Source organism: Bacillus massilinigeriensis (assembly GCF_900117315.1).
Taxonomy (GTDB): Bacteria; Bacillota; Bacilli; order Bacillales; family Cytobacillaceae; genus Bacillus_BE; species Bacillus_BE massilionigeriensis.
This window is the reverse complement of sequence record NZ_LT630337.1, coordinates 115,343-173,013: the sequence shown is the minus strand read 5'-3', so window position 1 is coordinate 173,013 and position 57,671 is coordinate 115,343. Positions and strand designations below refer to the sequence as shown.

The following is a 57,671-nucleotide window of genomic DNA, read 5'->3' as shown; positions in this document are numbered from 1 at the left end:
ACCAAAGTTCAAATATTTAGGTGTAATTGAATTTCAGGATAAGTTTCGGAAAGGAGCCATTCATTATCATATTGTTTGCAATTTAACAGAGGTTCCTAACGAAATATTACAAGGTCTTTGGCAACATGGCTTTTTGCACAAGATAAATATTTCTTCCGGAGCAACTGAAAATGAAAAAATTGCTTTCTATCTAAAAAAAGGGATCACTGATCCAAGGCTTAACGGCCATAAAAGATACTTTCATTCACATGGTTTAAAACAACCAATTATCTTAGAATTTGATAACCCAGATGAGTTTTATAAATATCTCGATGAGTGTAAATCCACCCTTTTAGAGGGTGGAACCTACCTAACACCTTTTACTGGTGAGACAAAATATGAAAATTACTATGTTGAAAATGTAAAGGAGTTAATGGAATATGTACAAAACATACGATAATTACCCAGATGTTTTAAATGTTACAGACGTTCAAGAAATACTTGGAATTGGCAGAAAACAGGCTTATGAATTGGTAAATTCAGGGTCTTTCCATGTAACTAAAATCGGAAAGCGCATCAAGATTTCGAAGAAGGTTTTAATTGATTGGATTGAAGGAGGCAAAACTTATGGAAAAGCAAACTAAATTAGTTGAGTGCGGATCTACAGTTTTTATTTATGATTTTAAAAAACGGTCTGACATCAAAAACTTGTATTTTGAAAGGAACAATCCAATAGGAAGGTTAACTCAACTAAAAAGGTTGACCCTTACCAATTTCATTGACGATAGATATCTTGCTACATTTACTCTTAGAATGCAATTGGGTGACTATGAAACTGCTGAATTTAAAATACAATCTTTTATTAAAGACCTTAAAAAATCTAGTGGTCAATCAAGTATGAAATACTTGGCAGTGGCAAAACTTCCAGCAGACATAGAAGACTCAATCGTAAATATTCATCTTATGACCGATATTGAGATTTCTTCATTAACTAGCGCTGTAAAAGGATTCGTAGAAAATGAGGAAGAGTATTTTAGTAACTTGTGGGGAGCTCCTGTTAACATTGACGTTTTTTCACAAGAAATATTATTATCAATAATTGATAATGCTCACCACCGATCATTAATGAGCAGCCATTATACTTCATTTACAAAAATTGTTTTCAAAAGCCGTTTGAAAAAACCAAACATTCTTTGGAATGAAGCGGCTGATGCATTTATAAAAATGAAAAATGTCTTTGATTTTTCCTATCATATTGGAGAAGAAATATTTGATAAAGTTGGAGGATTTGTGAATGTAAATGTCTTTTCGCTCTATGACACTAGCTTCTTCACGAAGGAATTAAAATCGAGGATCTTATAAATCTTGCAATATTTCCCTAGGTTGTAAACAAGGAACCCGCATTGGGTTCCTTGTTTTGATTTAATATTAGACAATTTCCATATCATCTAAAGTGTCTGTTTCCACTTCCCTTGAAATGTCCACCTTCGATTAAGAAGTCCCATGAGCCTTAATAAAAGTAAACTGAACAAAATACTGCTTGTTCTTTAAAACAAGAGAACAGTTTCGCATTCGATCTTTATTTGAGTAAAACTCCACATCTTTTGCTGCTAATTCCTTTTCAACCTTTTCATTAACTCCTCGTGTAAGTAACGGAGTCAAGACTAACCTTTAATGATTAAATTCTTAACTCCGTCCAAACTAAAAAGCTAACTATTCACAGCTCCATAAACTTCATTCATCATATCTTCCATAATATACGTCTTAAACTCATCGTTCTCTAAAATCTTCATAAAGAACTCTTGATTGCTGCTCATGCGGTCAATAACGAAGTCCATAAAGGATTTTTCAAAGGCGAATTTAAAGTTTTCTTTTGTGTTGTTTTTTGCTTTTTGGCGAATATCTTCATCATTTAGCATGTCTTCTTTCACTTGCTCACGAGAAAGGAAATCTGTTTCTGTGAATTGCGTGCCAAAACGCTCATTTAACTTATCCAACACGCTCGATAAACGAACCTTCTCATCCTCAACTGCACCACCAGCACCATGTTTCTGAGGATCTAAGTCGTAGCCGCCCGTTTTCTCAAGCTCAATGCTGCCTTCAAATACTTTTTGATTACGGTAGTATTCAAGTGCTACATCATCCGCCAAATAAAGGTCCTTATCTCCTCGATCACGTGGCAATTTACGTAACAAGTACGTCAGGTAAATATATTGTTTGTGTAGATCTAAATCGATAAATGTTACAACTTGTAGTACAAATCCATACGTACGTGTAAATTTCGTAACCACTTGTTTAAATGCGAATTGTTCTTCTCCCGAAAGCTTTTTAAAACGCTCCACGCCTTTATCGAGAACCGCATTTAACTCGGCTTGAGCCTTCGCAGACTTCTTCACACCACCCGTTACTTCAAGCTCATTTACCTTTTGCACCTCTTCTTCAGTAAATACTTGATATGGCTCTAGCTCGGCCTGCATATCATAAAGGATATTCGGATCAGAAATTTCTGATAGACTTGTGGATTCATAATAAGGCTGGAAAGACGCTTTTATGTCTTCAGGATCATTTACAAAATCCAAAACGAATGTATCGTCTTTACCAGGGCATGTACGATTTAATCGAGATAGTGTTTGCACCGCCTTAATACCGCTTAACGGCTTGTCTACATACATTGTGTGCAACAGTGGCTCATCAAATCCAGTTTGATATTTCTCTGCTACAAGTAACACTTTGTATTCATCAGAGTTAAATTTTTCAGGCAACTCTTTTTCAGAGAACTGATTCATTTCTGGCTCGGTATAATTAATCCCGCCATCTTTCACAGTACCTGAGAAAGCAACTACTGTTTTTAAATCATCATAGCCCATTTCATTAATATACTTATCGAAAGCTATTTTGTAACGTACTGCATGTAAACGGCTCGCTGTTACAACCATTGCCTTTGCACGGCCACCAATTTTGCGCTGTACGAAATTGCGATAGTGCTCGATAATAATTTCTGTTTTTTGTGCGATGCTATGTGGATGAAGTGACACATATTGTGCTAGCTTTTTCGTTGCTTGTTTTTGTGATACCTCTGGATCATCATCTACTGTCTTTGCAATTTTCCAGAACGTTTTATATGTCGTATAGTTTTCAAGTACATCTAAAATAAAACCTTCTTCAATTGCTTGTCGCATTGTATACTGATGGAATGCTACTGGCTTACCATCTACACCAACTGTACCGAATTTCTCTAATGTCTTTGGCTTTGGTGTCGCCGTAAACGCAAAGAAAGATACGTTATCTTGCTTACCACTTTTCATGATTGCTTCAACGATTTTTTCGTCCACATCATCTAAGTTTTCTTCCGCAATACGGTCTTCCTCATAAGCTGCTTCTAATGTTTTATCCGATAATACATTCGTTAATGCAGTTGAAGCTTTACCACCTTGGGATGAGTGCGCTTCATCAATAATGACCGCATACTTTTTACGCTCTAAGCCCGCTACTTTTTCTAAAATGAACGGGAACTTTTGAAGCGTCGTAATAATAATACGAGTCTCATTATTAATGGCACGTGCCAATTGCTCTGAATCTTTATCAATCGGCTCGACCATCCCTGCTTTATGCTCCAGCTGATACACCGCATCTTGCAATTGCTTATCTAACACTCGGCGATCGGTAATAACGATCACACTACTAAAAATTGATTCATTGTTCTCGTTATGTAGCTTCGCCAAACGGTGTGCAAGCCACGAAATCGAGTTCGTCTTGCCAGATCCCGCAGAGTGCTGAATTAAATAATTATGACCGACAAGTTTTTGTGCAACATCTGCTTCTAACTTACGTACAACATCAAGCTGATGGAAACGAGGGAAAATAAGCATTTGACGCTCACCAATCGTTTCACCGTTTGAATCTTTAATGTCATCTTTCTTTATAAAGATGAAGCGGTATAAAATGTCGAGCAAGCTATCTGGGGCTAAAATTTCTTCCCATAAATAATGCGTACGATAATTGTCACCGTAAGTTAACGGATTACCTTTCCCACCATTATTGCCTTTGTTAAATGGTAAGAAGTACGTTTTACCTTTATCAAGCTTTGTCGTCATAAATACTTCATCTGGGTCAACAGCAAAGTAAACGGCAACACGCTCATTAAATTTAAATAGCTGCTCACGTGGATCACGGTCCGTCTTTAATTGCTTCATTGCATGTTCAACTGTTTGATTTGTTAAGGGATTTTTAAGCTCCATCACAACAAGAGGCAAACCGTTTAAAAATAGCACCATATCTAAGCTATTGTTATGCTTATTACTATAATACACTTGGCGAGCAACGTTAAAGCGGTTTTTCCTATACTGCTCATTTAATGTTTTATTCATATCCGTAGGTGGCTTATTATACGCAAGCTGTAATGTCACACCACGGTCTTTAATACCTTTACGTAAACATTCGACCAAACCTTGACGATGTAGCTGGTCTTTAATACGTTTTAACACTTCCTCTTTATAAGACGGCCCATACGATTTCTCTAACGTACGCATACGTTTTTCCTGCGTATCCTCTAAAAAAGCAAACAGCTCTTCCACATCAATGGCATGCTGCTTGAAGGAAGCATTTGCCTCTCCTTCCAACACCCGCTTTTTATAGCCATTCTCCATCAGCGCCAGCTCAATATTCGTCTCAAACCCCTTCTCCGACGTATCCACAGCCATCCTCGCTCACCTCCCTTACCTCCCGCTCCATCTCCCGCACATCTATCTTGCCCGTTACGGCTTCGTAGATTAAGGACTGGCGGTATTCTTTTAGTTTTTCGATTTGTGTTTTTAACATATCAATTAGTTGTTCATTTGCAAAAACTTTCACTTTTAATTGATTAATAATTTCTAACTGTTCTTCAATTGGCGGTAATAAAATAGGTAGTTTCTTCAATTCAGTAAACCCCATAGATTGTCTTACTCCACTCCCTAATCCATAAAATACTTTTGTTAAGTCATACGAATGCAATAGGTAATAAGTATATTCAGAGATTGACTTACGGTGTTTGTCAATATAGTTGTCGCATTTAGCTACTTTAGTATTTTAATAGAATTTTCTCAATGCCCTAGCTTAGTCAAGGCTACCGCGCTGCGCTTGCTGACCTGGTGATTTGAATCGAAAGGAAAAGCGTGCTTTCGATTCAAATCACCAGGAAAATGGGGAATATTATGATTTCCTCAATGCTCCGGTTTGACTCTCATCTCGCATTGGATTGAGTGCTACTTTCTCATTCGGTGCCCAATTTCTTGTGCTTCTTGACCAACGTTCTGGATGTTTAGCCTTCGCTGCTTCGTATACGTTTTTTCGCCTTTCCAATATGGCTAAATGTGCTCCGGTATGGCACTGTACAGGTGTCACAAAATTTAGCCCACTATGCAGGTGAATCTCGTTGTACCAATGGACAAATTGCTGTGCCCATTTTCTTGCTTCTCCGAGTGATGCAAAACCTTTGTGCGGAAAATCCGGTCGATATTTGAGTGTCCGGAACATCGCTTCTGAGTAAGGATTATCATTACTCACACGTGGTCTTGAAAAGGAACTTTGAATGCCCAATTTCTCTAGTAAACTTAGGAATGTCTCGGCTTTCATAGGGCTACCATTATCTGAATGCAATACGAGTGGTGCACCTTGGATTTTTTCATTGATAACCGCCTTTTTCACAAGCGTTTCAGCGTGTTTTGCCTCTTCTGTTTCCCAAACTTCCCAGCCAACTGCTTTTCTACTAAATAAATCAAGAATTAAATAGAGTCGATAAAACAAACCTTTCACCGGTCCACCAAGCCATGTAATATCCCATGTCCACACTTGATTTGGTGCTGTTGCTAGATGACTCTCAGGGATTCTTCTTTCAGGCTTTTGACTACGACCGCGATAGTGTTGCATTTTTTCTTCACGTAACACACGATAAAACGTGGATTCTGAAGCAATGTAAGTTCCTTTGTCCGCAAGCTTTGGGACAATCTGTGTAGGTGGTAAATCGACGTATTCCTCTTGTTTGACAACTGTCAGAATTCCCTCTTTTTCTTCTTCAGACAACTTGTTTTTCGGTACTGGTCTTTTCGCAAATGGGCGCTGATCGACCTTCACTCCACCCTCTACTACCCAGCGCTCGTATGTCCGTACGCTGATATGAAGTTCCTCACAAGCCTTCGCTAATCGCGCACCGTTTTGATTGGCTTCTTGGATTAGTTCAACTGCTAATGCGCGATTTGACGGGCTAATCATTCTTCCTCGTCGTCCCCCCAAATCGCTTGGGCCTTTTTTCGCAAAAGTAATAACGCTGCAGCTTCGGCTAGTGCCTTTTCTTTCTTTTGTAGCTCCTTTTCTAATTGCTTGGCACGCTTCTGTTCTTCCTTCAATGCGCCATTCAACTGTTTGGCTTGTTCGAATACCTGACCGTTTGCCTGAAGGCACACATTTTTCCATGCTTCAATCTGCTCACGATACAAACCTTTCTTACGACAATACTCGGCAAGCTCCGATTCGTTCATCGCGAACGTCTCCATCACGATTAAGAACTTATCTTGGCTATTCCAATTATCGCTTGTTTGTCCATTGCCAGGTGTTGCCACTCCAGCTGCACGTGCTGCTCTACGCCATTTATATAATGTCACATCTGAAATACCAACTTCTTTTGAAATTCTAGACACAGATTCATTATTTGGGGGCATCATGCGTTTGATAATAGCTTCTTTTTGTTCTTGGGAATACCGTGCTCCATTTTTTTCAGTCATATCGAACGACCTCCGTGTTATTTATTTAACTATAACACTAAAGTATCGTACGACAACTATCCTAACAGAGAGGGCTTATCAGATTGTTTCAAACCTAAATAAGCAGATGTAATAATCCCTTCTTCATTTACTAATCCGACACGCAAACTTCTCTTATCATTTTGTAAATCCGTTAGTCTTAAAACAATATCGTCTTTCTGTATTATTTGATAAGTTTCAAATGAATCTGGTAGTAACCCATAATTCGACTCTACATCTCTACGCTTTATTTTCCCATAACTTAACGAAAGAACATTTGTAATTACATTCCTCTTATTTTTCAATTTATTTTCTTTATATAAACTATATAGTGGTTTAACTTCCCAATGCTCAGGAATTTCTCCAATCCACTCAACACCTGAATCTTTCATTTTCACATTCGGATTTAAACCTTTTGTAACAGCTTCTGTTATGATTGATTGGCGTTGTTGATTTAATAAATCAATCATATAATTTTTCGAAGCTATAATTTGATTTAAATCTACATTTTTCTTATCCATATATTTCAAAATAATTTTTTGTTCCTCAATAGGTGGAAGAATTAATTTAAGTTTTTTTATGATACTAGAGTTTAAACCTGACATAATTGAACCTTTACTATTTAGGTCTAATTGCACTTTGATGTAATTAGAGTCTTGTATTAAATATGTTGCAAATTCAGGTAAAATAATATTCTCATTAAATCGAATTCTAATAAGATGTGAATCCATTATTCCTTTTTGAATATTTGCTGGTACAACTTTACACTTACCGACTGTACCCATCATTGAAATTAAAACGTCTTTCTCAGCAATCTCATAAACTTCAAGTTCTTTAAATTTCTCTTCGCTAATAAATCGTTGACCTAAATTAAAATTATCTTTTATTAAATTTTCTTGTCCGTATACTTTATAACCTTCATCAACTAACATTTCTGACTTCAACGCACTACCAAATGGACCAATTTTTATTCCTTCACTTCCTGGAAGCAAACAATATTTTAACTCTTTAATTTGCCAATGTGATGGAATAGTATTAACCCATTGAATATTAGAACCTTTTAGCTTCATACCATCACCTTCTTCAACTGCTCCGCAATCTCAGCTTCTAACGCACGAATCTCATCAATAATTTCTGCTGAGCTGCGTAGTGCTGTATATTTGTAGAATTGGCGAGTGAATGGAATTTCGTAGCCAATTTTTGTTTTTGATTCATCAATCCATGCATCTGGTACATGTGGTAATACTTCACGTGCAAAGTAGTCATGAATGTTTTCTTTTAAGGGTACGTTTTCAGTATCACGTAAATCTGTATCTGGTTCGATATCTGTCTTATTTTTCATACATACATCAGCTGTTTCATCTTTTTCAGACAGACCAGCTAAAATCGCTTTTAATACAGGTGCACCAATCGAAATGCCCGCTTCTTTCAAGGCATCTTTTAGTACTTTCGTGAACTCCTCACGATTTTTATATACTGTATCACTTTCTAACGTGCGTAACACATATAAAATTTGCGTTTGCAGCTTTTTACCTTCTTCAATTTCAAAATGACCTGCATCACCTTTTTTCTTCGATGTTGCTAAATTCACAAAGCCTTTTTCCTCTACGACACGTGCAAGGCGTTCTTCATTTACTTGGAAGTTTAAGCGTAATGGACGTTCAACCGTAATTTTTGCATAGCCGAAGTCTTCATTATCGAAAATCTTCACGTACTCGTTTGGCTGTGCATCACCGTATAAACGAACGATTTCGTTAATTTGCTCTTCTGTAATTTCGTTACGCTTGCTACCCATCGACTTCTTCATTTTTTTCGAGAAATCTACGGCATTGACTAAACGTACTTTCCCTTTATGAAGAGGTGCTTTATTATTCGTTAGAATCCAAATGTACGTTGCAATACCTGTGTTGTAGAAAAGGTCGTTCGGCAGTGCCACGATGCCTTCTACTAAGTCGTTTTCAAGCACATACTTACGAATTTCGCTTTCACCAGAGCCTGCATCACCTGTAAATAACGGCGAACCATTCATAATGATTGCTAAACGAGAGCCTTGTGGATTTTCTACTGTGACTGGCTTCATTTTTGACAGTAAGTGCATTAAGAATAGTAGCTGTCCATCACTTGTTCTTGGTGTTCCTGGACCAAAGCGACCGTCAAAACCTTGTTTCTCATGTTCTTCTTTAATTGGCTTCTCATACGATTTCCAGTCCACTCCGTATGGAGGATTTGAAATTAAGTAATCGAATTTATCACGTGGGAATTGGTCGTTTGATAACGTATTCCCTAAACGAATGTTACGTGCATCTTCACCTTTAATGAGTAAGTCTGCCTTACAAATTGCATATGATTCAGGGTTAATTTCTTGGCCGAAAAACTCTAAATGTGCTGTTGGATTTTGGCTTAGTAAATATTCTTGTGCAACTGAACCCATACCACCTGTACCAGCTGCACAGTCATATAATGTTTGTGTTAAACCTGGCTTCGTTAAAATGCTTGCATCGTCATGTAAGAATAATAAATGCGTCATCAAACGAATTACTTCACGTGGTGTGTAGTGATCACCTGCTTCTGCATTTTCATTGAAACGACGGATTAGTTCCTCAAATACATAACCCATCTCAATGTTTGAAACTGTTTCTGGATGTAAATCGATTTCACTAAAACGTTTAATCGTTAAGTATAATAAGTTGTTTTGATCGAGCTTATCGATTTGGCGGTCAAAGTCGAAGTGATCCATAATATCACGAGTGACTTTTGAGAAACCATTTATATAGTCACGTAAATTATCAGCAATGTTATCTGAATCTGTTAATAGCTTGTTGAAATCATATTTACTTGTGTTGTGGAAGTTTTGCTTTGACACACGATTTAAAATTGGTTCACGAGCATCTTCATTCAATGCAGCAAACTGCTCTGCCTTTGCTAATACTTCCTCTTTTGTACTCTCTAATACGCAGTCAAAACGACGTAATACTGCTAATGGTAAAACGATTTTACCGTAGTCTTCTGGTTTATATGGTCCACGTAAAATCTCTGCGATTGACCAAATGAAGCTTACTTTATCTTGGAAGTTAATCATCTTATATACCTCATTTAATAATTTTTTTGGAATCTACCTCTCATGTAGCTAGATGGAGATAATTTGAGCAATTTTTAAAATGCGTATCTCATTGTAATAGCTAATCTCATTTTATCGCTCATATCACCTACAGAGACTTCATTTACTGATTCGTCAAAATAGCTAACATTACCTACAATTATAAGAGTTTGTACAACAAAAAGTAATACCATATAAACAATTTCACCAAGAGTAAGTGCCATGCTCTTGTCTTGATATTTATTTTAGCTAACCCCAATACTCAATTTCTGACAACTAATCCTAATGTTAGTCCATCATAATTTAAAGAACTCTTTTCTTATGAAAAAGAGGAATAAATTTCCTTACTAATTCCCTCCGCATTTACTACTACATGTTTCTTTTTCTTAATAAGCATCCAATTTTTTGGGATTTTCCTATAAAGAAAAGGGGTGGGGCGCAAAACGCCAGTGACCGAAGGGAGGTCGAATGCTACACCTCCCCAGAATTTTTTTAAAAACTTCACTTATATTAGGGACTTTTATACTAATTATTTAGATTATTAAAGAATAATAGAGAAAAATTGAATATAGATTCGAATAGCGTTACTTCATTTCTTGATAAAATTGCAGAACTCTTGACACATTGTTTCATCACTTCTAAGCAAAATAGTGTCTATTTCTACTCTTAATTATAATTAATATTAGAAATCAGCTGAGATCACTACAAATCATTTACGAGATATTGTAGAAGAAACAAGGGTCTAGACCTCGAATAATATTTGGGGGAATCATCAATGAATATCGAGCGAATTTTCAAAGAAGGTACAAACATTACACTTCAGGATACTTTAAAATCTATGGTCAATGAGATGATTGACAGTTTAATCAGCATTTACTATTCTCAGGATAAGGTGAACACTACTACATCTCATGTAGAAAGGAAAGATGTAGCATGAGATGTGCAGTATATGTAAGAGTTTCAACAGATAAAGAAGAACAGAAAGCCTCACTTGGAAATCAAAAGGATCTTTTCATTAGATATATTTCTGATAGAGGTTGGGATATCCATAACTTTTATGTTGATGTTGAAAGTGGAACGACTGAAAAACGACCACAGTTGCAACAATTAATAGCCGATGCAAGGGCTAAGAAATTTGATGTAATATTGGCTAAGGAACTTTCACGTTTGGCTCGAAATGGCCGCTTATCCTATGAAATTCGTGATATTGCTGAACAAAGCAAAATTCATATCATTACCTTAGATAATGCGATAAACACATTAGAAGGCAATGGTCAGATGTTTGGTATTTATGCCTGGATGTACGAACAGGAGTCACAAAGAACTAGCGAACGAGTCAAAGCAGCCCTAAGAAGTCGTGCACAAAAGGGCTTATTTAAAGGATCCAATCCTCCATATGGTTATATTGTGGAAGGTGGAAGACTAAAATTAAGTCCTGACGAAACACCAGACATTGTGAGACGTATCTTTAGGGACTATCTTTCAGGTAAGGGCTTTGATCGCATAGCGAGAGAATTATACGAAGAAGGATTTGCAACACCCGCACAAATAGCCGGTAAGAAAAATGCCAGTGACAAGTGGCATGGTTCAACAGTTAGGAAAATTCTAGAGAATCCACATTACACTGGGGATTTGGTTCAAGGACGGACCACGACTAGAAGTGTAACAAATAAGAACAGAAATCAGGTAGCTTCTGATAAATTTATTATTGTCCCTAATACTCATGAAGCAATAATATCTAAAAGCGATTTTGAGGCTGTTCAACAATTAATGAAGAGTAGAAAAAGAACACGTCCGCAGGCAGAAATGCATCTGTTTACTAATACTGCTTACTGTGCAGACTGCGGACGTGGAATGCACTATAAAAAGAACTGTAAAGGTTATATGTGCGGGAATTACAACAAACATGGCATAAAAGCATGTAGTGATCATTTAATTAGAGAAGCTGATTTAAAACTAGCTATTCTAAATGACTTAAAAAATCTCGCCTCGATTTTGGACAATCAGGAAATTTTGCAAACCCTTGAAGCCAAACTGAATCAACAGAAAAAGAATTCAGAAAAGCAAATTAGAGACTTTGAGAGGGAATTAGACCGACTGAAACAAAAGAAAAAGAAGTCTCTGAATTTATTTATTGACGAAAAAATCTCCAAAGCGGACTATGATGATTTCATAAATGATATTAATAACCAAATGAATAGTATCAATTCTAAGATTGAGCAATTGAAATCTTCTCTTGAGGCCAATAATGATGAATTAGCATTCAATGAAGTTAAACAACAGTTAGATGCATTTATTGAATTTCAAGAATTAACTCCAGAAATACTCCACCGCTTTATTGAAAGAATTGAAATAAAAGCAGATGGTAGTCCGAGGATCTTTTACCGATTCTCGAACCCATCTGCTCTTTATTTAATCAATTCTATCAACGCACAGCACTCCACGTGTGTTATCATAAATTGTTGATACATTTTCGCTAAAAATACCCATTTTGCGTAAATTTATACTTGTGAAAGATTGTTGTTCTATATTTTTTCCACTATTCAAATTCAGTATCCATTTATTTAAAGCTAACTTTTTAGGGTATCACCAGAGCGATTGCTTTAATAAACCAACACTATAAACAATGCCTAATATTATACCCATCCCTTATCCCTTGTATACCCATAGGAATTAGTCGTTTTTAATATATGAAAGCAGTAATTCTTCTAACCATTTAGGTACATAATCAACCTGTTTTCTCTTCATGATTTTGCCTAAAATTTCTGCTGCATCTTCTTCTTTAAAGAACCTGTTTCTAACGTAGCAATCATTACTACAAAACTTCCGTTTTTTTACTCTTTCCGATAAATATTCTTTCCTACAATAATCACACCGCAGCTTATAAATTTTAGGATTATCCTTTTCCCATTTCCGTTTACATTCGATTGAACAATATTTCCTTTTTTTACCCATTACTTTTTGCTCTAATTTCGAACCACAAGTTAAGCAATATACATGCGTTATTTTTTGTTTGAATTTCTCATCTTCATCTTTGTTTACGACTAACTCAGTTGCACGGCCATCAAGTCCATGCCTTTTACAATAACCCCTAATGATATCACGTGATAACCCCAGTGCATCTCCTATTCTCTTATAACCAATGCCCTCGTACCTCATAATCCTAATCTGACTTCTTTGTTCATCATTCATGTTCACATCAACTCCTTAACAAATGGTAGCCTAGTAATCACTCGGAACGAGCTATTTGTCAAGGAGTTGTCGTTCTATACGCTTTATGAAAATTTCTTTCCAGTAATTCTACTGATTAGTTTGCAAAAACCATCCCAATCATCCGGAAACTTATTATCTCCGTGCTTTTTAATATTTCGTACATCTCTAATAACCTCAACACTCCAATTAGTGCCATCAAGAACACCTGGTTCTATATATTTTGCCTCCCAATCCAGTAAATTAATCAACTTTAAGTCTTCAATAAATTTCTTTACTGTTGTGGGCGTTAATGATTTTTGAATCGACTCTTCTTCTGCACCAATCGAATGGCTCCACAAAAATTGGTTGGTAGTTAGATTAATATCAACATTGTAATAACCTTCAAAATAACCCCCAACTGAAGCCTTAAGTCCCTTTATTTTATCATAAGCAGCTTCAAGAGCGTCCTCCTTATTCCACTCATGCTCGCACTCTTTGCAGTAGTATTCTGGACCACCAACTAAAATGCTGCATCCACCTAACTTAATTTCTCCCGCTTCTGCTTTTTGAAATACTTCATGGGTAGGCATACCATATAAAATTCTTATAGTATTTTTAGACTCACATTTTGGACACTGTTTATAATTAATAGCCATGAATACTCCTCGCTTTCTCATCTAAACTAAAGATTTTGTTCGATTAATTTTTTCTTTTAATTCCTTGATGCTATATGGTCGGTCACCAACCTTTGAATGTAGGGCGAGATGGCAATTTGGACAAACCGGACGTAAATCGTTAATTGGGTCCACTTCATATTCTCCATTTATTTCAGAAAGAGCTTTCAGATGATGGACATGAATTTTCCCTTCAAACTCTTCTCCGTAAAACTTAGCAAAATCAAATCCGCAAACAGAACAGTGACAACCATAATGGTCTATACATTGTTGCCTTGCTTTGTAATTTCTTTCATACGCATTAACCAGAACCTGTTTCTTTGCTCCTTCTTTAAGCTTAGGACATTCTTTTACAGGCAATTCTTCTGCTATTAGCGTCATTTGCTTTCTTTTAATCAAACTACCAATTTCAGGCCAATATAAAACATCAATTTCCTGTTTCGATTGTGAAAATCTAGTTAGACTACCGTCTATTTTATTTAGTTCTGCTATGGTAATAGGTTGAAAGATTTTGACCGTGTTTATATCAAATTTATAGGCTCCATAATATTGTCCCTCGATTGGACTATCATACCTTACAATACTCTGAAGATTCGCCGATGCAATAATGAAATTATCAAATTGAAAGAGTACTAGAGAACCTTCAGATGCATTCATCCCATTTTTCCTAAAATAATACAAGCCCTCCCGATTATTTATCAGCTTTCCTAAGAAAAAGTTCCTTTGAACATCCTCTATGCTCATTTCAGGAAATTCTTCTCTACTACTCATTGGTAATATTCTTATGGAAGGCGGCACATCATTTTTGGAGGTAGGCCTTGGCAAGTCGATATCAATATGTAAATAGTCTGCAAGCTTATACCACTCAGTACATTCTCTGATTTTTTTCAGTTCCTCACTAAATACTTCATTAGGAGTGAGCTTCTTTGCTTCAGGAAAATACTGTGTGTAAAGTTTATAAAACCCTTCTCCTGGCACATTTACTCCTTTTGTTACAACTTTTGCTGAAAGAAACGGCAATCCCAGCTGATAACATAATTTTGAAATAACCTCAATATTTCTAGGAACCTGTCGGTGAAACATTGGTGGAGAAATCCTATCCCCTAATTCTTTATATTCAACTATTGGCTCCTTTTTCATCACTGTTATTAATAGTTCTTCTGCAAGCTGTCTCTGCTCATCTGTAAGCTTAATCATATTACACCCACCTCACATTATGTATTAATATTCCTTTACTTTCTTGGTTAAATCTCTAGCGTCTCTTAGACTTTTGAATTCTTTTCATTTCCTGTTCCAGCTTATCCTGCATCCGTTTGAATCGATATCTCCACTTTTGCTTTTCTTCAAACGGCATAGTATCCCTATTTAAATCTTCTTCAAACCCAGGTCGCATTTCAACTTTTCCTTGTGCATTCTCATAACCTATTGGAGACAAACCAAGAAGTGCATGAGCAAATTCATTTTCAATAAACGTCACTTTCATGTCACCATCGATAAGATCAGGGTTTTTATACATATTAATATAGAACTTCATATCTTGGTTGATATCTATTTCCATTGCTGCTGTGCGTATATCGTCTCCCGATGGTAGGAAGTATTTATACTTGTTTTCATCAGTGGTCATATTGTTTGTTGCAAAGTATTCGAAAGAAGAAGTTAAAAGTCTAAAACTAATTGCAGGCCATTTCATTGAGAATGCTTCATAGTCAAAACTAGTATTGGTCAAGTAAAATTCAGCAACATTTGCTTCACCCATATCAACTACCACAGGTTTTTTTGACCTTTTCTCTTTATAATCCTTAGCCTGAAATGAAATAGGGATCTGAATTCTCATAAATGGGATAGGAAATTCATGATGTATACTTGGATCAATTATTCTTTTTAATGGAAGAACTTTATATTCCGGTTGATTTTTCTTCTCTTTGAGGTGAATAACTGTGGGCTTTAATACTGTTCTTCTATGATAAGAAATTTCCCATTCTGTCATATTTTCTAAATTGAGTAATTCAGGTGAAGTTGATAGAAATGAAAACATATTTACACTGTAATTATTTTTAGAGAAGCTAATTTTAAAATCAGCATCCGCTTCATTCTTATTAAATGGAATGATCCTACCAATATCCTTCCCATCTTTAATAATGGCAACCTTTTCTATTTTCACACCATTTCACCTCTTTATATTTTCAAGTGACTTCAATACAAAAGTACCGGTTAATATCATCAAGGTTTATCCATTTAAATTCATGCCTTCTTGTAAGTGAAATAAAATCTATACCTTTTCGAGCACCGGTTGGTTTATAAACATCTCCGTAAACCGCGAATTCTTCTCTAAAATTTTTATAAATACCGTTATTTACTTTCCCTTCATAAAAGGGCCTGTCCGATACAAGAACAACACAGGCTGTTTTATTGAAACCTCGGTCTTTCAGCTCTTCCATAAATTTAATATCTTTTGTGAATGAATACATCTGTTCAGGGTATTGACCATTTAACGGATGTTTAAGCTCAATAGCATACTTTTCAGATTGATCAGCATTATAGATAACAATATCAATCTCTTTTTTTACCGTTCTTGTATCAGTGGTAAAAAAAGAAACGTTTCTTTCAAACTGAATTTTGTATGTTGGAAATCTACTTCTTAAATATATGCCCAATTCATGCTGAAAACTAAATTCATTATAGATTTCAACATTATTTGCTTTTATGTACTGAAAAAAATCATGAACAATCACCTTCAATTGAAGCACACAAATCACCTTCCGCCATTGCTTGTAAACCTGATCAATTATTTTCTATTTCCCCTAGGTACTTTTTAATTAATTCTTCAGCAGCTTTAATACCGGCTTCCGTTACGTAAACAGACTTGGATCGGATACCCCCTCGAATCAAATCTTCATCAGTTAATTCATTTAAGGTATCGAACGGATATCCCTTCCAGCTTCTTCTCATTTCCCCTGGAAGATCATTTTCCTTCCATGATGTTAAGTATAGTAATAACAAAGTAAGCTCTTTAATCTTTTCCTCCATTTAAAACAAACCCTCTCTAAATCATTATTAATTTTAGCTTATTAGAAAAACCAACTATTTACAATATTGTTTCTCCATCAACAGCTCTGTCTATCATAGGAATAAGAGTTTATTAGATTGGGAGGCGTTTTACTTTATGAATTTATCAAATGTTTGGAAAGGATATCAGGCAGATAAGCTAATTGAGGGTTACTCACCACACACTTTAAAGGCATATAAACTTCAAATGAATTTGCTAATCCGTTACTTCGAAAATATTGAAATTGAGGAGCTTACAACAGAAAATTTAAAACAATACTTAAGTGACGAAGGCAAAGAACTTAAACCCGCAAGCCTAGGTCACCGCGTGAGGTTTGTAAAATCTTTATTCCGATGGGCTCATGATGAAGGCATCATTTCAAAGAATCCAGCCACAAAGTTAAAAGAACCCAAGACTGGCAAACGTATTCCAAAGTTCTTAACAGAAAAAGAAATTGAACTGCTTAGAGAAGCTTGTTACTCTCCTATGGAAAATGCATTATTTGAATTTATGTATTCAACAGGTTGTCGGATTGGTGAAATTGCTCTATTAAATACCAACAGCATCGACTTTATGAACCGATCCGCCATCGTTCAAGGAAAGGGCGATAAAGAGAGAGAAGTTTATTTTAATATCCGCTGTGATATTTGGTTAAAAAGATATCTGCAAAATCGTACTGACGAAGATCCATCATTATTTGTTACGGAACGCTTTCCGCATCGAATGAGCATTGCCCAAATGCGTTATGTGATCAAACGGATTTCAAACCGTGCTGGTGTCAATAAGAGCATTCACCCTCATCAACTGAGACATAGTTATGCCACCCATATGTTAAATAATGGAGCACCTCTGGAGGTTATTCAAAGTTTACTTGGTCATGAAAAGAGCGAAACGACTCGGCTTTATGCTCAACTAAGTGGGAAACTGCGTCGTGAATTGTATAGTAAATATTTTTAAAATGGGAACCAGTTATCTTGTGTTCCCACTTTTTTGTAAAAAAATATGTTATCATAGAGATGCAATTTTCAGTTATTAGAGCATATCATTTTATTGCTAAAAATAAGACTTTGTGAAGAGTTACACTTAAACTAACGGGGCAGTTTAGTTCAAGAAAAAAATTAACTGTTTCATCAAAATTTTATGTGAAATAAGATGAAAATCTATCCAATTATTTCATAATCCTGTAATATCAATAAGGGCACTTCGAAATAGAAAGGACACATAAATTATGTATGGTATCATTCATTATGAAGTATTTTTAATTACAGGAATTTTGCTGAATTTAATTCCAGGTACAGACACGATGTATATCGTAGGAAGAAGTATTTCTCAGGGGAGAACAGCTGGAGTCTGTTCCGTTTTTGGAATCATTACAGGCTCTTTAATTCATACACTGTTCGTTGCGTTCGGATTATCCATTATTCTGATAAAATCTGTTTTCTTATTTAATACGATTAAGATTCTAGGCATTATCTATTTAGTATACTTAGGAATACGTATGCTATTAGATAAATCAAATGAGACGTTTCAGGCATCTGAGCTCGATAAGTTAAATATTCGCAAAGTATATGCGCAGGGTATTTTAACGAGCCTAACAAATCCTAAAGTATCGTTGTTTTTTCTTTCATTCCTTCCACAATTTATAGATACACAGTCTTCTGGACCGATACCTTTTTTAATTCTAGGACTAACATTTACAACAACTGGGTTGTTATGGTGTTTATTTGTTGCGTATTTTTCTTCGTATGTAACAAATAAATTAAGAGGAAACCAGAAAATTGGAATGGTATTAAATAAAGTAACTGGATTAATCTTTATTGGAATGGGGATTAAGCTGCTTCAAACAAAAGCTCCTAACTAAACTTATTAAAATTCGTATGCCCCCTATAATTAATAAGGAATTAGTCGCATCAAAAATAGAATTAAACCCTTCAGAATTGTGTAAACTGAAGGTTTTTTTGAATATTCGTTATTGAACTAACGAAGGCAATACTAGCTTAAGCAGAGAATCACAATAAGCCAAGGATATTCAAGTTTTTATACATTACTTGTTATCGTTGGTTATTTTTTTGCATTGTAGAAGTAAAGGGTTAGTTTAAGAAGAAAGTAAAATTAATGAAGGAATTTAATAGAAAAAATAGTATAATTAAAAAGTCTAAAAAACATTCTTAGGCAATAGTTGTTAGAGGAGGCGTTCATTATGACAAACAAGAGAGTATTAATTATTAATGACTACCAGGGGATAACGACTAATTAAGAAGTTTTTAGCGTTTCCCCGATTTTGAGAGGGGAAAATTATGAGTAAAGTAAATGTGAAGATCGTAGAATTAAATGCAGAAAATTGGTATGAATGTTGTGAATTAGAAGTATCAACAGAACAAAAACAATTCATTGAGCCCAATGCAATCTCAATAGCTCAGTCAAAGTTCGAGTCTACATTAAAGCCATATGCTATTTATGCTGAAGAGAAAGTAGTTGGATTTTTGATGTTCAACTCTGTTCAAGAAGAGCTCGATGGTTACTGGGTATATAGAATAATGGTGGATAAAAATTTCCAAGGCAAGGGTATTGGAAAAGCTGCAACGAAGTTAATGATTTCAGAGATGGCTAAATTACCGAATGCGAAGAAAATAGTTGTAGGATATCATCCTGAAAATTTGGGAGCACAAAATCTTTACTCGAGTTTGGGATTTGTTGATAATGGTGATAGGTTCGGTAAGGAAATGGCAGTTATAAAAAATATAACCAAGTGATGTGCAGATGAAGAAAGGACCATTTTTTGGTCCTTTCTTATTGTGTTAACGGGGTGCTATCCTTCCTTAAATAAGGATCTCATTAAGCCAAAAATATTCAAGTTTTTATACATAACTTGTTTATTTTTGGCTATTTTCATTCCTTCAGTGAGTAAAGGGGCAGGTTATCTGAAGAAGGAACCCCCTCCTATTCCTGTCTAAAGTTAGATCTCCTAATCAAAAATTCCCCAAAAAATCCTTTCTAGGGAACATAAAACACACTCAAATATCCCTATGTTTTCTTTAGATAATTGTCAATGGCAGCTAACTTTATATATAAGCAGACCCTCAAAGGTTTCCAAAAAATACTCTTGGAAAGATTAATTTTACAAATATTCTGTACTTAATAGAAAAACTTAGATTATAATTTTCTTATCAACGATTAAGGAGGAATTTCAATGAGAAACATCATGAACAAAACCGTACAAACATATAAAATATCGGCAACTATTTCGTAGACTACAAGGGCCATGAATTGGGTGCCAGAATGGAAAGTAACCTCCGTGCCGAGCTGTTTGAGCACATGCAAAAGCTTTCGCTTAGTTTTTATGATATGGAAAAGACCGGCCAGCTTATCCAGGATTACGAACGACCTCCTATGGCTATCCGAGCTGTACCATCACGGTCCCGAAGATGATGTGATCCGTTTCTACAGTTGGGGTTTACTGCCACTCATGAGGGTATGAAACTTAAACTTTAATGTATATCAAAAAGGAAAAGAGGTACTCCAATGAATTCTAAAATATCCCTTATACATTCAAAAAAATTACCTTCTGTCGACTATGCTTACGCTTCACATGTACCTGCAGGAATGGATATATTTTTCATGGCAGGGGCATGTCCGCTGGATTCAGACGGAAAAGTGCCTTCGAATAATGATTTTGAATTGCAAGCTAAACTATGTGTTGAAAACTTAAAGGCAGCCTTATTGGAAATTGGAGCTACACTAAATGATGTCGTCTATACAAGAGTGCTCGCAGCTACGAGCGATCAAGGAGATTTAGTGACAACCTGGAGTGCAGTCAGAGAAGAGTTCGGAGATCACGATGTTCCAAGTACTTTATCTGGCGTGACAGTATTGGGTTATTCCAATCAATTAGTAGAAATAGAGGCTATTGCAGCGCTTAATAAGGCAAAGGAATAGAATTTCCAATATCAAACCCTGGATGAACAAATACCGCCAGTTGAATCTACCACAAATTATGAACACTTTCTCAATTATCGGGTGCGATGATTCAGGAAGGATTTACGCCCTTTTTTGGTTGAATTCCTTATTGAGCAAACGGGGCAGCATTCACGTAATAAAACTAAGTTTGTGAACAAATATACTTAAACTATAGAGGGCTATCCTTCCCTCAATAAGCCAAAAATATGCAAGTTTTTATACATAACTTGTTTATTTTATGGCTTATTTTCATTCCTTCAGGGAGAAAAGAAGCAGTTTAGTGAAAAAAGATAAGAATAACTTATAAAATATGGAGGAAGCAATGAATAATTCTGTAAATTATAAAATGTGGACTGTTTGCATGATTCAAAATGAAGACAAGGTTTTACTTCTTGATAGACAACACGATAATTTCAAAGGATTTATACCACCAGGCGGCAAAGTTGAATTTCCTGAAAGTATAGTAGAAAGTGCAATTAGAGAAGTAAAAGAAGAAACTGGATTAGAAGTAAGCAACCTCATTTATAAAGGTCTTTACGAATATGTAAATCCAGTTGCTCTGGATAGATACATGATTTTTAATTACATAACAAAAGATTTCAAAGGAGAACTGCTTGAAGATGCACCTGAAGGAAGAGCTGTTTGGGTAAATATAAAGGATGCATATAACCTTCCGATGCAGGAATCTATTCGAAAAAGATTCCCTTTATTCTTTGAAAATGGGACATTTGAAATACAAGTCATATGGAACCATGAAGAAAATAAAGAAGGAAAAGTTATTATAAAGAAAACATAAACGAAAATGTTGTTCAACTAACGAGTGCATTCGTTTTAAAACATAAGATTAGAATGTGCCGAAAATATGCAATTTTTTATACATAAAATAACAAATTTTCGGCCTAAAACTTTTTAAAAATACTTCCTATAAAAATCTTCTCGTAATCTTCCACTTAATTGAGCATATATTCGTGTCGTTTCACTTTTTTCATGTCCAAGTAAGCTTTGAATCACTTCAAGTGGAGCACCGTAGTTTAATAAATTTGTAGCATAACTGTGTCTTAGCTGGTGCGGGTGAATTTCCTTGTGTATGCTGGCACGTTGTGAAATTCTTTTTATGATATTCCTCATTTGAGCAATACTCATTCGATGAGGTAGACGCTCTGTAACAAATATAGCCGAATCTCGATCTTGCCTATCATCCAAATAACGTTTTAGCCAAATTTCACATCGAATATTAAAATATACTTCTCTTTCCTTATCACCTTTTCCTCTAACAATCACTGATCTATTGGACCAATTGATAAAGTTCTTGTCTAGGGAGCTGATTTCGCCAATTCGACAACCAGTAGAGAATTTCTTTTTTAAAAGAGTTTTCTTTTAGAGAAAACTTAAAGTTTAAGCATGTTTATTTTAATATTGTAAATGAAATGCCTGAAGAAAATTTATACGAAGAACACAAACGCTGTATTGATAATGGTTTGTTTATTATTGGCTACGGACTTAATGGAGACCCTATTGTAATCGATTTAAACACTAAAAAGATAGGTTATATTTTTCATGACGAGTTATGGGAGGATGAAGATGTAAATCCGAGAGAAATACATATTAGCCTTGGGTGTTCTGTACCACAATTTTATTATAATTCAGTTACAATTGATGATTATCCAGTAGATGGTTATGAAGCCGAAACTTTTATGGGAAATTAAAGTTAAATGATATTTCCTTCTTCAACAAACGGTGCGTTCCTTTAAGATTCGGCTGCCATTACGGTGGCTATTTTTTATTGAACTAAGGGCAGTTTAGTTGAATAAGAAAAACGGTCAGTAGAAAAGTCATTTTGCCATATTTAAAAGAATTTACAGAAGAATTCTAAAATGATAAACTAAATTAACCTTTCATAATGGATTGCAAAGTTTGATGCCTCCTTTATTTTAGGATAAATTTAATGGGAGTAGTTGCCAATAACATATACCTATTTTTAAATTTGTTTTTGTCTATTTTAAATGGCTTACAAATTATGATAGGAGTGTAATAATGATTGAATTAAACACAGGAAGATTAAGACTAATTCCTCTGAGTGCAGATAATTTGAAATTACTAATTGATAATCCAAAAGAAATGGAAATAAGGTTATCATTAAGTGAATCAAATAGATTCCTAAGTCCAGAACTTATACATGCTATGGAAATAAGACTTTCAAAGTTGTTAGGTGATGAGGAAAACTATATATGGTATACCAATTGGGTGATTGTTTCCAAAGATAAAAACTGTAATGTTGGAGGAATAATGTTAAAAGGTCTTCCAAATGAAAATGGTGAAGTAATAATCGGTTACTATACTTTTCCTGAATATCAAGGAAACGGCTATATGACGGAAACTATTATAAATATGAAAAACTGGTTGTTAAATCAGTCCGATGTTATGTACGTTATTGCTGATACAGATAAAGATAATATTCCATCGCACAGAGTATTAGAAAAATCAGGAGCGAAAATGTTTAAAGAAACAGACGAATTATACTTTTGGAGATTTGTCTGAAATAAGTTCCCTGAAAAGATTAACTAAGAGTCATCATTTTATAATGGTGATTCTTTTTTATTGCATCAGTATAATGTTAATCATAGAAGGGTAAAACCTTGTTTAACTAACGTAAGGCTTTATTATCACATGGGATCGTCAATGGCGGTCTCTTTTTTTGCAACTAAAGGAGCAGTTTAGTTCAAGAAGGATTTTAGTTTATATGTTATTAAGAAACCCCTTGACACGATGACTACCAACTCTTTTACAAATGAAAAATCTCTTCAATTTTATTAAATTACAATTTATTTAGTAATTTAAAGAATGATAATAATGGTAAACCAATTAAATTTACAAATATGAAAAAATACATTGCAAAATAGTTAATGTATATTTATTGTTAATATATATTAACTATTAAGGCGGGTGAAATAAATGAATCAAGAACTCATACAAATTGTAAAAGAAATTAATCAACTTGAATATGAAACAAATCTTATGTTAACTGAAGAATTTGACTCGCTCTTAGATGATAAGCTTACAACTAAACAAGCCAGATTTTTGGATTTATTACGTAGAAAAGGCACTCTTCAAACATATGAGTTATCTAAACTAATGGGTACTTCCGCAAGCGCTGTGAGCCAATTGGTCAGCAGATTAGAGCATGATGGTTACATTAAAAGAACCATTAATCAAAAAGACCGAAGAGAGATACTTGTTGAATTGGATGACCGTGGACACTCCTATTTTCGAAAGCAAGAAGAGATTGAACTTAAAATCATTCAGAAATATTATTCGAAGCTAGAAATGGAAGAACTGATTAAATTAAAAGAGACTTTCTTAAAACTAAAACAAATAGTTTCGGATGAACAGAACGATCAAAAGTAAATTATTTTGTAAAAACAATTTTAGATTCATCAAAGGAGAGGTAGATTTGGGTAAAGATAAGTTACAAAAAGAGATATTGAAAATCGTCCATTCATACGTTAAAAATCGAAATCATTTAGTATTATCGATTGGAGTTTTGAATAAGGATGAAACAGCCACTTTTCTTTATGCTGGTTCTGACGTAAGTCTGGAAGAAGAAAACAAACCATTTATTTATGAAATAGGTTCTATTTCAAAAGTATTTACGACTACATTACTGGGGGAAATGATTCAGGATGGAATACTATCCGAGGATGATTCAATCGGTCAATATATTCCCAAATTGTCCGATAAACATCCCGTAACACTAAAGCATTTGGCGAATCATACCTCTGGTCTTCCTGCATTAGGTCTAAGGAAATCCACCGCCAATCTTTTTAGTTCAAAAACGCCTCGTGACCCTTATTGTTTATTTTCATTAAATGAAGTTATTCAATATTTTGATAAACATCCGAAAGAACCAAAGTTAAAATATCGTTACTCAAATGCAGGTATGGGGACATTGGGGAATATTTTAGCAACGCGACTAAACACAGATTATGAACAAGCCATTAAAAAAAGAGTGTCGGAACGCTTAGGAATGGAAGATACCTTTATAACGGTTCCTTTAAAAAAACAAAATCGTTTGTTAAAAGGATATGATGTCAAAGGAAAAGAACAACCACCACTAATAATGAATGAATTTATGGGAGCCGGCGCCGTTCGTTCTACTGTAAACGATATGTTGCTTTTTTTAAAAGCACATATGAATTCTGAAACTAAGGCTTATCAATTAACACATCAACCTTCAGTGGAAATAGCTAAAAACACGAGTGTTGGTTTAGGATGGATTCTTGAGGATGAAACGATTTGGCATAATGGTTCTACTCAAGGGTTTTCTAGTTTTATAGGCTTTGAAAAAAAACGACATTTAGGGGTAGTTATCTTATCGAATTATCGATCACGATTATTTACTATTAACCCTGATCAAATTGGCACAGACATATTACAACTTTTACGAACAATTTAATTGGAGAAGGTCATAGCTGTCACATAGAGAACTTTTTCTATACAATAACGGGTAGCATTTCTATAATAGTGAATCTTAAATCGGTAAAATTAACTAAGATTGTGAATGAATGTACTTAAGCAACTATCGGGGGCTTATCTTCCTTAATTAAGAATAAAAGTAGCCGAAAGTATGCAGTTTTTTATTCACTTGTTGTTTTCAGCTTATTTTATACCTTTGGGAAGTCTTGAAGCAGGTTCGCTCTATTAAACACACCAACAGGTTTATTAGGATTCGTGTATCAAGTGTAATTCAGTACATTTTTTTACCATGAACTGGAGATTATAATAAAAAGTTTGGAGTGAAAACTAGGAGGTTTCCATATCTAGTGGGTTTATTCTTAATGCAAATACCAACTTTTAATGATATACAAGATGCACGAAGAATTTTAAGCGAGCTATCAATTGACCACTGGAGACACGAAGATTTATTTTCACCTTCCTGGTGGTTCCTACTAACTGCTACTCTCCTTCCTTATTTTATTTGGTGGAGAGTTGTTGATAAAAATAGATATTTTGAGATCTTATCTTTTGGTCTTATTTCTGCGTGCTTTTCAATAATATTAGATGTTTTTAGGCGTTGATCTTTTATGGTGGGGATATCCCGATAAGTTATTTTCTATGATTCCACCCTTATTTCCCGCGGATTTGGTTGTAATACCTGTAACAATAATGTTAATTTATCAATTTAATAAAAATTGGAAATCTTTTATTATTGCAATAATAATATGGGCAGCCGTACTATCATATTTGATTGAACCTGCTTTTATCCATTTTAATTTATTGGCATTTGAAAAGTGGTCACACACAAAATCATTTTTTGGTTTCATCATGTTTGGATTCATAAATAAATTAATCATTGTCTTAATGATTAAAGGAGTAAGTAAAGAAAAGTCTGGTTAGCAATAATTAAAAATTGGTAGAATTTATACTTAAACTATTTTAGATTTTAATTAATAATTAACGTTGTAAATCTTCTGTCTCTTAAAGAAAATTGGCTTTAAATAGGAACAGTCCTTCCCAATTGGGATCACTTTTGCTCTTTTATATAATCTTTTATAAGTAACTAACGAAGGCGTTAGTGGAGGAAGCAATTGAGGCTTGGAGTCATTTCCAAGCCCTTTTCTTATTTATCAATTTGGCACTCAACTTCTGTGCTATCCAGCAAAGTCACAATCACCTTTTCTTCTTTGTAGACCGTCATCTTCTCCACTAGTTTAAAGAATAAATTCATATCAAAATTTTCAAGTGGTTTGGCCTTTGTTATGATTTCAATAAACTGCTTGGCTTTATATTTTTCGAGTTGGTTCTCGCCTTTTTCCTTTTCCCCCCACTTTTGTATAAAATACTCACTGTTTTCTAAGATAGCATTAAAAACATTAATGAAAATTTGGTAGAGTACTTTGTCTTCAATGTGCGTGTTGTTGCAGCCCTTTTTCCCTTTCTCCGCATACTTCTTGTTACATCTCCATACTTTCCTTCTAAATCGATCATCATTGGAGTTCCACACCTTTCTGCCAAATGCGCTGCTGCAATCTCCGCATATCACTTTTCCTGCAAATGGGTTATCGCTGGTTCCATAGTCTATTCTTTTAAATCCATGGTTTTCCGCAAATACCTTTTTTCTCTCCATTTCAAGCTGCACTGCTTCCCACATATCCTTGTCTATGATTGCGGGGTGGTTGTCTTCCACATAATATCGTGGAACTTGGCCGGTGTTTTCCACCCTTTTCTTTGTTAAATAATCAACGGTGTAGGTCTTTTGAAGAAGGGCATCGCCTTTATATTTTTCATTACTTAACATCTTTCTGATACTGCCCTCATACCATTTGGCCTTACCGTTCCAGTTTGGAACCCTATCTTCTTCAAGCTCCCTGGCGATTCTGTTTGGGCCCTTCCCATCTAGATAATCTTTAAATATTCGTCTAACAATTTTGGCTTGTGACTCGTTAATGATCAGGTTGCCATCTTCACCTTTATCGTAACCCATGAATTTTGTATGGTTGAGTGCGACCTTTCCCTGTTCAAACCTTCGTCTAATTCCCCAAGTAGAGTTTTCAGAAATAGATCGACTCTCATCCTGCGCTAGGCTTGAAAGAATACTTAGAAGAACTTCCCCCTTTGCATCGAGTGTATTTATGTTCTCTTTCTCAAAAATAACGCCTATTCCTAAATCCTTTAGCTGCCTCACGAAATTCAAGCAGTCTAAAGTATTTCTTGCAAAGCGTGATATGGATTTGGTAATGATCATGTCTATTTTTCCATTCTTACAATCCTCAATCATTTTATTAAACTGTTCACGCTTTTTTGTATTGGTTCCTGATATCCCTTCATCTGCGTAAATTCCTGCTAGTTCATAATCAGGGTGGGTGGTAATGTAAGTTGTATAGTATTCAACCTGAGCCTCATAACTTGATAACTGTTCTAATTGGTCGGTCGATACCCGGCAATACGCTGCCATTCTCTTTTTCTGGGGTTCGAACTGTTCTGGATTTACCTTCATGTTTGCACTTGCTGGAATAATGGTAATGTTTCTTGCCATTCTTTATAACCTCCTGAACAACAGTTTCTTCTTTTATGTCGAGCCTTCCAGCAACCTCATCATCAATCTTCGTTCCTGGGCAGGTATTTTTTCCATTTTTTATATAGTTGCTGCATTGCCATACAATTTTTCTGCATGGAAGTTTACTGTTCCACGTCCTTCTCTTTAAGCTGGATCCGCACTTCCCGCAATAGAGCATTCCTGTCAAAGGGTATCGCTTTTGATATTTGCTTTGATCGCCAACGTTTCCTCTTGCCTCAGCCCTTAATTTCATTTCTTTTTGAACTGCATCCCATTCCTCTTTTGAAATAATAGCTGGATGGTTGCCTTCAATATAATAACTGTCTAATTTACCGTTGTTTCGGATAGTGCCTTTTTTAAGATGATCCGGGGTGTAATACTTTTGAAGAATAATATCGCCTTTATATTTTTCATTCTTCAGCATGTTCAAAATGGTGCTCTCCTGCCAATTGCCCCCTGCAACGGTTGGTATCCCCTCTGCGTTTAATTCCTTTGCAATCGTGAACACCCCTTTGCCCTTCAAGTAATGTTCAAATATCCTTTTAACAATTTCTCCTTCCTCCTCATTGATAACTAAGTCGCCATTTTCATTCTTGTCGTAGCCTAAAAAACGATTGGTGTTTATGATCAACTCCCCTCGTTCAAATTTCTTCCTTATCCTCCATTTAATATTTTCACTAATATTTTTGCTTTCTTCTTGTGCCAAGGATGAGAGGACGGTAAGCATTAACTCCCCATCCCCTGATAATGTGTTGATATTCTCTTTCTCAAATCGCACTTCAACGCCTAGTTCCTTGAGTTCTCTAACCCTTTTGAGCACAACTGTTGTATTTCGTGCAAATCTTGAAATGGACTTTGTGATAATCACATCAATAGCGCCTTCCTTGGCTAGTTCTAGCATTCTTTTAAATTCAGGTCGGTTGTCTGTGGTTCCACTAATTCCTCTATCTGCAAACACACCCGCAAATTCAAATTCTGGGTTTGACCCAATCAATCGTTCATAATAACCAATTTGGTTTTCTAAAGACTCACCTTGCTTTTCATGGTCAGTTGAAACCCTGGCATAAGCACATACTCTTTTCTTTGTGTCTTTCACAATGGTTGGTTCTATGATTCTAACTCTCAAATGGAGGCCCTCCTTTCTATCAATTTGGTACTACCATATATCACTCTAAAGGCCTAAATAATCAAGTTAATAGAACCATTATTCGAATTTAATATAGCCATCAAAGCCCGCTGTCTTAAGCTTTTTAAGTGTCGCCTCTGCATTGTCCTTTTTGGAAAAGGCACCCACCTGTACTCGATAATATTTCTTTCCTTCTGTTGATTTCTCGGTTTTACTTGATGAGTTAATTACCGTAATAGCATCCTTATCAATCCAGCTCATAATCCCCGCAGATTCTCTACCATTCTTCTTATCTACCTTTTTGCCTAGTAGAACACAGGTCTTTCCACCCTTAACGACCGTTTTCCCATTTGAAATAACTTGGGTTACTTTGTGGTAGGAACCTGTTTTAACCCAAGCTGGAATGGATGCCCCGCCGGGATAATAGGATTTTGCTGATGCTTTCACTTCCACCACATCTCCAACTTGAATTGCTGATGGTACATCGGCAGGGGCACTTGTTTTATTTAATGCCACTCTCACTGCTGCTCGAAAAGAGTTCATACTTTCCCCATGCTTAGGAAACCAGTGCATGACATCCCCATGGTTACTAGCGACACCCATCTTGGCGCCTTCTGAGTGACAGATAATTTCCTTTTCAGTTAAATCATATTCTCGGCAAAGCCTCACACAAAGATCTACTGCGTTCTGCCAAGCCTTTCTAAAATAATCTTCATTCTTTGAAACATTGTAGCCAACCATCGTGGATCCTTTACCATAAGAAAAACCACCAGGCTCGCAAATTTCAATGCCAATATGAGTGTTGTTCCCTGTACCACCGCAATGCCAGCCTCTATGGTTCCAAGGTAAGTACTGCCATACTTCTTTGTCATCTACAAAAGCATGAACAGCAACCTGTCGATTGGTTTCACTCGACTTGTACGACTTATTCCAACGACTGAACCAATCTGCTGCCATCACACCAGGAGTTGCAGTCGAGTGAACCATAATTCCTTTTGGTGTGATTTTCTTCCCTGCCGTAAAACAATCATTTCTCGTCATATATTTAGCGTTTAGTTTCATTCTTGTCATCCCCTTGCCATGTAATTGAGCTAAGACATCTTTCAATTTTTGTGGAATTGGAAGCCCGATTCTTGATCCGTTTTCCATTATGCTGATGCCCTCATTTGAGAGATAAAAAAAGATGACGGCTGTCCGAATAACACTGCCCTCACCAATCAGTCGGCTGTCAATGATATGAGCAACACCGACAAGTATAAAAATAAGGATCTTTTTGAAAATCCCTCGAGCACCAATTTCACTGGAAAGCTCTTTATTAATAATGGCCACCATAATTCCAGTAATATAGTCTACAATGACAAAAATAATAAGAGCGTATAAAAATCCATCTAGGCCACCAAGAAACCACCCCAACCAACCGCCCAATGCTGCAATTACAGTTTGTAAAATTACCCAAAGTTCTTTTATTGCCATGTTCTCCCCTCGCTCTCCGATCTGTTTAATCTATATAAAAAGACGCCTGTGACAAGAGAGCCACCAAGCGCCTGTATTTTCATTATTTAATACGGAGCATAATACACATAACCACTAGCTTTCACATAAAATCCGTCACCCGGAACATAAACGGCCCCGCCAAATGTATCAGAATTAGTAGTAGTAAACCCAGGTTGTTCGACTCCTTCCCAATTCAGACCATCAGCTGATACATATAGCATGCTTTCATTGAAAAGAGCATATTTTCCCCAATCTTCCATCCAGATGATGTTCTGCGGATTTGGAATTTTGTTATTGGCCAGATTTCCAACATGGGATAGGTTTGTTTCCGCCAGCTCCGTAGCACTATCGTTCATGACACATAAATTCACATGAAAAATTCCACTAACATATCGATATTTCATGACGAAAAGCTTATCGTGAACCGAACGGATATACATGTAATATGTATTTAAATCCTCTGGAATAGTTGTGGTCCAAGAACCAGGGCTCGAGGTGCTTGCTGCTGCAATAGAACGATCTCCACCAACGACACCAACAAATTTTCCTTTATGAGTGGTCATGTAACTAAAGATGGGAACCGATGAACCATCCGCTCCTACCAAAGTCCAAGCCACTCTTTGTGTTAATGAAGCAAAGTTGTAATATACGGGAGACTTATAGTACCACCAGCTAACGACCCCAGAACCAATACTAGAATCATAAGCCCCTGTGGTCATGGAGTTTTGCGCTCCTTGACAGTAGCCAGCATTATACCAGGTGATGCCATCAAAAGAAGCGATAATATTGGCCAAGCCTATAATTTTGGCTAAAAACACACCGTCACCTGCCCATAAAATTTCTGGGGCACCGTTATTCCACCAAGAAACATTCACTACGGTCCATTGTCCAGTGGTTTTATTGTAATAGGACATATATGGGGTCTTTGCACGATACACAGCAATCTGTGCGTTCCCATTATCGTGAACATCAATTCTTGTTTCACTTCCATACTTGGTATAGCCAAAATCGTTATAATATTTCCTTTGCCAACTTAAGGTGGGGATAGGAAGAATGAGTTCACCCCTGCCTCCAAAAGCAGTCCAAATTGCTAGTGTATTGTTAAAATTACTATGGTAACTCATGCCCTATCCCACCACCTTTTCAATCCCAGTAATCCGACCACTACTATCAGTCGTATAGTTATAACTTGCCGTCTCTCCATCTGCATACGTAATTTCAAATCTCGTAGCATCCACCAACAAAGTGGACACTTCTTTTAATAACAGTTCTGAAAATATATCCTCTAAGGTAATGCTCGTAATTCTACCGCTGCCATCAGTGGCATAGCTGTATTTGGCATGAAATTGATGTGTATCTCCTTTTTCCACTTCATAAGTTACATTTATAAAACTAGCATCAACCGTTAGATTTTTTACGATTGTGTAAGAAACCCCAAGTTGGTCCATTTGGTACTTAAGACCATCAACAGAGCTGCCCACATCATTCAGAGAGCTTTCCACTTTGTTCATTGAGTTTTCTATCCGATAAAATGTATCCGAAATACTAGGTTTGTATCTGCCAACCTCAACTTGAATGTTATAACGATAGAAAGGGTTATATTCCAAGGAGATAATCCTTGTTTTCACATCAATGCCGAGTGGTTTGAATACAATATGGACATTATCTCCGACTGCTAGATTCAATAGTTTAAAGAATGAAATATTATAGGAAGATGCATTTTCTCTTGAATCGTGGGAAACAGATACATTAGTGACGTTTTTTGAACCCATTACCGGCTGATATTCCATACTGCCACGATGTTTACAGATATTAATTAAATAGCCGTTATATTCAATTTCGCCACCTAAAATAGCAATGTACTGCATAAGAGCTGCCCTTCTAGACACTTCCTGGTTAATTTTCATTGTGTAACTATCGATAAAATCAACTGCGCCAGCGGAAAAAGGAGTTCCTGATAATAGCTGATTTAATCCAGCCGCAGGATCTCCTGTAAAATCAAACGCATCTATATTAAAAATCTCATCATTTAAAATGTACGATACATGTTCACAAGTCACCGAACATACTGGGAGACTTCCCTGCAATGACTTTGAGATTTGTACAATTTCAAAATATTGACCATTTAGCTTTGCCAGTTGTTTTGTTTTTAAAGCGAGGGCAGACTTGGCTAAAACCGTAAAAGATAGTGTAAACTCTCCTTCTAGCGTTTCTCTTACATTCGCAGACATCACTTTACGAATCGTTTGTATCAATGTGTTTCCTGCATAAATTTCTATCACCAAACTGCCCTCCTTTTACGAACCTGCAACCCCTAAGTTTCTAACGGTCACTGTATTTTGGTTCCATTGAAGCTGAGCAATAATGCGAGTTAACACATTTCCATCAATCGTTAATGGAATCGTGACATCAACTGATGCACTGCTCTTACCCCCTTCAACTCCAGTAACCACGCTGTCCATATTTAAATCAAAATCGGTAGGAATGGCACCTTCCATTTCTTTTTCTACATTGCCCATGGCATCAGAGAATCCAACACCAATCCCTTCACCCATGTTTTCACCAATTCCAGCAAAAACTCGTGAAGGGGAACGAATCCCAAGCACACCTTTTACACTACTAACGATTCCACCGACAAAACCACTGACCTTATCTTTTATCCAGCCAATCATGGAAGAAATCCCATTCCAAAGCCCACGTACAATGTTCACTCCCACTTGTCCAATGGAAACAGCCGCTTTTCCAATTCCAACGATGATTGCAGAAATAATCTGTGGTAACTGGCTCACAAGTTGAGGAATTGCTCTTAATAGCCCAGCCGCCAACTGAATAATCAATGAAATACCCAACTCAACAATTTTAGGGAGATTCCCGGTAATAAAGTTAATGATTGATGAAATAATAGCTGGAAGTGCTTCTATGAGTCTAGGTAAAGCATTAATAATTCCTACTGCTAAACCTTCTATAATTTTAAAAGCTGCCTCCAAAACCATGTCGAGATTGTTTATGATGGTTTCTACAATTAATAGAATCGCTGATACAATGGATGGAATAAGGTTAGGTAATGCCTCACCTATACCAGTTGCAAGGGTCACGACCATGGTTAAAGCCGCTTCAATTAAGGCAGGGAGGTTAGAGAGAATACCCTCTACCAAACTAAGAACAAGATAAAGTGCTCCTTCTGTGATTTGAGGTAGAGCCTCGATAATCCCTTGGAGTAGAGTCGTCACGATTTGCATAGCAGAATCAATGATCATTGGGAGGTTTTCTACGATTGCACCAACTAAAGACATAATAATTTGAAGTCCTAATGTAACGAACTGAGGCAATTGCTCGGTGATGAGTTCTGTTATACCAGCAACGGTCTCTCCTATCACTTCTGCAATTTTCTCAAAATCTCCATCCGCTTCATTAATCCCATTCGATAAGCCAGAAAACAAATCCGTAATTCCAGCAGAAACTTCACTTACTGCTGGTAGAAACACCCCTTGTAAGGAACGTTTTACGCCCTCTATTCCATCAGTTAGGTTATCGTATTTGACCTCTGTTATTTGAGCCAACGCATCTCCACTCGCGATGGTACTATCCTTTATCCCACCAAGAACTGGTAGTATACTGGCCTCTAAATCTTCAAACTGTGTACCAAATAGCTGCACACCAATTGTGTTTTTAAGAAGCGGATCTTCAATCTCTTGAAGTTTTTGAATGACACTAAAGAATGCAGCATTAGCTGTTTCCCCACCTTGGGCAAACTGCTTCGTCATTTCTTCTGCATTAAACCCAAGAGCGGTGAAGGCTTCCATACTCGACTTACTGCCGTCTTTAGCTCGGATATTAAATTCCTTAACAGCATCCCCAACCTTATCAATACTGAAAGCACCACTTTCTGCTCCAACTACTAAACTAGCGATAAACTCATCTGCACTAAGACCAAGGGAAGCATATTGAACGGAGTATTCATTCAAGGTATCTAATAGATCGCCATTTTTATCGGCACCGTTTTGAGCACCCACGGCAATAATGTTATAGGCCTCATCTGCAGAGATGCCAAAGTTTTTCATAAGAGCACTGGCTGCCCTAGCCGATTCCTGCATATCAAAGTCAAAGGTTTTCCTCAAAGCAAAACCGGACTCGGTGGCTTTTTCTAGCTCTTCACCCATGAGTCCGGTTATCTTTTGTACCTCTGAAATTCCTACTGCGACATCATCCAAGCTGTCACCGAAATTATGCTTGTACACGTTTTGGGCAATTTCACCCAATTCCTCAAGCTCTGCACCTGTTGCACCAGTTGAAGCGGAAATTTGATTGACAGCCATATTGTACTCATCGCCGAGTTTAATCAGGCTGGCCCCTGTAGCAACTGCAGCGGTTCCAATGGCGGCTACGGCTGCTCCAATGGTTGCACCGATTCCTTTTAAGACACCGCCTAACTTTTCAAATCGACCAGAAGCATCTTCAGTCTGATCCACTGCATTCTGTACTTCATTAGCAAACTCCTCAACTTCTCCTTCAGCATCGTTGAATCCTTCATTCAAATCTTGGATGGCTTGATTGTTATTCTCAAGTTCTCGCTCCATCTTCATCAGTTCAGACTTAGCGTTATTCAGTTGAATTTGCCAATTTTGTGTTCGTCTATCATTCTCTCCAAATGAATCTGCTGCGTTTCTAAGTGCCGCCTCTAATGTACTAATTTTGTCCTTTTGTGCATCAACTGACTTTGCGAGTGCTCCGTTTCTTGCAGTTAGGGCTTCAATGGATTGATCCTGTCGATCAAATTGGGCGGTGATAAGTTTCATTTCACTTCCTAACACCTTGAAATTTTGATTGATATCTCTCAAGGCATTTTTGAAGTCCTTCTCGCCTTCCACACCGATTCGAAGTCCAAAGTTATCAGCCACGACTCCACCTCCTCTCTTTTTGGGCATAAAAAAATACACCCCGCATTAGGTGCAATAGAACTAGATCCCCACAGGAATCACATCATCAATCGATACTTCCATCAACGGCTTAGCAATTCCGGTAAACTGCTTATGACATTCCCATAAATCCATTAAATAACCCATCGGCATGAGCCATACTTCTTCTTCACTACGATTTAACTGAGCGGTTCCATAATAAATAAGTCGGATAAACAACTCTTCATCGCTTACCCGACTTCCACGTTTTTTGCTGATTCACTCTGTATATGCCGTTTTGTGCCTTTCAGCATGCTGGCCATAATCGCATTCTTGTACTCTGCCAATTCAAAAGGAGTCGTCAATAATTCCACTTCGTCCTCTTTCAGCAATTCCTTTTTATCCTCTTTATTTTTCAAATTATGAATTAGGATTGACTGATTGGCTAATAACGTAATGAGCCAAACAATTTCATCCAGAGCAAGTTCAAAATCCTTTGAATTCATCAGCTTTGTTCCAAGATTCTCAAGACCGCCATACCTTTTTGCAATTTCTTTTGTCGCCTTGGTTGTTAAAATCAATTTGTATTCATCATCCCCAATTTCGATCACAGCACTTCTTTCCTCCGCTGCAAAATCAACATCTACAGTTGAAGGATCCACTTTTTCGTTCGCCAATGTTCATCATCCTCCTTTACGATACGGTAACCGTAGCCACGTTCGTTTTTACAGCGCTAGCACCAACAGAACTCAACACGCAGTAGTAATAATAGCTTCCTGCAATTAGATCCGTTGGGATATCAAAGCTCGCTGACGTTTCTCCATTAATAGCGGTTCCACCTGTCGTGCTGTTGATTGTATTTTCATACCACTGATAAGTAACTGGATAACTAGTATTCGTGCTTGCAACCACTGACAGACTACCAGAAATGCTACCTGCCACCACCTCCGTTAAATCTGCGGGCTGAGTGGTGATCGTAATCGTTGGAGTCACTGGTGAAAAATTAGGTTCGTACACAGAACTAAACCAATTCGTAATGGTTTCCTGGGCTACACCATTATCCCCTTCTGTGACTTCCGCTTTCCATGGATGTTTATTTTCAGTGTCCAGCTTATTTCTTCTAAAAACAGTACCTTCTATGGTGGGACTGCTGAATGTAATTGATTCACCTTTTGTCGTAAGATTCGTTGTAGGAATGCTAAAAATAACCCGATAAAGCCAGAAGTATCGATACTTTCCATTCGCTTTCTTGGCACGAAACCCAACCGCTACGGGATTTCCTCCATCTTCACTTCTCGAAACCACTACATTGTTGCTATCAATCTTACTTCCTGTTAAATCTTGTGCTGCGATAGAGCCGATATCATCAATTCCAAGGGTTAATGTACCACTATTAAATTCCTTTACAATTTCTGATGCACCATCATCCGCATAAAGGATGGCTTCAATGAGTTCAACACTGAGTTCTGCAGTCATAGCTTTTGCAAGTATTTTAGGAGTGCTACACGTTTCAATGCCGTTCTCATCTTCTGTGATTTTGGCATAAAATAAACGGTCCAATCCGATCGTTGCCATTTAACTTTCCTCCATTTCATATTCTTTTAGTACATCAATGGCGTAATGATGATATTTCGTATCATTCTCAAACCCGATATATTGCCTGTCTGTAATGGTTATATCCGCTTTTATCAGAATCTTTGTAAGCTGTTTTTTTAATGGCTGATAATTCTTTTTCGTAAAAAGAGACAGCCGTGCTTCCTCAATAACAGAATGGGCCTGATTATCGGCAAAGAAGTCCAACCTATCTGACATAGGTGTAATTACGATGTATTCATCAGGTGGTTTCTTGGAAAAGACACCTGTTTCAATGGGAATGCCAATGGGTTCGAGTAAGATATTAAGATCTTTTAATAGACTCATAGTTTCTCAATCTCCTTATCCAGTGCTTTCTCCATCGCATCCGCACAGGCTTTTCTTGTAGCTGACTTTGTAGGCTTTAGCCAAGGTCTAGGAGGTTGGCCGGATTTCCCATACTCCAACACAGCTGCCTTCAAAGCATTGGAAACCCCTTTACTGTCTTTTGTTGTAGGAACGCCTACTCTCAAGTTCCAGTCACCTTTTGCATCTAGGACAGCCTTTGTCGTTTCAAGTGATGCCAATAATTCACCAGTCGATTGAGAGGGTTCTTTCGTTCCCTGACCAATTCTTGCAGCTAGATTACTTTTAGCTTTCTGAATAACTGGCTCTGCTCCCTTTTCTAGTACTCTTGGAACAATATCATCAAAGTGACGATTTAATTTTGCGATTCTTTCTAAAAAGTCATCTGGCATTTTTACTGCTGCTCTTGCCATAGCCTCACCCCTTTGACCCTGTAACTTTCTCAGCTAACACTTCTACATACATGCCACGCTCTTTGATATCCTCAACACTCAAAATGTTGTATCGTTCATCCTTACAGCCAATGACAAATTCCGTCGTTAACTCAAATCCCCGAGGTTTTCTAAAACGAAAAAGAGAGCTAGCCACAGAGAAACTAGCCCGGTTTTTCCATGCTTCGCTCCCATGACGACTTTCTTTATAAGCTCTCATGGAGGCTAAAAGTTGCTCATCTTTCGTAACAAATCCCTCAGCATCTTTGCTGGATTCTTCTTTAAAAATTTCAATCCTGACATTCATTTTTCCCAAACTCATATGATCACGTCCTTATTAAGACGAAGGAGCATATTGACCACATTCCAGACCTGTTTACTCGCTTCCACATTGTCAGCAAAAAAGCCACCAGTACTCCCATCTCGACTTTCATAAAAGTGAGATGACAGCATGATGACAGCCTGTTCGGTCGTTGGATGCAAAGGATTTTCTTTGTAAAAGCCATCGGGTTTCTTTTGATAGCTTTCTGCATAGGAAACAGCAGCAGTGATGAAGCTGGAAAGCAGTACATCGTCTTCATCATGGTTTAGAATAAGGTTTTGTTTTACCTTTGATAGCAACTCATCCATCACTGCTTCCTCCCTTTATTATTCGGCATTCATCAGACCAGCTGTTTTCAGTTTTGCTAGTAAAGCATTAAAGTCAGTAACAAGTCCAGCTACATCTACAGCAGTACTATCTGTTTGAAGTGCGGCTGGACTTAATGGTGTTCCGTCAAAAGCTAACTTTCCTTCTGGAGTTATATCTAATTCCCCACCAATGACAGTTCGATTTCCACCTTGTTCGGTATAATTTTTGACATTACTCATGAATGATCACCTACGCTTTCTGTTGAAGGACTTTAATCGCTTCAGGAAGAATCAACTTTCCATCCACCCGCTGTGATGCCTTGAAGCCAACTTGTCCTGTTGCGGCATATAACTCATTTAATCTCTGGAAAGAACGACCTTGTCTGTCAGCGACCCAATAATATCCGAAATCACCAAAAGCAATCGTCTTAGCACCTGCTTCAACCGTTGGTACATAAGCAGAGGTTTTTACTGGGCGATTTAAAATTGTATCCGGTTGTCCCGCTTGGATCGAAGGCTGCCATAAGTACTGTCCATTCCCGTCTTTTAATTTTCGAATTAATTTCACAGTTGCATCATTCATGATAAAGATAGCCTTTTTACGATAAGGCGATTTTAATGAATAGAATAAATCCATAATCTCATCCACTGAAACTGCGGTTGCAGAAGTTCCAGTCACACCAAGTTCTGCTCCACCAGTGGCATTAAAAATGCCAGTCGGTTTTCCGGTACCATCTCCAACAAAGAAAGCTTCTTCTTCTTTGGCACCAATCCGTCTGGCAAATTCTTTTGCAATATACGCTTCAAGATTAAACACACTATCATTTAAAAGTTCCTCGGACACCTTAATCATGGTGGCTAATTTATAAGCTCCAATTGAAACTTGTCCAAAGCTATCATCTGATTCAGGAATCAGTCCTTCTTCATCTACCCATGAAGCGGTTCCTTTTGAAGCAACCACCGGGATTTTACGATCTCCTGAGGAAGTCGTAATGACCTTGGCTAATGACCGGAAGATATTTTCCTCTTCCAACGATTCAATCAGAGTTCTTTCAAACTCATCTGGAGCAAGATATCCACCCTCAGAATCAGTTCCAATTTTCAAGGCATTCTGTACTTCATAGTTGCTTTTATTCCTCATCGATTTCCAGAACGCTTCCTTGTATTCATTGGTTGCTCGGCCTGTTTTCTGCCCTTCAGCACCCGTTGGCTTTGAAGTAATCGGCTGATTAATCGGCTTGGATAGTTCTAAATCGATGGCTTGCTGTCTTTCCAAGCGGTCAATCTCCTTCCCAAGATTTACAACTTCTGCCTCCATCTTTTCATAAGTGGAAGTATCCTCGGCAGAAAGGATCCCATCTTCTCCACGTTTTGAATCAAGAAATGCTTTTGTTTGTTCCCATGCTTTTGCTCGCTTTTCACGCAGTTCTAATACTTTACTCATCCAAATCTCCTCCTTAAAATTTTAAGAGGTCTAGCCTCTTGTCTAATACGGAAATATCAGTTCCTGTTTTCTTTTGTGGCAGTTTGTGTAAAAAGGAATTCACCACCGCCATTTTGTTGTAAATGATGCCTTCATCCGATGAGTCCTGATCACTTTCTTCTTGGAACATGATCTCATCAGCAAAACCAAGCTCCACCGCCTTTTTGGAATTAAACCAACTTTCATCATCCATCATGTGCGAGAGCTTAGTCCTTGAAAGACCTGTCTTCAGTTCATAAGCGTTGATAATACTCTCTTTTACCTCACTCAACATCTGGATTGCTTTTTTCATTTCCGCTGTATCTCCAAAAGCGATGGTCATCGGATTATGAATCATCATCATGGAGACGGGCGACATGTAAACTTCCCCACCTGCCATCGCAATAACGGAGGCAGCACTTGCGGCAATTCCGTCAATCTTTACTGTCACATCCCCTTTGTAATCCATGAGCATGTTGTAAATTTGACTTGCTGCAAAAACATCGCCACCTGGTGAATTAATCCAAACGGTGATATTTCCACCATCATTGTTTAGCTCTGATTTAAACTGTTTCGGTGTTACTTCATCACCAAACCATGATTCTTCAGCAATCACTCCATCCAGATGAAGTGTCCTGCCGTCTTCATTTTTGACCCAATTCCAAAACTTCTTCATGCCTTATCCCTCCTCATATTTTTCTGTCCAAGCGCCCGCTTTTGACATATCAACGAAGTTCCCGTTAACCAAATATTTATCTCCACCTTGTTCTTCATGAATCATGTTCATCTCTTCAAGTTCTCGGATGTCATTCGCTGACATTACCCCGTTTTGTCGCATGATTTGATAGAATTGAGCTCTTGATCCTGCATCTCCTCGAAGCCGTCCGTTCAGATTAAACTTGATAAAGTATTCCTTCTTATCCATTTCACTTAACAGAGCCTTCTTCATGGACTGTTCAATTCTCGTAACCCAAGGCATGATCGTATTGTCGATGAAGCTAATGGATTGATGTTCAATATTACTAAAAGTCGCTTTATCTAAATTGGCTACCAGATGAGGCGGAACTCGAAAGATTCTACAAATCTCTTCCGTTTGAAATTTTCTCGTTTCAAGGAATTGTGCTTGTTCTGGTGGAATACCGATACTTTGAAACTTCATTCCTTCTTCTAGAACTGCAATTCGATGTGCATTGTTAGAACCCTGATAGACCGCATTCCAGCTTTCCCGTATTTTCGTTGGATCCTTAACCACACCGGGATGCTCTAATACACCACCGGGGTTTGCCCCATTAGCGAAGAACCTAGCTCCATACTCTTCGGTGGCGAGGGCCATTCCAATCGCATTTTTAGCCATAGCAATAGGTGAATATCCCACAAGACCATCAAAGCCAAGCCCAGGAATATGAAGAACCTCTTCATTTCGAAGGATGACTGTCCCCGTGTCTTTTCGATATTCGTAGTAAAGTTCCCCTGTAGAAGTTCTATCCACCGCCATCCTATCAGGAAGTAAAGGATAAAGAGATAGTACATTTCCTCTGCCATCTCGGATAATCTGGGCGTAGGCATTTCCCCATAATAAAAGATGACTCATCAGTGTTTCTCTAAACACGAACGAAGTCATCTCGGCATTTGGCTCATCATGGAGCATGTAATATAAATTGTGTTCTACTGCTTTTTCCTTACCATTGTCAGTGTATCTGTATAAATGAAGCGGAAGACTTGCAATGGTTTCTGCTAGAATTCGCACACAAGCGTAGACCGCTGTGGTCTGCATCGCCGTTCTTTCATTGACTGTTTTCCCACTAGTTGTACCTCCAAAAAAGAAGCTATAGGTGCTTCCTAAAAAGCTGTTCTTTGGAGCATCTCTTGATTGGAAAAGTCTAGATATCAGTGGTATCTTCATTTTCTCACTTCCTAAAATTGGGCATAAAAAGAGCACCTGATATTAACAGATGCTCATAGTTCAGCTAGCATTAAATCCACGGATATAGCTCTAGGTCAAAACTTTCCTCCCAGTTTCGTGGATGCCAAGGGTTCTTACTTGATACAAACCTCATAGCAAAAACCCTCTTATTCGCTTTGTTTAGTTTATCTAAGACTATATTTATATTTTCCTCATAATTTTCGTCGTATTTACTCCCAGCATTACTAGTTCCCCAGGCAACAATTGCTTCTTCAATACTATTAATATCAAGAAGTGAATCGATAGCCTCAAAATTCTTAATCATCTTTTCTTCGTATGAGTCAGATTCAATAAAATGTTTTACTTTTTTAGAATCAGTCTCATAATTTGGATACAAATTTGCAATGTAAACCCCGCTATAAGATTTACTACAGAATCGGAGAACATTATTAATTGTTTTATCAGATTTAGTTTTATCGGCTTTACTTGGATTTCGCATAATCACGAGAGCACATCTATCGGATATCGCATTCTTAAAGGGTACAAACATTGAATATCTAAATCCTGGTTCATCATCAATATCAATATTATCAACATCAACATATTCAGTATTATACTTATAAACTCGCTCTTTCCCCATTTGAATCCTCCTAGATAATTTACGGATCTTGGTATTCTTATAAGTATAATATTATAAATACTAGAAAATTCACAGAATCAAAATCCCTCGGCCATCATAAACACTCTCTCTATTTTCATTCCTGATTGCTCTATCCAACGCCATAATCAAAGCAACAGCACCATCAATACGTTCTGTACTTTTCTCTTTATCTGGCTTTATGTTCCCTGCTGGGTCTGTTTTCACAAAGATGTTATCCATCATCCATCTTAAAACTGGATTCCCACCGTGAACGATTCTTTTCTCAAGGGTGATCTTCATCAATTCTTTAGATGCTGGTGACATATCCTTGTACCCTTGTCCGAATGGAACAACGGTGAAGCCCATTCCTTCAAGGTTCTGAACCATCTGTACAGCACCCCATCTGTCAAAAGCAATTTCCTTAATGTTGTACTTGGTACCTAGTTCTTCAATAAAAGCCTCAATAAATCCATAATGAACCACGTTTCCTTCTGTCGTTTTGATATATCCCTGCTGTTCCCAAATATCGTAAGGAACATGGTCTCTCCTCACCCTTACCTTCAGATTTTCATCTGGTATCCAAAAGTAAGGAAGAACAATGAATTTTTCATCTTCCGTTCTTGGTGGAAACACCAACACAAAAGCTGTAATATCTGTTGTGCTAGAAAGATCCAGCCCAGCAAAACATTCTCTTCCTCTAAGACTATCTAGGTCAACCGGATCATCACAAGCATCCCATTTCTCCATTTGCATCCAACGGGTCGATTGCTTCACCCATTGATTGAGCCTCAATTGTCTGAAGATATTTTCTTCTGCAGGATTTTCCCTTGCACTAATAAACGCATTTCTAACTTTCTCTATGTCAATGGTATGGTCCAATGATGGATTGGCCTTATACCAGTTCTTTTCATCAGTCCAATCATCATCGTCTTTGATCCCGTAAATGACTGGATAAAAAGTAGGGTCAATCTTTCTTCCCTCAATAATGTCCACCGCTTTTTGATGGACTTCATAACAGATTGAATTTCGATCTGTACCTGCAGTTGTGATTAAAAAGAACAACGGCTGAAGTCGAGCATCCCCAGAACCTTTTGTCATAACATCAAACAACTCACGATTTGGCTGAGCGTGCAATTCGTCAAAGACAACAGAATGAACATTCAGACCATGTTTCGTATAAGCTTCAGCGGATAGTACCTGATAAAAACTATTGGTAGGTTTATAGACTAGACGTTTCATTGACATGACGGGCTTGAACCTTTTCCTAAGGGCTGGCGACTGATCCACCATCTCCACTGCAACATCAAAAACAATGGAGGCTTGTTGCCGGTCAGAGGCACAACCATAAACCTCTGCTCCCCATTCACCGTCAGCACATGTCATTAATAAAGCAACCGCAGCGGCAATTTCACTCTTTCCATTTTTCTTTGGTATTTCAATATAAGCGGTATTATATTGCCGATAGCCATTTTCTTTGACCGTACCAAATACGTCTCGGATGATTTTATCTTGCCAAGGGAGAAGGTCGAAAGGAACCCCACGCCACTGACCTTTCGTATGTTTTAAGCAGTTGATAAAGTTAACGGCATGCTGAGCCTTTTCCTCGTCATACACCTTTACCACCACCTTGAAAGAGCATAAATTCCATCGGGTCATTTGCATCACTTGGTTTGTCTGCCACAATTCTACTTCTCGATGAAGGCGTTAATCCAAACTGCTCACAGAACCGATTCATGATTTTTAAATAGCTCTGGGCGATGGAAACCTGCGGCACCTGTTGCCAATATCCTGAAGGGGTTTTGACAATGGTTCCATGCTTGGTAATAAACTCTTCTGCCTCTTTCCATCTAGCATAGGCTTGGCAATATCCCGCAAAGGCAGCCATATCTACTTCAGTCAGGATTCCTAATTGCTCTAGTTGTTTGACCATTCTTCGCCACTCTTTCTTGGCTTCTGGTTCCAGCCAAGATGGGCATCTTGGTGCTTTCTTTTCAGGTTTCGGTTCATTCTGATTCAAATCCCGCTTTCCTGGATTGCCTTCTAATGCTTTCAGTGCAGTTGGCTTTGGTTTCCTTCCACGTTGGGCCACAGGCGCCACCTCCTTTCAAAATTGGCATAAGAAAAGAGCCTACCTCCTGATAGACTCCAATAATTCATTTCTTTAGTTCTTCCATATTTCCATCTTGAACTCACCTTCAAAAACCATCCAGCGTACTTCCCCATCTTCAAGTTGTAGGACTAACATTCCCGGCAATAGATACATTTCATTTTCTTGATATCCCGCTGATTCCAGATTTCGCTTTTGCTGAAGCAATAGTTCCATTCCCCTCACCGCATCAACATTCCCTTGTAGCATCTGAACCGTATCTCTGGCCATTCAAACAACCTCCCTGTGTTTTTGTATGTCTATACATCACTCTAAACACAGGGATTATCAAGTTAATTATCGCCCTTAATGCCTTTATAATTGGTATTGCCCTTCTTAATTTCCTCATGCTCAGCTTTGACCGCCTCACCATAGTCGGCCCGCTTGGTTTCCTTCTCCTTACAGCTTAAGCAAATGCAATCGGTATTGTACATGGACATAATCCGTCCGCCTTTTAATCTGCCGCCACAGCGATCACAATGTGTTTGTGTGAAGAACTTATCCATTCGGTTCACTCACCTTTCTAAAGGCTCCGCTTCCTTCAAGGTTTTGCAGTAGTACCTTTCTAGTTGTTTTGTACTCGGGGCCATTCATTCCGAGTCTTATCAGCCAAGTCCTAAAGGCATATTTCGGATTGTCATCCTGAGCTCGTTTGAAAGTGGCTCGCTTTTGCTTTTTGGCATTTTGGTTGATGAATGCGGCGAGGTCTTGAAAGGCTGCAATTTTCTCTGAATCCAAGTTTTGCGCTGCTAGTTTGATAGTGAATGTTTCTTTTTCAAATGCTAAGCCTGGGATTCTCTCAAGGCCAAGTTCATTAAGTGCCTTCTTAAACTCTTCAAAGGTATTTGTTTCTTTTTCACTCAAGTCCTCTGGAAAGGTTTCATCCATCAGCGGTTGGTTTGTTTCAAAGGCCATTATGATCAGGTGCTGTTTGCTATAAAGCATGTTTACTAGATTTCTTAATGTGTTTCCGGTGTGGCCCTCGAGCGGAAGAGTTACCTCAATCCCATCCAATTCAAGAATCGCTGGCTGTTCTACGCTGGTTTCTTCTTCCTGCTCTGGCGGGTTAATGATCTCTTCAAAGGTTTCCACTTCTCCGGCAGAGTTGGTAATCGTGCCCTGTCTATCAATAGTGTAGGTTTCATCCTCGGTTACAATTTCATAAGCAAAGGTTGGAGCGTTTAAATACTTAGGTTTCACCCCTAAAAATTCGCCTAGCTTTTTGACCATTTCTTTTCTATCCATTTTCTTTACCTCCTGTGTTTTGGTGTAGTACATATATCACTCTAAACACAGGTAATAGCAAGTCATTCCTTACCAAAATGCGTATATTTATATACCAATAGAAAAAGGCCTAAGAAGGCCCCACTCTAATCGTTTTCAATTGCTGTATATCTTGGATAACTATAGCCTTCACTGTTTACTAAAACAGTTTCACCGGATGCTTTATTCATGACTCTTATGCATCGAGCCTCTCTATTCGTATTCACTCCACCATCTTCTCGTGTGATCCAAGGCTGGTCGTTAAAGAAGTCGTTCGCAAAGTTATAAAAATCCTTATCTTCTAACTCCACTTCTTTTGTTACGATATATGTTTGACCCCGCTGTCCTTGCTTAATGGCTTCTTCAGTGATTTCCTTCAGCTCAGCTAGATTGCTAACTTTCCTTCCAAATAATGCTTTCATTTCATCATCACTCCACCTCAACGTATTCCATGATGATTTGGAGGGCTTTACCATAGGTACTAGATGCCTTCGCCCTGCCTCCAATCTCTTCAAGGTAGTAGCATATTGCCATACATGACTGAGGTATAGCAACTTAGTTCGTCTATAATATTTCATCTAATACAGGTTTAGGAACATCTGAATACTGTAGCTTCTCTCCGTCTCTTTCAAGATAAACATTCGCATCCGTTCCCACATGTTCGATATATCTTTTCACAATCGCATCTGCATACTTTTCATCCAGTTCGATCGTATAGCAGATTCGGTTGGTTTGTTCGCAAGCCATGAGAGTGGACCCGCTCCCACCAAAAGGATCCAGAACAATGCAATTGCTCATGCTGCTATTTTGGATCGGATAAGCACACAAGCTAACTGGCTTCATTGTTGGATGGATTGTATTCTTCGATGGTCTATCAAAATTCCAAATGGTACTCTGCTTGCGATCGGCATACCAATTGTGCTTGCCATCTTTTCTCCAACCAAATAAAATCGGTTCATGTTTCCATTGGTAAGGACTCCGACCGAGTACAAGACTTTGCTTTGCCCAGATGCAAACACCAGATAAGTAAAAGCCTGCATCCTTAAAAGCCTTTCTGAAGTTATAACCTTCTGTATCTGCATGGAAAACATAGATAGAAGCATCCTTTTCCATATTGGCAGCCATGTTGGTATAGGCTTTTAGCAAAAAGTTATAAAACTCTTCATCTTTCATGTTATCGTTTTGGATGCTCCCTGCTTGAGCAGAGTAATTTACGTTATAAGGCGGGTCCGTCACAACTAGATTTGCCTTTTGTCCATTCATCAGAATTTGATAAACCGCCGAATCTGTACTGTCGCCACAAATCAACCGGTGCCTTCCAAGTGACCAAACATCACCTTTTTGAGTGATAGCTGGTTCAGCTAATTCCTTCTCGACATCAAAATCGTCTTCCGTAATATCTTTATCGTGTACCTCATTAAAAAGCTGATCGATTTCTGGTGGGTCAAAACCGGTAAATGAAACGTCGAAGTCCAAGGACTGCAAATCCTGAATAAGGTCTGCTAACAATTCCTTATTCCATTCACCACTGATTTTATTTAAGGCGATGTTAAGTGCTTTTTCTTTTGTCTTATCAACATCGATGACGACACAGTCAATTTCTGTAAAACCTAATGTTTTTAAAACGGTGATTCTTTGATGTCCACCAATAACCGTCATATCCTGATTGACAATGACAGGTTCTACATAACCAAATTGTTCAATACTATTTTTAATCTTTTCAAATTCACTATCGCCCGCTTTCAGTTTCTTCCTGGGGTTATAGCTTGCAGGAATTAAATCATCAATGGGCAGCTTTTTAAACTCCATCTTCATCACTCCAAAATCTAGATTTGATATAACAGTCATGGCTGCAGAACTTTCGTTTCTTGTTCCCATAGCAGCTGAACCCTTTCTCACACTGCGGGCAGGTATAGTGGTAAATAGCTGTTTCATTTTTATTTCGTGCCTGAGGATTTTCTTTCCACCACTTCCGGCGACATTCATCCGAACAGAACTTCCGAGTCCTTCCACGACCTTTTTGGTTGATTAGGTTCCCGCAGCAAGTGCAGAGTAGATGATTGTTCATTTGCTCTTTCACATTTAATGCAACAACGCTGGAATCACCAGCAAGACCATTCCTTTTACAAAACCCACGGATGCTGTCCCTGGATTTTCCAAGTACTGCGGCAATAGCCTTATATCCAACCCCTTTAAGCTGGAGGTCATAAATCGTCTGTTTTTCTACTTCGTTCATCTCTCACACCCCTTTCTGCGTAAACCGTATTGAAAATGGCAATAAAAAACGCCTAAGTTAGCTATTTTTCAAGCTCTTACTGGCGTTAAAATGACATTTGTTATTTTTTGATTAAAATTGCTCAAACCCTAGTGTTTGTAAGGACTAAGCTATTTTTGTGGGCATTTCTCTATATAACCTCGGCGCTAATTTAAAAACGATTGAAACCCTTGCTCCTGTTGATGTTTTTGACTTGTATCTTCCATCCAGTGATACCCCCCTTGTTTAATTACGCGAAAATTCACGTGAAGGGGGCGCGCGGTCGCCGGATAAAAGGTTGTAGAGATTTTATACCCCCTATGGGTCTCTCAAAAAGAGTAAACTGGATACTGATCTTCTGTTCTTGTCTTACGATCGTGACATCTCTTACACAAAGGCTGCCAGTTCTTTTCATCCCAGAACAATCTCTGGTCTCCTCGGTGTGGTTTGATGTGGTCAACAACCGTTGCTTGAGTCAGCTTTCCTTTCTGCTCACAGTGTTTGCAAAGAGGGTGGGCATTTAAGAATCGTTTGCTTGCTTTCCTCCAGCGGTTATCATAACCACGTTCGTTAGCGTTAGCTCTATCATCTACATGAAGCTTTTCATGAAACTCACAGTACTTGTCGTCCGTTAACAAAGGACAACCGTTATGTTTGCACGGCTTCTTTGGTTTCTTTGGCATTGCTCTCACTCCGTTTAATCCAATTAAAAAAGCCCCGAAGGTTTAAACGTCCTTCAAGGGCTGTTGTCTATGCTACTTCTACAGCTTATACTCTATCACATGATCATGGTGGCTTTTAATGGCTTTTCATGGCGTGTTTTGTAAATTACAAACAAAAATTCTAAAAAGACCCTCTGCAAAAACAGAAGGCCTTACAAATTTTATAGTCTGTTTGTTACACAATTCCATACCTGATCCATAACGGTATGATAACACCTTTGTTCGAAAACGAATATACACCAACCTGGTGTGCATCATCCAAACCTTTTAACACATCACTAACCGTAATTCCTCTTTATCATTCAACAATTCCTGAATGTCCAAAAGTTGACTTACCTCGCCGGTAATCGAAATACTGACTTTGCGATGAGGAACTGCTTGGGGATGAACAGCCCACACTTTTGCTTGGTATTTACATTTCTTCTCAATCACTTCATACATCCAACCACTGTAAAAGGCAGGAATAAATCCTAGCTTTTCTCCATTGACAGACATTACTACGATCGCTTTGTTGTCATAATCATTCCCGGGGTCTAAGGAAAACTCGACACGGTCACCCACATGTAGCTGGTCAATTACTTGATCCCCATTATAATAACGCCATCCCGCAACAAAGAAATCCAAATCAAATAAGTTGTTCTCAACTAAGATTGGCGAAACAAACTCATAGGAATCTGTAGCCAAAATACCGCCTGTAGCCCGCAAAATATCCATTTCTGTACACTCTGTTGAAAGTCCCAATTCTCGAAGTACTGATGGATAATCAGGTCTTCGGGGATCTGGTAAACGTCGCGCAAACGGTCCAAAAAGATTATGGGAAATATACGTCTTATTAGTATCTGGGAATGCTAAGTGAGGTCGATAGCCATTGTCCATAGCTTCTGCTAATTTTCTTCTATACCCTTTTGTCTCATATGAAAATGTATAAACACCATCTTCATAAAGCAACCTACCTACATGGTAACGCTGACGCGTCTCGACATTTTGCCAAATCAGCCACAACTCAAACGGTCTCTTTCTCATGCTTTCACACTCCCTTCAAACCAATTTAAGATCCATACCTTCCGGTAAAGTAAAAGGTGGATCACCCATTCTTTATCTAAATCACTCATTATGTCGTTCGGAATATCATTCACTATGGATAGTAGTATTCCCTTATTTAGCTGTTCTAATCTTTTTACAGCCGATTCTAGTTCCCCAGGCAAATGACTGTGAAGAAAAGATAACAACTCAAAATGCTTTGGTCTTTTTCTATTAGGTAATCCAATACTTGGCCTACCGCGGTTACAGAAGCCTGCCAACATCTTATCATCTGTTAACATTTTTTGCTTTTTTTCTGCCACTTCGTTAAAACCGAGGGAAGAGCCGTTATCATAAATGGGCGCCAATCGCATACCATTAGGTCCACTAAGAACACCCCAATTGTCACAGTGCCGATCATTATTGGCGATCAATGCATCAAAAACCGGTAACGCTACAAAGTCCTTCTCTAAATCATATGCTGCAAGGAGGTCTATGATGTAGGGCAACTCGTAATAAGTCAATGAACGGCGATCAAAATCCTCAAATCGTGCCAGGAACAAATCTCCGCCTTCATACAATTCTTCTGTCTTAGGTCGGAAGTTTTTGGAAATCGTACCGACAGCACCTCTATGCATAGCTAACTCTACTTCAGCTGCATGAAAACCCAACTTTGTACCAACACTACTTGCTACAAATTCAGCCCAATGCCCGCCTGTACCTTCGGTAGGTATCTTGAAAAGGTATTTTGTTGCGTTTTCAGGATCTGACTCTGGTTCAAGTAGCCAGACCTTTGTTCTGGTCCCCGAAGCCTGACTTTTGATATCTCGTATCCAGAGCGAGGTATCGATCATTGGTCATCGCTCCTTCAACTAAAATCGCTATTTCCTTTAAGTATATAGTTTATGTGCCTAAATGTCACTCAGAAAACAAAAATACAGATCTCTTTGCAAAGAAAAACCCTTCAAGGAACATCTCCTTCAAAGGGTTTTGGGTTATATTCTCTTTCATATGCATTCAACTAAGTGCACTAGATCATCTGCTTCTTTCAGTGCTTTCCGGTGCAAACGATAAACCCAGCGAATATCATAGCCCATAATCGTTGCAACTTCTTCCCAGGTACTCCCGCTAAGGTAGCGTAGTTCTAAGAGCAATCGGTGTGAGGAATTCTCAATATTTGAAACGAAGGTTGCCAACTCACGTTTTAAATCAATTAATTGATCAATGTCATTGTTGATTTCTTCCTCAAGGCTCATTAACTTTACAAGGGCATTTTCCATCGGTGATTGCTGTTTCGTACTTTGAACCTTATCATCCTGGAGGACCGATGTTGTTTTTAAAGCAAGGTCTCGTAACATGGAAACTTGTTCTAGTTTACTGTTTATTCTTTGATCAAGCTGAAAAGCCTGAGATAAATATTCTTTTGCGTTCACCGGCGACTCCTCCTATTTATCATCAACCTCACTTTCCATGAGGCTTATCCTCTTTGTGTTGTTTCATTCTTGCCTTGACTGCTTCAATCAGTGCAGCTTGGCTCACATCTTTATCTTCTAATACTTTCATCACTCGTTCATCAATGGTGTCTTTTGCAATGATGTGATGAATCACGACCGTTTGTTTCTGGCCTTGTCGCCAAAGTCTAGCGTTTGCTTGCTGGTAGAGTTCAAGACTCCAAGTCAGTCCAAACCAAATTATGATGTTCCCGCCCGATTGAAGATTCAGCCCATGACCAGCGGATGCTGGGTGGGCTAACAAAACTTGAACCTTCCCTTGATTCCACTCCTTAATGTCATTGTCTGATTGAAGGAGTCTCGGCTTTAGTTTCCTTAAATATTTTAAAAGCCTGTCCTTGTCATGTTGGTAGCCATAAAACACAAGTACCGGTTTCCCGCCTGCTGTTTCGATCAATTCATCCAAAGCTTTTAACTTTTCATCATGAATTTGCTTCACTTCACCATCTTCATCGTAAACAGCACCGTTAGCCATTTGTAACAGTTTATTGGCAAGAACGGCAGCTGAACCGGCCAAGACATCCGTTTCTTCAATCGATAAAATCAATTCTTTTTCTAACACCTCATATTGTTCCTTAGCTTTCTTGGGTAGTTCCACCGAAATCACATTATCCATCCGCTCAGGTAACTCAAGATAATCCTTAGCCTTCATACTCACACAGATATCAGAAAGTTTCTCATAGATTGCATCTTCCGCACCTTCTTTTAACTTCCAGGTGTAGATGGTCATTTGATTTCGTTTATCCGGAAGGAAGTACTTTTCTCGATAACCAGTGACTGTTTTACCCAGTCGCTCTCCACCGTCCAGTAAATAAATCTGTGGCCACAAATCAATCAAACCGTTTGGTGCTGGAGTTCCTGTTAGTCCAACCAATCGTTTAATAAAAGGCCTCACCTTTTTTAAGGACTTAAACCGCTGTGCTTTGGAAGATTTAAAGCTGGATAACTCATCGATTACCACCATGTCAAAGGGCCAGTCCGAATCGAAGTGTTCTACAAGCCAAGTAACATTTTCTCTATTGATGATGTAGATATCTGCTTTTTTATATAGAGCGGCTACTCGTTGTTTTTCACTACCGAGCACTTTGGAAATTCGGAGCTCGTGAAGATGATCCCATTTCTCCACTTCTTCTTCCCAAGTTGTACTTGCTACTCGGAGCGGAGCAATTACTAAAACCTTCGCTACATCGAAGTAATCATAGAGAAGTTCCAAAATCGCCGTCAGTGTGGAGACCGACTTCCCCATTCCCATCTCAAGAAATAGAGCTGATTTCTCTTTTTCAATAATCCATTGGGTGGCATAGGCTTGATAATGATAGGGTTGATAAATCAAAGGACCATCTCCTCTAGCATTCGATCGACCGCTTCATAGCTATCAATCTTAAAAACTTTAAAGCCTAATGCTTCCAACTGCTTTTTCCTTTTCCGTTGCAAGGCTCGTAGCTTTTTAGCTGGTGCCTTTAATTCCACAAAAGCAACCTTTGAACCATTAAAGAGCACCAGCCTGTCTGGCACACCTGCAAAACCGGGTGATACAAACTTTAATGCCAGCCCACCATGTTCGTTCACTTTCTTTTTCAGCCTTTGTTCCACACTCGCTTCATTCATTTATCAGTCACCCCAAATTTATTGTTTACAAACAAATCCAGTATTAATAAAGGTTTGAGCTATCTTGTAAACTTGTAAACGTAAAAATGGTTAAGCTATACATATAAGGCTATTAGAGGGTATTGGATATATATAGTATTCTCTATACTCCCTATTTCTTCTTATATAGATATATATGTTTATCATGTTTACAAGGTATATAGAGTAAGAGGGACAAGAGGTTTGATGTAAACAATTGGAAAATTTTATAGTTTACATGTTTTACAAACCATCCCTTCTAAATCCTCTTTGTGTTCCGTAGTCATTGTCGAACCGAATGGAACTCACCCTTTTCCAACCCGGTGTATGTTGGATGATCATATTGATTTCTTTGGCATCGTACCTGGTCATTATCGATACATCCTTTTGAAACAGTTCCTCCCATACCATCTGTGCACATACTTTGTTTAATTTCATGGTTTGAACTGAGTTGTCATTTGGTTGACCCATATGCAAATAAGTTCTTCTTGTACCAATATCGAGTTCATACCAGTTCGTTGGCACTTCGGTTTCCAGATAAGTTCTGATACTTTCTGCAATTGGATTTTCTTGTGTATGAGCGGCTTGAAGTTCACGTGCTTTTTCCTCAATGTCTTTACTTAAAGACAAGGATTCTCCCTTTTCATACAGCACCTTTGCCTCCGCCCAAATTTGATCGACTTCCTCTTCCGTTAAATCGTCCCACATGTTTTTACTGCCTCCACCATTAACCGTTATCGGTAAGAAGCGACGATTTCCTGTTGGATCATTTAAAAAATCATAATCATTGGTGGTTCCGAAAAACACGCACTGCCGCTTAAACGTTTCATTGTGTCTGCCATAAGCGACCCGAAAGGTATCCTCAGATTTTGAAATAAAATGCTTTACTGCCTCCACATCCACTTTCTTTGTCGCAGTCAATTCTGCCATTTCCAAAATCCATGCACCCTGAAGCTGTTCATAGGCTTCTTTGCCCTTCACAGTGATCAAGGAATCCGAGTGCCATTCCTAGCCTATAAGCTTAATAATGTAACTCTTTCCCACACCTTGAGGGCCAACAAGGACAACACAGTAATCAAACTTGGCACCCGGTCTATAAATCCTTGTAACTGCTGCAAGCAAGATTTTTCGAGTAAATGTTCGGACGCACTCATTATCATTAGCACCAAGATAATCTATCAGTAAGGTTTCAATCCGCTCCTGGCCATCCCAAACAAGTCCGTTTAAATAGTCCTTAATCGGATGAAAAGCATACTTCACCGCCACTTCACTCCAAGCGTCAGCAATTACACCTGCTCCTTTTATGCCATAAACCGAGTAAAGGTAGTTTCTCAAGCTAGCATCATCTGTATCGGACCAATATTCGCCACGGTCTACACTCCTCCATGGCAATTCATCTTTAATGACCACCCGATGGACAAAGTCGTTCATTGCGATTCGATTCCTTAGGGATGGATCATGCTCAAGAATAAGAATGACATTAGGTGCACTCGAGACGATGTTCCCTTTTTGGTCCCTCGTTAACTCTGTTAGCCACTCCATTTCTTCCTCTTCAAAATCAGCAGCAGCAAGACTCAACTGTTCTTTACCTAATGTGAGTTTGACCTGCTTGTCCTTTAGTGCTTCTTCCACCATGGCCTTATAGGAAGGCAACCGATTGATTGGTGTTCCCTCTCTTACTGACTCATCAAGGTCTCCAAATAAATGAAAACGAACCAAATCAAATGCATTACAAAGCCGTCCACCAATAGGGTCAGTAGAATGGTGAGAGTAGGCAAAGTCGCCATCTTCGTAAATCACCAACCCGCCTGCTGTGGAACCAGCTGAATAAGTGTAACGGTTTCGATCCTCGCAAGGGATATAAATATCATTTAAGTATTTCTCAATCACATCTATGACAGAGTACGTTCGGCAAAAAGCACCGACGACCCCCTCTTTCGACTTAGGATCCCCCTGCTTATCTGCTAACTTTTTTCTTTCAGAAACCGTTCTAGAACTTTCTGGCCAATAGGAGGAATCTCTCCAATCTGGATATCTCGCCAAAACAGCATCGGGATCGATCCATGGCTCGTCCAACACTTTAAAGACAAATTCCCCATCCGATGATGTCGATGGCCAATACATCAGCCGGTGTACTTGATAGGTGGTATCATCGAAAAAGTCAATTCCAAGGTCAGCTGCAATCCTTCTTGCAATTGGTACATATTCATCGGCGGTAACTGGTCTGGATAAAGGAATGACTAGTCTTAACCTTGGGTTTTTCGGATGGTGTTTATGAGTAGAGTACATGGCGCATCCGTAGCCAAACATGGTCTCAACTGATGCCCATAAGTCTCCTTTCACAAAGTCAGCATCAAGAGATACAATTTGTCGCCAAACCACACTGTCCTGTTTTCTTCGGCCACCCTTTAAGGTGCCACCTACAAATCCACCCACATCTTTAATCTCATCCTGCTTGGATTTAGAAAGCTTCTTATATTCCTCATACGTTTCATGGGTTCGAATCGTGCTACTTAGCTTCTGAACAACCTCAGACCAGAGCATTTCACGATTTTTCCAGTTCAGTTCTTTTCTATTTCTTCCGGTTGCAATCGTAAGATTTGCATCATGTCTTAAACTATTGCTTCTTCTTTCACTGAGCTCTTTCACATCTACCAGCCCTCCTACGTAACACAGTACCTAGGCCTTTTCTGGCTCCTTCCAAATCACCGGAAAGAGCCTGACCTTTCAATGTTTTCATTGCCTGTTTCGGTATTACACTTTTGAACTGCCTTAATTCCACTAAGAATTTCACTGTGTCTATATCGGCCATGTTAGACACTTCCCAACTATGCCGATTTAGTAGAGCGCTCAATCAACGGTACCAATCCTTTTTCTCTCTTTAATAGTTCATAAAGAAAGAGTCTTCCCTTTTGGGTCCAGTAAGTGTGCATTACGCTTCTATCTGCATCAATGGCATGGGTTTTTGATTGGGTATAGCCCATTTCCGCATATTTTTGATAGAGAAGCCACGTTTTCCCCATCTTGTATTGCACACCTAGCTCATGGAGGAGGGCGTTCAGTTTTCTTGCAGATAGACCGTAATCCTTTGCAATAATGCTTATAGGTACAATCGATTTATTCTGAAGAACCAAATCATAATACGACGCTTTCGGCTGCAACTCACCGATAATTTGTTTCTGTTGAGCATTAGCAAGTTTTAGCTTTTTTGCTTCTTCTTTAGCTTCCTTATATTCCGTAAAAAGCTTAATGCCGAGATCTGGATTTTTAAGAATATCATCAAGTAATGATTCGGAAGCGTACATTCCGTGTTTTCGGATATCTGGTAGCACTTCATCGAACACCCAACGTTCGAACTGCTCCGCTGCCGGAAGTTGCGATTTCACAATCAATCGATAGAGATCACCTTCTGGGATGAAATTCTTCTGAATAACCTTTTTTTCATTCTGCGGATGAGGTAGGTCGTGTTTCGCTACCCACCGGCAATGGCGTTTGATAGCATCTTTTGTATTGGAATAGCCCAGCATCTTTGCACAATCCGTTGCAGGGAAATATACCTTACCATCCAACTCCATTACCTGTAACTGTCCAAAAACCTCATTTGAAACTACTTGTAATCTATTCATTATCAATTTCCTCCTATTCGATTTAATCTTTTTTGTAATAATAGGTTTCAAAACTATCTGCTCCTAGAGGAAGTCCTGAAGCCCAAGCAATCGGCTGACCCATTATGCTTTCTACTTCTTCCATAGAACCCGTTCCAATTGGAACATCCAGAACAACTTCATCATGGACATGGAAATTAATGAGGTATCCCGCTTCATCCAAACGAAGCATGGAGACTGCGAGACAATCCCTAGCAATAGCTTGGATAATATTCTCCGTAAGTTTGCCGCCGTAAGTAGGAATCCTGCCCCACTGCTTGGAGCCTTGTTCTGTTCCTTCATACGTAAGCTGTTCTTTGCCAAAACGCTCGTCCACCCCAATTCTGGGCCTTACGTAGGCTAGGGAACGACCCGATGGCAGCGTGATAAATAAAATCCCTTTCATGTAATGAAAAGTAAGTCCATACTGCATCTTCACCACTACTTTTTCTTTCACCGCTTTAATGGCTGCTGCTTCTATGCCCCACCAGAGTTTCACGATATTCGGATTAGCCTCCCGCCAAGCGGAAACTAACTCAGAAAGTTCATCTTCGTTCAGGCCCATTTCTAAAGCACCCATCTGCGTCAGTGCCCCTTTAGAGCCACCGTAGCCAAGAGCAAGTTCGGCAATCTTACCTTTCTGCCTGAGCGGGCTACCTTTATCGATGGTTTCAATCGGTACTTTAAACATCTGTGCAGCAGAGGCTTCATAAATTTTTCCGTGTGATTGAAAGACACCCATCCGCCAACGCTCACCTGCAAGCCACGCAATGACTCGTGCTTCAATTGCTGAAAAGTCGGCTACAATAAAACGGTGGTCATTGGCTGGGATAAACGCTGTTCGGATCAATTGCGATAATACATCCGACAAACTATCAAACAGAATATTTATCGTTTCATAATCTCCGGACTTCAAAAGACTTCTAGCAATCTTTAAATCACCCATATTGTTTCTTGGTAGATTGTGAATTTGTACAAGTCTTCCAGCCCAACGGCCTGTCCTACTCGCACCATAAAATTGCAGCAATCCCCTAATCTTTAGGTCAGAACAAACGGAACGCTCCATAGCTTCATATTTTTTCACTGATGTTTTTGACATTGCTTGTCTTAATTCCAACAGCCGCTTCACTTCCGAATTTTCCACTTCACTCATCAATGCTTCGACGTTTTTCTTGGCAAGGCTATCCACTT

Annotated in this window: 62 protein-coding genes and 3 pseudogenes (2 of these 65 running past the window's edge); 16 read left to right on the top strand and 49 right to left on the bottom strand. The window is 38.2% G+C overall.

The window, feature by feature from the left end; translation table 11 throughout:
• The 3 genes in view from BQ6100_RS00865 to BQ6100_RS00855 are tightly spaced (each overlapping or abutting the next) and all read left to right on the top strand, a layout consistent with a single transcriptional unit that may run on beyond the window.
• Positions 1-439 carry the 3' portion of a rolling circle replication-associated protein gene (locus BQ6100_RS00865; protein ID WP_075979951.1) on the top strand. Its footprint begins 335 nt before the window's first position, so 439 of the gene's 774 nt are visible here — the last part of the coding sequence; its start codon lies off the left edge, out of view; the stop codon is at positions 437-439.
• Complete coding sequence (locus BQ6100_RS00860) at positions 420-623, top strand: helix-turn-helix domain-containing protein (protein ID WP_075979950.1); 204 nt, start codon at positions 420-422, stop codon at positions 621-623. The genes BQ6100_RS00865 and BQ6100_RS00860 overlap by 20 nt, the downstream gene beginning before the upstream one ends.
• Positions 607-1,341, top strand: coding sequence for a hypothetical protein (locus BQ6100_RS00855; RefSeq protein ID WP_075979949.1), 735 nt, complete (start codon positions 607-609; stop codon positions 1,339-1,341). The genes BQ6100_RS00860 and BQ6100_RS00855 overlap by 17 nt, the downstream gene beginning before the upstream one ends.
• A gap of 129 nt (positions 1,342-1,470) precedes the next feature.
• Here the strand turns inward: BQ6100_RS00855 and BQ6100_RS21150 are convergent, their stop codons facing one another.
• The 6 genes from BQ6100_RS21150 to BQ6100_RS00825 form a co-directional block, all read right to left on the bottom strand.
• On the bottom strand, positions 1,471-1,641 hold the full coding sequence (locus BQ6100_RS21150; protein ID WP_159433114.1) for a hypothetical protein: 171 nt from the start codon (positions 1,639-1,641) through the stop codon (positions 1,471-1,473).
• A 47-nt stretch (positions 1,642-1,688) separates the two neighbouring features.
• Positions 1,689-4,679 (bottom strand): type I restriction endonuclease subunit R, encoded by a 2,991-nt coding sequence (locus BQ6100_RS00850; RefSeq protein ID WP_075979948.1) that lies wholly within the window; start codon positions 4,677-4,679, stop codon positions 1,689-1,691.
• On the bottom strand, positions 4,648-5,016 hold the full coding sequence (locus BQ6100_RS00845; protein WP_084780156.1) for a restriction endonuclease subunit S: 369 nt from the start codon (positions 5,014-5,016) through the stop codon (positions 4,648-4,650). The genes BQ6100_RS00850 and BQ6100_RS00845 overlap by 32 nt, the downstream gene beginning before the upstream one ends.
• A 153-nt stretch (positions 5,017-5,169) precedes the next feature.
• Positions 5,170-6,737 (bottom strand): IS3 family transposase gene (locus BQ6100_RS00840; RefSeq protein ID WP_390622392.1). Its coding sequence is split into 2 segments (ribosomal slippage): positions 5,170-6,254 and positions 6,254-6,737, totalling 1,569 coding nucleotides; the frame shifts between segments, so codons are not numbered across the junction.
• A 56-nt stretch (positions 6,738-6,793) separates the two neighbouring features.
• Positions 6,794-7,825: a restriction endonuclease subunit S gene (locus BQ6100_RS00830; RefSeq protein ID WP_235816462.1), complete on the bottom strand. Its 1,032-nt coding sequence runs from the start codon at positions 7,823-7,825 to the stop codon at positions 6,794-6,796.
• Positions 7,822-9,834 (bottom strand): type I restriction-modification system subunit M, encoded by a 2,013-nt coding sequence (locus BQ6100_RS00825; protein WP_075979944.1) that lies wholly within the window; start codon positions 9,832-9,834, stop codon positions 7,822-7,824. Before BQ6100_RS00825 ends, BQ6100_RS00830 begins: the two co-directional genes overlap by 4 nt.
• 793 nt (positions 9,835-10,627) lie before the next feature.
• Here BQ6100_RS00825 and BQ6100_RS21385 point away from each other — a divergent pair.
• Positions 10,628-10,789, top strand: coding sequence for a hypothetical protein (locus BQ6100_RS21385; RefSeq protein ID WP_173719798.1), 162 nt, complete (start codon positions 10,628-10,630; stop codon positions 10,787-10,789).
• Positions 10,786-12,318 (top strand): recombinase family protein, encoded by a 1,533-nt coding sequence (locus tag BQ6100_RS00820; RefSeq protein WP_075979943.1) that lies wholly within the window; start codon positions 10,786-10,788, stop codon positions 12,316-12,318. Before BQ6100_RS21385 ends, BQ6100_RS00820 begins: the two co-directional genes overlap by 4 nt.
• Positions 12,319-12,525: 207 nt before the next feature.
• Here BQ6100_RS00820 and BQ6100_RS00815 read toward each other — a convergent pair whose 3' ends face one another.
• From BQ6100_RS00815 to BQ6100_RS00790, 6 genes are all read right to left on the bottom strand, one after another.
• Complete coding sequence (locus BQ6100_RS00815; protein WP_075979942.1) at positions 12,526-13,044, bottom strand: RNA polymerase subunit sigma-24; 519 nt, start codon at positions 13,042-13,044, stop codon at positions 12,526-12,528.
• Positions 13,045-13,127: 83 nt separating this feature from the next.
• Positions 13,128-13,700 carry a hypothetical protein gene (locus BQ6100_RS00810; RefSeq protein WP_075979941.1) on the bottom strand — a complete coding sequence of 191 codons (573 nt, stop codon included), beginning with the start codon at positions 13,698-13,700 and terminating at the stop codon, positions 13,128-13,130.
• Positions 13,701-13,721: 21 nt separating this feature from the next.
• Positions 13,722-14,915, bottom strand: coding sequence for an HNH endonuclease (locus BQ6100_RS21625; protein WP_075979940.1), 1,194 nt, complete (start codon positions 14,913-14,915; stop codon positions 13,722-13,724).
• Positions 14,916-14,970: 55 nt separating this feature from the next.
• Complete coding sequence (locus tag BQ6100_RS00800) at positions 14,971-15,879, bottom strand: hypothetical protein (RefSeq protein WP_075979939.1); 909 nt, start codon at positions 15,877-15,879, stop codon at positions 14,971-14,973.
• 22 nt (positions 15,880-15,901) lie between these two features.
• Positions 15,902-16,465, bottom strand: a complete 564-nt coding sequence (locus BQ6100_RS00795) for a hypothetical protein (RefSeq protein ID WP_235816461.1) — start codon at positions 16,463-16,465, stop codon at positions 15,902-15,904.
• A 34-nt stretch (positions 16,466-16,499) separates the two neighbouring features.
• Positions 16,500-16,745 (bottom strand): DUF6429 family protein, encoded by a 246-nt coding sequence (locus tag BQ6100_RS00790; protein WP_075979937.1) that lies wholly within the window; start codon positions 16,743-16,745, stop codon positions 16,500-16,502.
• A gap of 136 nt (positions 16,746-16,881) precedes the next feature.
• On the opposite strand from BQ6100_RS00790, the gene BQ6100_RS00785 reads away from it, so the two are divergent.
• The 6 genes and pseudogenes from BQ6100_RS00785 to BQ6100_RS00760 all read left to right on the top strand — a co-directional run bounded on the left by BQ6100_RS00785 (position 16,882) and on the right by BQ6100_RS00760 (position 21,517).
• Positions 16,882-17,721, top strand: a complete 840-nt coding sequence (locus BQ6100_RS00785; protein ID WP_075979936.1) for a tyrosine-type recombinase/integrase — start codon at positions 16,882-16,884, stop codon at positions 17,719-17,721.
• 271 nt (positions 17,722-17,992) lie between these two features.
• The gene (locus BQ6100_RS00780; protein WP_075979935.1) at positions 17,993-18,625 is read left to right on the top strand and encodes a LysE family translocator; all 633 of its coding nucleotides are present in this window, start codon (positions 17,993-17,995) and stop codon (positions 18,623-18,625) included.
• Between the two features lie 436 nt (positions 18,626-19,061).
• The gene (locus BQ6100_RS00775; protein ID WP_075979934.1) at positions 19,062-19,517 is read left to right on the top strand and encodes a GNAT family N-acetyltransferase; all 456 of its coding nucleotides are present in this window, start codon (positions 19,062-19,064) and stop codon (positions 19,515-19,517) included.
• Between the two features lie 475 nt (positions 19,518-19,992).
• Positions 19,993-20,197, top strand: a pseudogene (locus tag BQ6100_RS21895) (ABC transporter transmembrane domain-containing protein); the annotation flags it as partial.
• Positions 20,198-20,286: 89 nt separating this feature from the next.
• Positions 20,287-20,700 carry a RidA family protein gene (locus BQ6100_RS00765; protein WP_075979933.1) on the top strand — a complete coding sequence of 138 codons (414 nt, stop codon included), beginning with the start codon at positions 20,287-20,289 and terminating at the stop codon, positions 20,698-20,700.
• Positions 20,701-21,043: 343 nt separating this feature from the next.
• Positions 21,044-21,517: an 8-oxo-dGTP diphosphatase gene (locus BQ6100_RS00760; protein ID WP_075979932.1), complete on the top strand. Its 474-nt coding sequence runs from the start codon at positions 21,044-21,046 to the stop codon at positions 21,515-21,517.
• A gap of 113 nt (positions 21,518-21,630) precedes the next feature.
• Here BQ6100_RS00760 and BQ6100_RS00755 read toward each other — a convergent pair.
• Positions 21,631-22,077 (bottom strand): annotated as a pseudogene (locus BQ6100_RS00755) (tyrosine-type recombinase/integrase); the annotation flags it as partial.
• Between the two features lie 71 nt (positions 22,078-22,148).
• Between BQ6100_RS00755 and BQ6100_RS00750 the strand changes: the two are divergent.
• The 5 genes from BQ6100_RS00750 to BQ6100_RS20810 all read left to right on the top strand — a co-directional run bounded on the left by BQ6100_RS00750 (position 22,149) and on the right by BQ6100_RS20810 (position 26,115).
• Entirely contained in the window at positions 22,149-22,427 is a 279-nt protein-coding gene (locus BQ6100_RS00750; protein ID WP_075979930.1) for a hypothetical protein, read from the top strand.
• Positions 22,428-22,755: 328 nt separating this feature from the next.
• Entirely contained in the window at positions 22,756-23,259 is a 504-nt protein-coding gene (locus tag BQ6100_RS00745) for a GNAT family N-acetyltransferase (protein WP_075979929.1), read from the top strand.
• Positions 23,260-23,673: 414 nt separating this feature from the next.
• Positions 23,674-24,126 (top strand): MarR family winged helix-turn-helix transcriptional regulator, encoded by a 453-nt coding sequence (locus BQ6100_RS00740; RefSeq protein ID WP_075979928.1) that lies wholly within the window; start codon positions 23,674-23,676, stop codon positions 24,124-24,126.
• 46 nt (positions 24,127-24,172) lie between these two features.
• Positions 24,173-25,174 carry a serine hydrolase domain-containing protein gene (locus BQ6100_RS00735; RefSeq protein WP_159433113.1) on the top strand — a complete coding sequence of 334 codons (1,002 nt, stop codon included), beginning with the start codon at positions 24,173-24,175 and terminating at the stop codon, positions 25,172-25,174.
• A 605-nt stretch (positions 25,175-25,779) separates the two neighbouring features.
• Positions 25,780-26,115: a CBO0543 family protein gene (locus BQ6100_RS20810; RefSeq protein WP_141770123.1), complete on the top strand. Its 336-nt coding sequence runs from the start codon at positions 25,780-25,782 to the stop codon at positions 26,113-26,115.
• A gap of 223 nt (positions 26,116-26,338) precedes the next feature.
• Here BQ6100_RS20810 and BQ6100_RS00725 read toward each other — a convergent pair whose 3' ends face one another.
• The 36 genes and pseudogenes from BQ6100_RS00725 to BQ6100_RS00545 all read right to left on the bottom strand — a co-directional run.
• Complete coding sequence (locus BQ6100_RS00725; RefSeq protein WP_084780146.1) at positions 26,339-27,673, bottom strand: recombinase family protein; 1,335 nt, start codon at positions 27,671-27,673, stop codon at positions 26,339-26,341.
• Entirely contained in the window at positions 27,618-28,901 is a 1,284-nt protein-coding gene (locus BQ6100_RS00720) for a recombinase family protein (RefSeq protein ID WP_075979926.1), read from the bottom strand. Before BQ6100_RS00720 ends, BQ6100_RS00725 begins: the two co-directional genes overlap by 56 nt.
• A 78-nt stretch (positions 28,902-28,979) precedes the next feature.
• Positions 28,980-30,374 carry a phage holin family protein gene (locus BQ6100_RS22100; protein WP_097677891.1) on the bottom strand — a complete coding sequence of 465 codons (1,395 nt, stop codon included), beginning with the start codon at positions 30,372-30,374 and terminating at the stop codon, positions 28,980-28,982.
• A gap of 86 nt (positions 30,375-30,460) precedes the next feature.
• A complete protein-coding gene (locus BQ6100_RS00705; protein WP_075979925.1) occupies positions 30,461-31,519 on the bottom strand; it encodes a hypothetical protein in 1,059 nt (352 codons plus the stop codon).
• A gap of 3 nt (positions 31,520-31,522) precedes the next feature.
• Complete coding sequence (locus BQ6100_RS00700) at positions 31,523-32,677, bottom strand: prophage endopeptidase tail family protein (RefSeq protein ID WP_075979924.1); 1,155 nt, start codon at positions 32,675-32,677, stop codon at positions 31,523-31,525.
• A gap of 15 nt (positions 32,678-32,692) precedes the next feature.
• The gene (locus BQ6100_RS00695) at positions 32,693-35,293 is read right to left on the bottom strand and encodes a phage tail tape measure protein (protein WP_075979923.1); all 2,601 of its coding nucleotides are present in this window, start codon (positions 35,291-35,293) and stop codon (positions 32,693-32,695) included.
• Between the two features lie 60 nt (positions 35,294-35,353).
• Complete coding sequence (locus BQ6100_RS00690) at positions 35,354-35,530, bottom strand: hypothetical protein (RefSeq protein WP_173719797.1); 177 nt, start codon at positions 35,528-35,530, stop codon at positions 35,354-35,356.
• A gap of 11 nt (positions 35,531-35,541) precedes the next feature.
• A complete protein-coding gene (locus BQ6100_RS00685) occupies positions 35,542-35,967 on the bottom strand; it encodes a hypothetical protein (RefSeq protein ID WP_173719796.1) in 426 nt (141 codons plus the stop codon).
• Between the two features lie 16 nt (positions 35,968-35,983).
• A complete protein-coding gene (locus BQ6100_RS00680; protein WP_084780143.1) occupies positions 35,984-36,865 on the bottom strand; it encodes a major tail protein in 882 nt (293 codons plus the stop codon).
• Positions 36,866-37,210, bottom strand: coding sequence for a hypothetical protein (locus BQ6100_RS00675; RefSeq protein ID WP_075979921.1), 345 nt, complete (start codon positions 37,208-37,210; stop codon positions 36,866-36,868). It lies immediately after the preceding gene.
• On the bottom strand, positions 37,207-37,641 hold the full coding sequence (locus BQ6100_RS00670) for an HK97-gp10 family putative phage morphogenesis protein (protein WP_075979920.1): 435 nt from the start codon (positions 37,639-37,641) through the stop codon (positions 37,207-37,209). The genes BQ6100_RS00675 and BQ6100_RS00670 overlap by 4 nt, the downstream gene beginning before the upstream one ends.
• Positions 37,642-37,645: 4 nt before the next feature.
• Positions 37,646-37,981 carry a head-tail adaptor protein gene (locus tag BQ6100_RS00665; RefSeq protein WP_075979919.1) on the bottom strand — a complete coding sequence of 112 codons (336 nt, stop codon included), beginning with the start codon at positions 37,979-37,981 and terminating at the stop codon, positions 37,646-37,648.
• Complete coding sequence (locus tag BQ6100_RS00660; protein ID WP_075979918.1) at positions 37,978-38,289, bottom strand: head-tail connector protein; 312 nt, start codon at positions 38,287-38,289, stop codon at positions 37,978-37,980. Before BQ6100_RS00660 ends, BQ6100_RS00665 begins: the two co-directional genes overlap by 4 nt.
• An 18-nt stretch (positions 38,290-38,307) precedes the next feature.
• The gene (locus tag BQ6100_RS00655) at positions 38,308-38,529 is read right to left on the bottom strand and encodes a head fiber protein (protein ID WP_075979917.1); all 222 of its coding nucleotides are present in this window, start codon (positions 38,527-38,529) and stop codon (positions 38,308-38,310) included.
• A gap of 10 nt (positions 38,530-38,539) precedes the next feature.
• Positions 38,540-39,733, bottom strand: a complete 1,194-nt coding sequence (locus BQ6100_RS00650) for a phage major capsid protein (protein ID WP_075979916.1) — start codon at positions 39,731-39,733, stop codon at positions 38,540-38,542.
• A gap of 13 nt (positions 39,734-39,746) precedes the next feature.
• The gene (locus BQ6100_RS00645; RefSeq protein ID WP_075979915.1) at positions 39,747-40,427 is read right to left on the bottom strand and encodes a head maturation protease, ClpP-related; all 681 of its coding nucleotides are present in this window, start codon (positions 40,425-40,427) and stop codon (positions 39,747-39,749) included.
• 3 nt (positions 40,428-40,430) lie between these two features.
• Positions 40,431-41,648 carry a phage portal protein gene (locus BQ6100_RS00640; protein WP_084780511.1) on the bottom strand — a complete coding sequence of 406 codons (1,218 nt, stop codon included), beginning with the start codon at positions 41,646-41,648 and terminating at the stop codon, positions 40,431-40,433.
• A 76-nt stretch (positions 41,649-41,724) separates the two neighbouring features.
• Positions 41,725-42,294 (bottom strand): DUF1643 domain-containing protein, encoded by a 570-nt coding sequence (locus BQ6100_RS00635; protein WP_075979913.1) that lies wholly within the window; start codon positions 42,292-42,294, stop codon positions 41,725-41,727.
• A 69-nt stretch (positions 42,295-42,363) separates the two neighbouring features.
• Positions 42,364-43,950 carry a terminase large subunit gene (locus tag BQ6100_RS00630; protein ID WP_390622391.1) on the bottom strand — a complete coding sequence of 529 codons (1,587 nt, stop codon included), beginning with the start codon at positions 43,948-43,950 and terminating at the stop codon, positions 42,364-42,366.
• Positions 43,901-44,383, bottom strand: coding sequence for a phage terminase small subunit P27 family (locus BQ6100_RS00625; protein ID WP_075979911.1), 483 nt, complete (start codon positions 44,381-44,383; stop codon positions 43,901-43,903). The genes BQ6100_RS00630 and BQ6100_RS00625 overlap by 50 nt, the downstream gene beginning before the upstream one ends.
• 72 nt (positions 44,384-44,455) lie before the next feature.
• Positions 44,456-44,671, bottom strand: a complete 216-nt coding sequence (locus tag BQ6100_RS00620) for a hypothetical protein (protein ID WP_075979910.1) — start codon at positions 44,669-44,671, stop codon at positions 44,456-44,458.
• A gap of 62 nt (positions 44,672-44,733) precedes the next feature.
• Positions 44,734-44,946, bottom strand: a complete 213-nt coding sequence (locus BQ6100_RS00615; protein ID WP_075979909.1) for a gamma-glutamylcyclotransferase — start codon at positions 44,944-44,946, stop codon at positions 44,734-44,736.
• Complete coding sequence (locus BQ6100_RS00610; protein ID WP_075979908.1) at positions 44,939-45,685, bottom strand: hypothetical protein; 747 nt, start codon at positions 45,683-45,685, stop codon at positions 44,939-44,941. Before BQ6100_RS00610 ends, BQ6100_RS00615 begins: the two co-directional genes overlap by 8 nt.
• Before the next feature lie 125 nt (positions 45,686-45,810).
• Positions 45,811-46,125 (bottom strand): DUF6329 domain-containing protein, encoded by a 315-nt coding sequence (locus BQ6100_RS00605; protein WP_075979907.1) that lies wholly within the window; start codon positions 46,123-46,125, stop codon positions 45,811-45,813.
• Positions 46,126-46,267: 142 nt separating this feature from the next.
• Entirely contained in the window at positions 46,268-47,512 is a 1,245-nt protein-coding gene (locus tag BQ6100_RS00600) for a site-specific DNA-methyltransferase (protein ID WP_075979906.1), read from the bottom strand.
• Positions 47,502-47,939 carry a helix-turn-helix domain-containing protein gene (locus BQ6100_RS00595; RefSeq protein ID WP_075979905.1) on the bottom strand — a complete coding sequence of 146 codons (438 nt, stop codon included), beginning with the start codon at positions 47,937-47,939 and terminating at the stop codon, positions 47,502-47,504. The genes BQ6100_RS00600 and BQ6100_RS00595 overlap by 11 nt, the downstream gene beginning before the upstream one ends.
• Positions 47,940-48,286: 347 nt before the next feature.
• A complete protein-coding gene (locus BQ6100_RS00590; protein ID WP_075979904.1) occupies positions 48,287-48,640 on the bottom strand; it encodes an HNH endonuclease in 354 nt (117 codons plus the stop codon).
• A gap of 306 nt (positions 48,641-48,946) precedes the next feature.
• Entirely contained in the window at positions 48,947-49,702 is a 756-nt protein-coding gene (locus BQ6100_RS00585; RefSeq protein ID WP_075979903.1) for an HIRAN domain-containing protein, read from the bottom strand.
• Positions 49,699-50,553 carry a HipA domain-containing protein gene (locus tag BQ6100_RS00580; RefSeq protein WP_075979902.1) on the bottom strand — a complete coding sequence of 285 codons (855 nt, stop codon included), beginning with the start codon at positions 50,551-50,553 and terminating at the stop codon, positions 49,699-49,701. Before BQ6100_RS00580 ends, BQ6100_RS00585 begins: the two co-directional genes overlap by 4 nt.
• 153 nt (positions 50,554-50,706) lie before the next feature.
• The gene (locus tag BQ6100_RS00575) at positions 50,707-51,132 is read right to left on the bottom strand and encodes a DUF1492 domain-containing protein (RefSeq protein ID WP_075979901.1); all 426 of its coding nucleotides are present in this window, start codon (positions 51,130-51,132) and stop codon (positions 50,707-50,709) included.
• A 28-nt stretch (positions 51,133-51,160) separates the two neighbouring features.
• A complete protein-coding gene (locus BQ6100_RS00570) occupies positions 51,161-52,543 on the bottom strand; it encodes a DEAD/DEAH box helicase (RefSeq protein ID WP_075979900.1) in 1,383 nt (460 codons plus the stop codon).
• Positions 52,540-52,818, bottom strand: coding sequence for a PDDEXK family nuclease (locus tag BQ6100_RS00565; protein ID WP_075979899.1), 279 nt, complete (start codon positions 52,816-52,818; stop codon positions 52,540-52,542). Before BQ6100_RS00565 ends, BQ6100_RS00570 begins: the two co-directional genes overlap by 4 nt.
• A gap of 261 nt (positions 52,819-53,079) precedes the next feature.
• Positions 53,080-54,960 (bottom strand): annotated as a pseudogene (locus tag BQ6100_RS21940) (VapE domain-containing protein).
• A 508-nt stretch (positions 54,961-55,468) separates the two neighbouring features.
• The gene (locus BQ6100_RS00555; protein ID WP_075979898.1) at positions 55,469-55,648 is read right to left on the bottom strand and encodes a hypothetical protein; all 180 of its coding nucleotides are present in this window, start codon (positions 55,646-55,648) and stop codon (positions 55,469-55,471) included.
• A gap of 16 nt (positions 55,649-55,664) precedes the next feature.
• A complete protein-coding gene (locus BQ6100_RS00550; protein WP_075983382.1) occupies positions 55,665-56,462 on the bottom strand; it encodes a phage antirepressor in 798 nt (265 codons plus the stop codon).
• A gap of 22 nt (positions 56,463-56,484) precedes the next feature.
• A protein-coding gene (locus tag BQ6100_RS00545; RefSeq protein WP_075979897.1) for a DNA polymerase crosses the window boundary here: on the bottom strand, positions 56,485-57,671 show its 3' portion. The gene runs 763 nt beyond the window's last position; 1,187 of the gene's 1,950 nt are visible here — the last part of the coding sequence; its start codon lies beyond the right edge, outside the window; its stop codon occupies positions 56,485-56,487.

What these genes read in the sequence shown, in the direction of transcription:
- BQ6100_RS00615 (WP_075979909.1), bottom strand. Translation starts at nt 44,946, where the DNA reads ATGGATAAGTTCTTCACACAAACACATTGTGATCGCTGTGGCGGCAGA.
- BQ6100_RS00860 (WP_075979950.1), top strand. Translation starts at nt 420, where the DNA reads ATGTACAAAACATACGATAATTACCCAGATGTTTTAAATGTTACAGAC.
- BQ6100_RS00670 (WP_075979920.1), bottom strand. Translation starts at nt 37,641, where the DNA reads ATGGCAAGAGCAGCAGTAAAAATGCCAGATGACTTTTTAGAAAGAATC.
- BQ6100_RS00830 (WP_235816462.1), bottom strand. Translation starts at nt 7,825, where the DNA reads ATGAAGCTAAAAGGTTCTAATATTCAATGGGTTAATACTATTCCATCA.
- BQ6100_RS00610 (WP_075979908.1), bottom strand. Translation starts at nt 45,685, where the DNA reads ATGGATAGAAAAGAAATGGTCAAAAAGCTAGGCGAATTTTTAGGGGTG.
- BQ6100_RS00765 (WP_075979933.1), top strand. Translation starts at nt 20,287, where the DNA reads ATGAATTCTAAAATATCCCTTATACATTCAAAAAAATTACCTTCTGTC.
- BQ6100_RS00790 (WP_075979937.1), bottom strand. Translation starts at nt 16,745, where the DNA reads ATGGAGGAAAAGATTAAAGAGCTTACTTTGTTATTACTATACTTAACA.
- BQ6100_RS00725 (WP_084780146.1), bottom strand. Translation starts at nt 27,673, where the DNA reads ATGGCAGCGTATTGCCGGGTATCGACCGACCAATTAGAACAGTTATCA.
- BQ6100_RS21385 (WP_173719798.1), top strand. Translation starts at nt 10,628, where the DNA reads ATGAATATCGAGCGAATTTTCAAAGAAGGTACAAACATTACACTTCAG.
- BQ6100_RS00565 (WP_075979899.1), bottom strand. Translation starts at nt 52,818, where the DNA reads ATGAATGAAGCGAGTGTGGAACAAAGGCTGAAAAAGAAAGTGAACGAA.
- BQ6100_RS00760 (WP_075979932.1), top strand. Translation starts at nt 21,044, where the DNA reads ATGAATAATTCTGTAAATTATAAAATGTGGACTGTTTGCATGATTCAA.
- BQ6100_RS00595 (WP_075979905.1), bottom strand. Translation starts at nt 47,939, where the DNA reads ATGAACGAAGTAGAAAAACAGACGATTTATGACCTCCAGCTTAAAGGG.
- BQ6100_RS00580 (WP_075979902.1), bottom strand. Translation starts at nt 50,553, where the DNA reads ATGATCGATACCTCGCTCTGGATACGAGATATCAAAAGTCAGGCTTCG.
- BQ6100_RS00665 (WP_075979919.1), bottom strand. Translation starts at nt 37,981, where the DNA reads ATGAGTTTGGGAAAAATGAATGTCAGGATTGAAATTTTTAAAGAAGAA.
- BQ6100_RS00785 (WP_075979936.1), top strand. Translation starts at nt 16,882, where the DNA reads ATGAATTTATCAAATGTTTGGAAAGGATATCAGGCAGATAAGCTAATT.
- BQ6100_RS00650 (WP_075979916.1), bottom strand. Translation starts at nt 39,733, where the DNA reads ATGAGTAAAGTATTAGAACTGCGTGAAAAGCGAGCAAAAGCATGGGAA.
- BQ6100_RS00585 (WP_075979903.1), bottom strand. Translation starts at nt 49,702, where the DNA reads ATGAGAAAGAGACCGTTTGAGTTGTGGCTGATTTGGCAAAATGTCGAG.
- BQ6100_RS22100 (WP_097677891.1), bottom strand. Translation starts at nt 30,374, where the DNA reads ATGGCAATAAAAGAACTTTGGGTAATTTTACAAACTGTAATTGCAGCA.
- BQ6100_RS00590 (WP_075979904.1), bottom strand. Translation starts at nt 48,640, where the DNA reads ATGCCAAAGAAACCAAAGAAGCCGTGCAAACATAACGGTTGTCCTTTG.
- BQ6100_RS00645 (WP_075979915.1), bottom strand. Translation starts at nt 40,427, where the DNA reads ATGAAGAAGTTTTGGAATTGGGTCAAAAATGAAGACGGCAGGACACTT.
- BQ6100_RS00620 (WP_075979910.1), bottom strand. Translation starts at nt 44,671, where the DNA reads ATGGCCAGAGATACGGTTCAGATGCTACAAGGGAATGTTGATGCGGTG.
- BQ6100_RS00850 (WP_075979948.1), bottom strand. Translation starts at nt 4,679, where the DNA reads ATGGCTGTGGATACGTCGGAGAAGGGGTTTGAGACGAATATTGAGCTG.
- BQ6100_RS00655 (WP_075979917.1), bottom strand. Translation starts at nt 38,529, where the DNA reads ATGAGTAATGTCAAAAATTATACCGAACAAGGTGGAAATCGAACTGTC.
- BQ6100_RS00855 (WP_075979949.1), top strand. Translation starts at nt 607, where the DNA reads ATGGAAAAGCAAACTAAATTAGTTGAGTGCGGATCTACAGTTTTTATT.
- BQ6100_RS00815 (WP_075979942.1), bottom strand. Translation starts at nt 13,044, where the DNA reads ATGAATGATGAACAAAGAAGTCAGATTAGGATTATGAGGTACGAGGGC.
- BQ6100_RS00745 (WP_075979929.1), top strand. Translation starts at nt 22,756, where the DNA reads ATGATTGAATTAAACACAGGAAGATTAAGACTAATTCCTCTGAGTGCA.
- BQ6100_RS20810 (WP_141770123.1), top strand. Translation starts at nt 25,780, where the DNA reads ATGTTTTTAGGCGTTGATCTTTTATGGTGGGGATATCCCGATAAGTTA.
- BQ6100_RS00635 (WP_075979913.1), bottom strand. Translation starts at nt 42,294, where the DNA reads ATGGGGAAAGAGCGAGTTTATAAGTATAATACTGAATATGTTGATGTT.
- BQ6100_RS00810 (WP_075979941.1), bottom strand. Translation starts at nt 13,700, where the DNA reads ATGGCTATTAATTATAAACAGTGTCCAAAATGTGAGTCTAAAAATACT.
- BQ6100_RS00630 (WP_390622391.1), bottom strand. Translation starts at nt 43,950, where the DNA reads ATGACCCGATGGAATTTATGCTCTTTCAAGGTGGTGGTAAAGGTGTAT.
- BQ6100_RS00820 (WP_075979943.1), top strand. Translation starts at nt 10,786, where the DNA reads ATGAGATGTGCAGTATATGTAAGAGTTTCAACAGATAAAGAAGAACAG.
- BQ6100_RS00780 (WP_075979935.1), top strand. Translation starts at nt 17,993, where the DNA reads ATGTATGGTATCATTCATTATGAAGTATTTTTAATTACAGGAATTTTG.
- BQ6100_RS00660 (WP_075979918.1), bottom strand. Translation starts at nt 38,289, where the DNA reads ATGGATGAGTTGCTATCAAAGGTAAAACAAAACCTTATTCTAAACCAT.
- BQ6100_RS00750 (WP_075979930.1), top strand. Translation starts at nt 22,149, where the DNA reads ATGCCTGAAGAAAATTTATACGAAGAACACAAACGCTGTATTGATAAT.
- BQ6100_RS00675 (WP_075979921.1), bottom strand. Translation starts at nt 37,210, where the DNA reads ATGAGTCTATTAAAAGATCTTAATATCTTACTCGAACCCATTGGCATT.
- BQ6100_RS00775 (WP_075979934.1), top strand. Translation starts at nt 19,062, where the DNA reads ATGAGTAAAGTAAATGTGAAGATCGTAGAATTAAATGCAGAAAATTGG.
- BQ6100_RS00555 (WP_075979898.1), bottom strand. Translation starts at nt 55,648, where the DNA reads ATGGCCGATATAGACACAGTGAAATTCTTAGTGGAATTAAGGCAGTTC.
- BQ6100_RS00600 (WP_075979906.1), bottom strand. Translation starts at nt 47,512, where the DNA reads ATGGAGTTTAAAAAGCTGCCCATTGATGATTTAATTCCTGCAAGCTAT.
- BQ6100_RS21625 (WP_075979940.1), bottom strand. Translation starts at nt 14,915, where the DNA reads ATGATTAAGCTTACAGATGAGCAGAGACAGCTTGCAGAAGAACTATTA.
- BQ6100_RS00550 (WP_075983382.1), bottom strand. Translation starts at nt 56,462, where the DNA reads ATGAATAGATTACAAGTAGTTTCAAATGAGGTTTTTGGACAGTTACAG.
- BQ6100_RS00605 (WP_075979907.1), bottom strand. Translation starts at nt 46,125, where the DNA reads ATGAAAGCATTATTTGGAAGGAAAGTTAGCAATCTAGCTGAGCTGAAG.
- BQ6100_RS00825 (WP_075979944.1), bottom strand. Translation starts at nt 9,834, where the DNA reads ATGATTAACTTCCAAGATAAAGTAAGCTTCATTTGGTCAATCGCAGAG.
- BQ6100_RS00705 (WP_075979925.1), bottom strand. Translation starts at nt 31,519, where the DNA reads ATGAGTTACCATAGTAATTTTAACAATACACTAGCAATTTGGACTGCT.
- BQ6100_RS00740 (WP_075979928.1), top strand. Translation starts at nt 23,674, where the DNA reads ATGAATCAAGAACTCATACAAATTGTAAAAGAAATTAATCAACTTGAA.
- BQ6100_RS00680 (WP_084780143.1), bottom strand. Translation starts at nt 36,865, where the DNA reads ATGGCAACGATCGGATTGGACCGTTTATTTTATGCCAAAATCACAGAA.